The organism is Bacteroides parvus (assembly GCF_017309675.2).
Classification (GTDB): domain Bacteria; phylum Bacteroidota; class Bacteroidia; order Bacteroidales; family Bacteroidaceae; genus Bacteroides; species Bacteroides uniformis.
In genome coordinates this window covers 3,806,322-3,863,992 of the sequence record NZ_CP084680.1, presented here as the reverse complement: position 1 = coordinate 3,863,992, position 57,671 = coordinate 3,806,322, and the positions used below count along the sequence as shown (strand labels likewise).

At 46.7% G+C, this 57,671-nt stretch carries 53 protein-coding genes, 1 tRNA gene, 3 pseudogenes and 1 riboswitch (2 of these 58 cut by a window edge); of the genes and pseudogenes, 43 read left to right on the top strand and 14 right to left on the bottom strand.

Annotated elements, in window-relative coordinates:
• Both JXR92_RS15900 and JXR92_RS15895 read left to right on the top strand, forming a co-directional pair.
• Positions 1-294, top strand: partial view of a LysR family transcriptional regulator gene (locus JXR92_RS15900; protein WP_035448955.1) — the 3' end only. 594 nt of this gene lie to the left of the window's left edge; 294 of the gene's 888 nt are visible here — the last part of the coding sequence; its start codon lies beyond the left edge, outside the window; its stop codon occupies positions 292-294.
• Positions 295-407: 113 nt separating this feature from the next.
• Positions 408-1,430, top strand: a complete 1,023-nt coding sequence (locus JXR92_RS15895) for a YeiH family protein (RefSeq protein WP_117964227.1) — start codon at positions 408-410, stop codon at positions 1,428-1,430.
• 301 nt (positions 1,431-1,731) lie between these two features.
• On the opposite strand, the gene JXR92_RS15890 is transcribed toward JXR92_RS15895, so the two are convergent.
• Positions 1,732-2,319 carry a hypothetical protein gene (locus JXR92_RS15890; RefSeq protein ID WP_119961297.1) on the bottom strand — a complete coding sequence of 196 codons (588 nt, stop codon included), beginning with the start codon at positions 2,317-2,319 and terminating at the stop codon, positions 1,732-1,734.
• A 160-nt stretch (positions 2,320-2,479) separates the two neighbouring features.
• Here JXR92_RS15890 and JXR92_RS15885 point away from each other — a divergent pair, with 160 nt between their 5' ends.
• The 4 genes from JXR92_RS15885 to JXR92_RS15870 all read left to right on the top strand — a co-directional run bounded on the left by JXR92_RS15885 (position 2,480) and on the right by JXR92_RS15870 (position 4,690).
• Positions 2,480-2,824, top strand: coding sequence for a helix-turn-helix domain-containing protein (locus JXR92_RS15885; RefSeq protein ID WP_005831772.1), 345 nt, complete (start codon positions 2,480-2,482; stop codon positions 2,822-2,824).
• Between the two features lie 128 nt (positions 2,825-2,952).
• Positions 2,953-3,468: an RNA polymerase sigma factor gene (locus JXR92_RS15880; RefSeq protein ID WP_087331867.1), complete on the top strand. Its 516-nt coding sequence runs from the start codon at positions 2,953-2,955 to the stop codon at positions 3,466-3,468.
• Positions 3,449-3,973 carry a hypothetical protein gene (locus JXR92_RS15875; RefSeq protein ID WP_118930882.1) on the top strand — a complete coding sequence of 175 codons (525 nt, stop codon included), beginning with the start codon at positions 3,449-3,451 and terminating at the stop codon, positions 3,971-3,973. Before JXR92_RS15880 ends, JXR92_RS15875 begins: the two co-directional genes overlap by 20 nt.
• Positions 3,974-3,979: 6 nt before the next feature.
• Positions 3,980-4,690 (top strand): DUF4252 domain-containing protein, encoded by a 711-nt coding sequence (locus JXR92_RS15870; protein ID WP_117964231.1) that lies wholly within the window; start codon positions 3,980-3,982, stop codon positions 4,688-4,690.
• A gap of 67 nt (positions 4,691-4,757) precedes the next feature.
• Here the strand turns inward: JXR92_RS15870 and recA are convergent, their stop codons facing one another.
• From recA to JXR92_RS15855, 3 genes are all read right to left on the bottom strand, one after another.
• Positions 4,758-5,795: a recombinase RecA gene (gene recA / locus JXR92_RS15865; RefSeq protein ID WP_117601636.1), complete on the bottom strand. Its 1,038-nt coding sequence runs from the start codon at positions 5,793-5,795 to the stop codon at positions 4,758-4,760.
• Positions 5,796-5,813: 18 nt separating this feature from the next.
• Positions 5,814-6,260 carry a thioredoxin-dependent thiol peroxidase gene (gene bcp / locus JXR92_RS15860; RefSeq protein ID WP_057258658.1) on the bottom strand — a complete coding sequence of 149 codons (447 nt, stop codon included), beginning with the start codon at positions 6,258-6,260 and terminating at the stop codon, positions 5,814-5,816.
• Positions 6,261-6,402: 142 nt separating this feature from the next.
• Entirely contained in the window at positions 6,403-7,596 is a 1,194-nt protein-coding gene (locus tag JXR92_RS15855; RefSeq protein WP_136011066.1) for a saccharopine dehydrogenase family protein, read from the bottom strand.
• Between the two features lie 191 nt (positions 7,597-7,787).
• Here JXR92_RS15855 and JXR92_RS15850 point away from each other — a divergent pair, with 191 nt between their 5' ends.
• Positions 7,788-8,579, top strand: coding sequence for an META domain-containing protein (locus tag JXR92_RS15850; protein WP_117601635.1), 792 nt, complete (start codon positions 7,788-7,790; stop codon positions 8,577-8,579).
• An 81-nt stretch (positions 8,580-8,660) separates the two neighbouring features.
• Here JXR92_RS15850 and JXR92_RS15845 read toward each other — a convergent pair whose 3' ends face one another.
• Positions 8,661-9,236: a Crp/Fnr family transcriptional regulator gene (locus JXR92_RS15845; RefSeq protein ID WP_117601654.1), complete on the bottom strand. Its 576-nt coding sequence runs from the start codon at positions 9,234-9,236 to the stop codon at positions 8,661-8,663.
• Positions 9,237-9,289: 53 nt separating this feature from the next.
• On the bottom strand, positions 9,290-10,690 hold the full coding sequence (locus JXR92_RS15840; RefSeq protein ID WP_138345609.1) for an MATE family efflux transporter: 1,401 nt from the start codon (positions 10,688-10,690) through the stop codon (positions 9,290-9,292).
• Between the two features lie 443 nt (positions 10,691-11,133).
• Here JXR92_RS15840 and dnaK point away from each other — a divergent pair, with 443 nt between their 5' ends.
• Together dnaK and JXR92_RS15830 are read left to right on the top strand one after the other, a co-directional pair.
• Positions 11,134-13,053, top strand: a complete 1,920-nt coding sequence (gene dnaK / locus JXR92_RS15835; RefSeq protein WP_005831748.1) for a molecular chaperone DnaK — start codon at positions 11,134-11,136, stop codon at positions 13,051-13,053.
• Positions 13,054-13,256: 203 nt separating this feature from the next.
• Positions 13,257-13,802, top strand: a pseudogene (locus tag JXR92_RS15830) (helix-turn-helix domain-containing protein).
• A 123-nt stretch (positions 13,803-13,925) separates the two neighbouring features.
• Here the strand turns inward: JXR92_RS15830 and JXR92_RS15825 are convergent.
• The 3 genes and pseudogenes from JXR92_RS15825 to JXR92_RS15815 all read right to left on the bottom strand — a co-directional run bounded on the left by JXR92_RS15825 (position 13,926) and on the right by JXR92_RS15815 (position 21,681).
• Positions 13,926-15,457, bottom strand: a pseudogene (locus JXR92_RS15825) (RNA-binding domain-containing protein).
• Between the two features lie 50 nt (positions 15,458-15,507).
• On the bottom strand, positions 15,508-20,382 hold the full coding sequence (locus JXR92_RS15820) for a RecQ family ATP-dependent DNA helicase (protein WP_138345607.1): 4,875 nt from the start codon (positions 20,380-20,382) through the stop codon (positions 15,508-15,510).
• 66 nt (positions 20,383-20,448) lie between these two features.
• Positions 20,449-21,681: a Cof-type HAD-IIB family hydrolase gene (locus tag JXR92_RS15815; RefSeq protein WP_138345605.1), complete on the bottom strand. Its 1,233-nt coding sequence runs from the start codon at positions 21,679-21,681 to the stop codon at positions 20,449-20,451.
• A 100-nt stretch (positions 21,682-21,781) separates the two neighbouring features.
• Positions 21,782-21,980: riboswitch (cobalamin riboswitch) on the top strand.
• Positions 21,981-22,039: 59 nt separating this feature from the next.
• Here JXR92_RS15815 and JXR92_RS15810 point away from each other — a divergent pair.
• From JXR92_RS15810 to JXR92_RS15765, 10 genes are all read left to right on the top strand, one after another.
• Positions 22,040-24,055: a TonB-dependent receptor plug domain-containing protein gene (locus JXR92_RS15810; protein WP_138345603.1), complete on the top strand. Its 2,016-nt coding sequence runs from the start codon at positions 22,040-22,042 to the stop codon at positions 24,053-24,055.
• A 53-nt stretch (positions 24,056-24,108) separates the two neighbouring features.
• Positions 24,109-25,227 (top strand): YncE family protein, encoded by a 1,119-nt coding sequence (locus JXR92_RS15805; protein WP_138345601.1) that lies wholly within the window; start codon positions 24,109-24,111, stop codon positions 25,225-25,227.
• A 5-nt stretch (positions 25,228-25,232) separates the two neighbouring features.
• Positions 25,233-26,366, top strand: coding sequence for an ABC transporter substrate-binding protein (locus JXR92_RS15800; protein WP_138345599.1), 1,134 nt, complete (start codon positions 25,233-25,235; stop codon positions 26,364-26,366).
• Between the two features lie 73 nt (positions 26,367-26,439).
• Complete coding sequence (locus tag JXR92_RS15795) at positions 26,440-27,468, top strand: iron ABC transporter permease (protein ID WP_087331922.1); 1,029 nt, start codon at positions 26,440-26,442, stop codon at positions 27,466-27,468.
• 233 nt (positions 27,469-27,701) lie between these two features.
• Entirely contained in the window at positions 27,702-28,964 is a 1,263-nt protein-coding gene (locus JXR92_RS15790) for a carboxypeptidase-like regulatory domain-containing protein (RefSeq protein WP_057281693.1), read from the top strand.
• 51 nt (positions 28,965-29,015) lie between these two features.
• Positions 29,016-29,567 (top strand): RNA polymerase sigma-70 factor, encoded by a 552-nt coding sequence (locus tag JXR92_RS15785; protein WP_009038152.1) that lies wholly within the window; start codon positions 29,016-29,018, stop codon positions 29,565-29,567.
• Positions 29,564-30,424, top strand: coding sequence for a FecR family protein (locus JXR92_RS15780; RefSeq protein WP_138345597.1), 861 nt, complete (start codon positions 29,564-29,566; stop codon positions 30,422-30,424). The genes JXR92_RS15785 and JXR92_RS15780 overlap by 4 nt, the downstream gene beginning before the upstream one ends.
• The gene (locus tag JXR92_RS15775; RefSeq protein WP_138345595.1) at positions 30,421-31,974 is read left to right on the top strand and encodes a carboxypeptidase-like regulatory domain-containing protein; all 1,554 of its coding nucleotides are present in this window, start codon (positions 30,421-30,423) and stop codon (positions 31,972-31,974) included. Before JXR92_RS15780 ends, JXR92_RS15775 begins: the two co-directional genes overlap by 4 nt.
• 119 nt (positions 31,975-32,093) lie before the next feature.
• Positions 32,094-32,270, top strand: a complete 177-nt coding sequence (locus JXR92_RS15770; RefSeq protein ID WP_005832662.1) for a DUF4250 domain-containing protein — start codon at positions 32,094-32,096, stop codon at positions 32,268-32,270.
• 72 nt (positions 32,271-32,342) lie between these two features.
• The gene (locus tag JXR92_RS15765; protein WP_138345592.1) at positions 32,343-33,941 is read left to right on the top strand and encodes a ClC family H(+)/Cl(-) exchange transporter; all 1,599 of its coding nucleotides are present in this window, start codon (positions 32,343-32,345) and stop codon (positions 33,939-33,941) included.
• Here JXR92_RS15765 and JXR92_RS15760 read toward each other — a convergent pair.
• Positions 33,938-35,305 carry a TrpB-like pyridoxal phosphate-dependent enzyme gene (locus JXR92_RS15760; protein ID WP_117600403.1) on the bottom strand — a complete coding sequence of 456 codons (1,368 nt, stop codon included), beginning with the start codon at positions 35,303-35,305 and terminating at the stop codon, positions 33,938-33,940. The genes JXR92_RS15765 and JXR92_RS15760 overlap by 4 nt on opposite strands.
• Before the next feature lie 133 nt (positions 35,306-35,438).
• Here JXR92_RS15760 and JXR92_RS15755 point away from each other — a divergent pair, with 133 nt between their 5' ends.
• Both JXR92_RS15755 and JXR92_RS15750 read left to right on the top strand, forming a co-directional pair.
• Complete coding sequence (locus JXR92_RS15755) at positions 35,439-37,268, top strand: TrkH family potassium uptake protein (protein WP_138345590.1); 1,830 nt, start codon at positions 35,439-35,441, stop codon at positions 37,266-37,268.
• A gap of 5 nt (positions 37,269-37,273) precedes the next feature.
• Positions 37,274-37,960, top strand: a complete 687-nt coding sequence (locus JXR92_RS15750) for a potassium channel family protein (protein ID WP_117966878.1) — start codon at positions 37,274-37,276, stop codon at positions 37,958-37,960.
• Positions 37,961-38,010: 50 nt separating this feature from the next.
• Here the strand turns inward: JXR92_RS15750 and JXR92_RS15745 are convergent, their stop codons facing one another.
• Positions 38,011-39,519 carry a DUF3843 family protein gene (locus tag JXR92_RS15745; RefSeq protein WP_138345588.1) on the bottom strand — a complete coding sequence of 503 codons (1,509 nt, stop codon included), beginning with the start codon at positions 39,517-39,519 and terminating at the stop codon, positions 38,011-38,013.
• 295 nt (positions 39,520-39,814) lie between these two features.
• Between JXR92_RS15745 and JXR92_RS15740 the strand changes: the two genes are divergently transcribed.
• The 12 genes from JXR92_RS15740 to JXR92_RS15685 all read left to right on the top strand — a co-directional run bounded on the left by JXR92_RS15740 (position 39,815) and on the right by JXR92_RS15685 (position 47,847).
• Positions 39,815-40,435: an HU family DNA-binding protein gene (locus JXR92_RS15740; protein ID WP_117966884.1), complete on the top strand. Its 621-nt coding sequence runs from the start codon at positions 39,815-39,817 to the stop codon at positions 40,433-40,435.
• On the top strand, positions 40,395-40,706 hold the full coding sequence (locus JXR92_RS15735) for a MarR family transcriptional regulator (protein ID WP_117976735.1): 312 nt from the start codon (positions 40,395-40,397) through the stop codon (positions 40,704-40,706). The genes JXR92_RS15740 and JXR92_RS15735 overlap by 41 nt, the downstream gene beginning before the upstream one ends.
• The gene (locus JXR92_RS15730) at positions 40,639-41,343 is read left to right on the top strand and encodes a 4Fe-4S dicluster domain-containing protein (RefSeq protein WP_117966886.1); all 705 of its coding nucleotides are present in this window, start codon (positions 40,639-40,641) and stop codon (positions 41,341-41,343) included. Before JXR92_RS15735 ends, JXR92_RS15730 begins: the two co-directional genes overlap by 68 nt.
• Before the next feature lie 217 nt (positions 41,344-41,560).
• Positions 41,561-42,442, top strand: coding sequence for a formylglycine-generating enzyme family protein (locus tag JXR92_RS15725; protein ID WP_370528659.1), 882 nt, complete (start codon positions 41,561-41,563; stop codon positions 42,440-42,442).
• A gap of 290 nt (positions 42,443-42,732) precedes the next feature.
• Entirely contained in the window at positions 42,733-43,212 is a 480-nt protein-coding gene (locus JXR92_RS15720) for an HU family DNA-binding protein (protein WP_138345586.1), read from the top strand.
• Positions 43,213-43,338: 126 nt separating this feature from the next.
• A complete protein-coding gene (locus JXR92_RS15715) occupies positions 43,339-43,566 on the top strand; it encodes a DUF4248 domain-containing protein (protein ID WP_005831704.1) in 228 nt (75 codons plus the stop codon).
• 136 nt (positions 43,567-43,702) lie between these two features.
• A complete protein-coding gene (locus JXR92_RS15710; protein ID WP_005832642.1) occupies positions 43,703-44,152 on the top strand; it encodes a DUF4890 domain-containing protein in 450 nt (149 codons plus the stop codon).
• Between the two features lie 60 nt (positions 44,153-44,212).
• Entirely contained in the window at positions 44,213-44,761 is a 549-nt protein-coding gene (locus JXR92_RS15705; RefSeq protein ID WP_005831701.1) for a DUF4738 domain-containing protein, read from the top strand.
• Between the two features lie 49 nt (positions 44,762-44,810).
• Positions 44,811-45,488, top strand: a complete 678-nt coding sequence (locus JXR92_RS15700) for a response regulator transcription factor (protein ID WP_005832639.1) — start codon at positions 44,811-44,813, stop codon at positions 45,486-45,488.
• Positions 45,485-46,774, top strand: a complete 1,290-nt coding sequence (locus JXR92_RS15695) for a sensor histidine kinase (RefSeq protein WP_005831698.1) — start codon at positions 45,485-45,487, stop codon at positions 46,772-46,774. Before JXR92_RS15700 ends, JXR92_RS15695 begins: the two co-directional genes overlap by 4 nt.
• 92 nt (positions 46,775-46,866) lie before the next feature.
• On the top strand, positions 46,867-47,307 hold the full coding sequence (locus JXR92_RS15690; protein WP_005831697.1) for a PepSY-like domain-containing protein: 441 nt from the start codon (positions 46,867-46,869) through the stop codon (positions 47,305-47,307).
• A 36-nt stretch (positions 47,308-47,343) separates the two neighbouring features.
• Positions 47,344-47,847, top strand: coding sequence for a PepSY-like domain-containing protein (locus JXR92_RS15685; protein WP_138345584.1), 504 nt, complete (start codon positions 47,344-47,346; stop codon positions 47,845-47,847).
• Positions 47,848-47,916: 69 nt separating this feature from the next.
• Here the strand turns inward: JXR92_RS15685 and JXR92_RS15680 are convergent, their stop codons facing one another.
• Together JXR92_RS15680 and JXR92_RS15675 are read right to left on the bottom strand one after the other, a co-directional pair.
• Positions 47,917-49,128, bottom strand: coding sequence for an L-serine ammonia-lyase (locus tag JXR92_RS15680; RefSeq protein WP_117966895.1), 1,212 nt, complete (start codon positions 49,126-49,128; stop codon positions 47,917-47,919).
• Between the two features lie 56 nt (positions 49,129-49,184).
• Entirely contained in the window at positions 49,185-51,722 is a 2,538-nt protein-coding gene (locus JXR92_RS15675; RefSeq protein ID WP_138345582.1) for an endonuclease MutS2, read from the bottom strand.
• Positions 51,723-51,838: 116 nt separating this feature from the next.
• Between JXR92_RS15675 and JXR92_RS15670 the strand changes: the two genes are divergently transcribed.
• The 3 genes from JXR92_RS15670 (at position 51,839) to JXR92_RS15660 (ending at position 53,734) form a co-directional block, all read left to right on the top strand.
• A tRNA-Ser gene (locus tag JXR92_RS15670) sits at positions 51,839-51,923 on the top strand.
• Positions 51,924-52,130: 207 nt separating this feature from the next.
• Positions 52,131-52,667 carry a flavodoxin gene (locus JXR92_RS15665; protein WP_117974355.1) on the top strand — a complete coding sequence of 179 codons (537 nt, stop codon included), beginning with the start codon at positions 52,131-52,133 and terminating at the stop codon, positions 52,665-52,667.
• Positions 52,668-52,696: 29 nt separating this feature from the next.
• Positions 52,697-53,734 (top strand): alpha/beta hydrolase, encoded by a 1,038-nt coding sequence (locus tag JXR92_RS15660; RefSeq protein WP_206897515.1) that lies wholly within the window; start codon positions 52,697-52,699, stop codon positions 53,732-53,734.
• Between the two features lie 429 nt (positions 53,735-54,163).
• Here JXR92_RS15660 and JXR92_RS15655 read toward each other — a convergent pair whose 3' ends face one another.
• Positions 54,164-54,427, bottom strand: coding sequence for a hypothetical protein (locus JXR92_RS15655; protein WP_025813562.1), 264 nt, complete (start codon positions 54,425-54,427; stop codon positions 54,164-54,166).
• A 295-nt stretch (positions 54,428-54,722) separates the two neighbouring features.
• On the opposite strand from JXR92_RS15655, the gene JXR92_RS15650 reads away from it, so the two are divergent.
• From JXR92_RS15650 to JXR92_RS15620, 7 genes and pseudogenes are all read left to right on the top strand, one after another.
• On the top strand, positions 54,723-54,938 hold the full coding sequence (locus JXR92_RS15650; protein ID WP_004348429.1) for a hypothetical protein: 216 nt from the start codon (positions 54,723-54,725) through the stop codon (positions 54,936-54,938).
• An 11-nt stretch (positions 54,939-54,949) separates the two neighbouring features.
• Positions 54,950-55,171: a hypothetical protein gene (locus JXR92_RS15645; protein WP_004348431.1), complete on the top strand. Its 222-nt coding sequence runs from the start codon at positions 54,950-54,952 to the stop codon at positions 55,169-55,171.
• 13 nt (positions 55,172-55,184) lie between these two features.
• On the top strand, positions 55,185-55,601 hold the full coding sequence (locus JXR92_RS15640; protein WP_007487599.1) for a PcfK-like family protein: 417 nt from the start codon (positions 55,185-55,187) through the stop codon (positions 55,599-55,601).
• Positions 55,598-56,929 (top strand): annotated as a pseudogene (locus JXR92_RS15635) (PcfJ domain-containing protein). The gene JXR92_RS15640 and the pseudogene JXR92_RS15635 overlap by 4 nt, the downstream one beginning before the upstream one ends.
• Positions 56,930-56,953: 24 nt before the next feature.
• The gene (locus JXR92_RS15630) at positions 56,954-57,211 is read left to right on the top strand and encodes a hypothetical protein (RefSeq protein ID WP_007487603.1); all 258 of its coding nucleotides are present in this window, start codon (positions 56,954-56,956) and stop codon (positions 57,209-57,211) included.
• A 19-nt stretch (positions 57,212-57,230) separates the two neighbouring features.
• On the top strand, positions 57,231-57,461 hold the full coding sequence (locus JXR92_RS15625; RefSeq protein WP_007487606.1) for a DUF3873 domain-containing protein: 231 nt from the start codon (positions 57,231-57,233) through the stop codon (positions 57,459-57,461).
• Positions 57,458-57,671, top strand: the 5' portion of a protein-coding gene (locus JXR92_RS15620) for a DUF6956 domain-containing protein (RefSeq protein ID WP_004348437.1). Its footprint extends 32 nt past the window's final position; the window shows 214 of its 246 coding nt (coding positions 1-214); its start codon is at positions 57,458-57,460; its stop codon lies off the right edge, out of view. The genes JXR92_RS15625 and JXR92_RS15620 overlap by 4 nt, the downstream gene beginning before the upstream one ends.

Below are 57,671 nucleotides of genomic sequence, written 5' to 3'. Positions count from 1 at the left end.
GGTACGCTGGACGTGATAGAACGCTCACTCCAGAAGCACGGTGTCAAGCTTTCCTCACTCCATGTACTGATGTATCTGGGTAGTACCGAAAGCATCAAGCTCTTTCTTGAAAACTCCGATTGCATGGGAATCGTGTCTATCCGTTCCATCTGCAAGGAACTGGCGGCAGGCACTTTCCGCGTGGTCGAGATAAAGGATATGCCCATGCTTCGCGACTTCTGCTTTGTCCAGTTGCAAGGGCAGGAAGGAGGGTTGTCACAAGCCTTTATGAACTATATGTTTATGTCCCGATAACAATAAGTTATAGTCTATAAGTAGAAACGATTGGCGGGTGTACTAAAATAGAACTACCTTTGCATCCGGAAAATTAAGGAATAAACATTAGTAATAATAGTAAAATAAACAGTATGGCTTCAAATCGAGTTTTGGCTAAAAGCATTAATATGCCTTTTCTTCAAAGTAATAATAAATTTATTTATGTATCTCTTCTGGTTGTCCTCTCCTTCTTTCTGCTGCTGGATTATGTGCCCGGTATGCATGCCTATTCGGCATGGGTCACTCCGCCGTTGGCGTTGTTCTTGGGGTTGGCCTTTGCGTTGCTGTGTGGGCAGGCACATCCGAAGTTCAATAAGAAGACTTCAAAGTACCTGTTGCAATACTCTGTTGTAGGGTTAGGATTTGGAATGAATCTGCAGGCTTCTCTGGCTTCGGGCAAGGAGGGAATGGAGTTCACGATTATTTCTGTAGTGGGGACATTGCTCATAGGCTGGCTCATAGGACGTAAGTTCCTGAAAGTGGACCGTGACACTTCCTATCTTATCAGTTCCGGTACGGCTATCTGCGGAGGCAGTGCCATTGCGGCTGTGGGGCCGGTGTTGAAGGCAAAGGATAGCGAGATGTCTGTGGCATTGGGCACCATCTTTATATTGAATGCCATTGCATTGTTTGTTTTTCCGATGATAGGCCACGCTTTGAACATGAGCCAGCATGAGTTCGGCACATGGGCGGCCATTGCCATACATGATACGAGTTCGGTAGTGGGGGCAGGTGCCGCCTATGGGGAAGAGGCATTACAGGTGGCAACGACTATAAAGCTGACACGTGCCTTATGGATTATTCCTTTGGCTTTGGTAACTTCGTTCATCTTTAAGAGCAAGGGACAGAAAATCAGTATTCCCTGGTTCATCTTCTTCTTTGTGCTGGCTATGATTTTCAATACTTATGTGCTGGGTACTACCGAAACGGGTGCCATGATTGGGGAGGGAATCAATTCTTTGGCCCGCAAGACGCTGACTATCACTCTGTTCTTTATCGGTGCCTCTCTGTCACGTGATGTACTGAAGGCAGTAGGTATCAAGCCCTTGATACAAGGCACCTTGTTGTGGATAGTGATTAGTGTGAGCACGTTGGCATATATCTACTTGTTCTGATTGCATAGGTCCGGCAGTTCTTGAAGTATAACTTCCGGTGGAAGAAGTCGGTAGGATTTTTGCAACGTATTTCTTTCCTCATTGGATATATAGACGAATACACATTTCGGGATAACCGGGGTGTGTATTTCTTTTAATATCCTTCCCCATTGACGCCGGACCGGAGCAAGTGGAAGCCAAGTTATGATACCTTTTGCTTCCAGCATTGCTTTTGTTCTCGGTTCGGCGTGCTGACCAGTTAATACAATGTTCCAGAAATGTGGTTCTTTCAGCTGTTTTTTTATATCTTGAGAAGTCATAGTTAGTTCACTTTTTTGATGATAAAGTCGAAAGAGGTGAAGAATTGAGGGTGCTTACCGATAGATATGGGAAGGATAATGGTAATGGAGGAATTCCTTCCTTTTCGAATATCTTTCTTGTTGTATATTTGAGAGTTATTTGCCGTATAAGTTGTCACACCAATCTTTTGGCTTGTTTCTGCCTGGCTTTTTATAATTGCAAAGGGAGTTTCCGCTTCTGCAAGTATGGTGTATTTGACTTCTGAGGTTCTTCCGTCCACAATGAATTGCATATTTTCCCAGTTTATTCGGATATCTTCTGAAGAGTTGTTGCGAATTACAATTTCCCATTGGGAGTCGTTTGGAATAAACTTATAAGTAACCCCATCTTTTGTATACTCTAATTTCCCTTTTTGGTTCTCCAGCCATTTAAAGGATACTTGGCATCCTGCATCAACGTATTGTGCAGATAAAGTGGTTGGAAATAGGAGAAACAGCAAAATGGCCAGCTTATTTTTCTTCTTATATTTCCGGTAGTCATTGTATATCCATAGCATAATAAAAATAATGCCGATAGGGATGGCTATGAGAATACATGTCAGTAAATTCATGATAGCAGATATTATTTGTTTGTTTATATGAATATGTTGCAAAAGTATCATAAAATATTTGATAAAACAAACGAATTATGAATAAAAAGAACGATACATACAGACAAATTGGTATTGGTGTTCCTTATAATATGAATGATTAATTTGTACCTTCATATAAATGGAAAAAAGTAATATATACATCGGAGAGATAATCAAGAACGTGATGCTTGAACAGCAGGTTACCAAGGCGGAACTTGCACGAAGACTGAAAGTTAAGCCTCAAAGTGTAGACTATATGCTTACGAGAAAAAGTATTGATACGGATACGTTGTATAATGTCTCACGTGCCTTGAACTACGATTTTGCTTTGTTGTATTCCATTCATAAGGAACAGATAAATTATGATACGTTAGAGCAGGAATACAGACTCTCCACAGCGAAGGTGTTGGTGGAGCTTGAGCTGAAGCCTGAAGACATTGCAAAATTGAATCTTAAAAAGCGGATTGCTGATGTCTTGAAATAAACGCACTCTTGGGCTGGTGCTATTGGTGTTTTCATTTTTTTTCCATTTTTTTTCCTGGTCGTGTAACAAAATCCTTTCCCCCTACGTCTGAAGGATATAAACAGGAATCTACTATTGATAAATAGCCCATGGACGCTGAAAGTTTTAAAAAAGAGTTTCTGCCATATCATCGCAAGTTGTACTGCATAGCTTATAGACTATTGGAGAATGCTGCCGATGCTGAAGATTTGGTGCAGGAAGCTTATCTGAAGTTGTGGGACAAGCGGGAAGGACTGGCCATTATCAGTAATCCGGAAGCATTCAGCGTTACTCTGGTGAAAAATATGTGCTTTGATTTGCTTCGTTCGGGAAAGTATACTTTGAGCAGACAGAGTGTGGAGTTGGCCGAAGTGCATAATGTGTCTCAAGCAGATAACTTTGAAGCGCGGGATGAAGCGCAGCAGGTAAGGCACATCATTGCCCATCTGCCGGTGCAACAGCAGAAGATAGTAACGTTGCGTGATGTCAAGGGATGTTCTTATGAAGAGATAGAGCAGGTCACGGGATTGAATGCTACCAATGTCCGTGTACTGTTGTCCCGGGCAAGAAAAAAGATACGTGAGGAATTTAATAAATGGAGTAACTATGAAAGTCGAGGAAATTGAAAGGCTGCTCGCCGAATTTTATGAAGGGAATACCAACGAGCAGGAAGAAGAGTTGTTGAAGGAAGCTTTCAGAACCGAAGAAGTGCCCGAGCACTTGCAGAAGGACAAGAAACTCTTTCTCAGCTTTTTTCCCGGGAAAGTGGTGGATAATGTTCCCGCCGGATTGGAGGATAAACTGAGCCGGATGATTGATGAAAAGGCTGAAGAGGAACAACGTTTTTTCCACCGGAACAAGGCCAAACGTAATTGGCGCTGGATAGGAGGTATTGCTGCCACCATTCTGGTTCTTGTAGGTGTAGGTTATGGCATTACGAACATGGGAGAGGATATGCGTCCTCCTACACCTCAGGACACTTTCTCTGATCCGGAAGCTGCTTATAAGGCATTGCAGGCCACTTTAATCGAGGTGTCTGCGAATCTGAACAAGGGAATTGAGCAGATAGAGGAAACGCGGATAGACGTAACGAAGGTGAACCAGGAAGTAAGAAAAGAAATTCAACAATAATCTGATATGAAAACAATGAAAATTATTTTGGCAGGTGTACTGCTGATGTTGCCTTTGCTTTGCCAGGCACAGAAGAACCTATTCAACAAGTATGGAGATATGAAAGGCGTGTCGTCCGTCTACATATCCAAGGCAATGATAGAAACGAATCCCAACTTGTTTACTAAAGATGTTTATATTGGGAAAGTGTCCGGACAGTTGAACTCTGTGCAGGTACTTTCTACAATGGATAATAATGTAAAGAAAGAAATGCGTAAGGATCTTCGTTCTTTGGTGCAGTCTTCCAGATATGAATTGCTGATGAAGCAGAAAGGGACAGTCTCCAGTTCTGAATTCTACATGAGCCGTAAAGGGGAAAAGGTGAAGGAGCTGATTATGATTGTAGATGGTGCAGCTACTCTGAAATTTGTTTATCTGGAAGGTGATATGACTTTGAAGGATATACAGAATATCATGATGTATCAGAATACCAGCTGGAATGGTAACAATGTGAATATACAGCTTCCGGATATAAACTGGGCTGAGATAGAGAAGCTGAAGAACCGCGATTGGCTTGGAGAATTGAAGCATTCGCAAGAACTGGCATTGAAAGGGCTGGAAAATGTAGCTAAACTGAAAGACAACAAGTATCTGAAAGAACAGATGGATGCCGATACTTGGAAACGTTTTGAAAAAAGCATGGAGGCTTTGGAAGAACGTTTGGAAAAAATGGAATAGGAAGCGGTACCCTTTTAGGGAAACTTGCCAATAGAAAAACAAAACATTCTATTGGCAAGTTTTTTTGTTATTTGTCTTTTCTCAATTCTGCAAAGATAAGCCCTTCCAGCTCTTCTGCCAGTTCCGGATTGTCAAGGATGACCTGCTTGGCGGCGTCGCGTCCCTGGGCAATTTTCGTCTCGTTATAGCTGAACCATGAGCCGCTTTTCTTGATGATGCCAAGCTCTGCACCCAAGTCAATGATTTCGCCTGCACGGGAGATGCCTTCACCGAACATGATGTCGAATTCCGCTCTACGGAAAGGAGGAGCTACCTTGTTCTTTACAACTTTCACTTTGGTCTGCTTGCCGATTACTTCATCGCCGTTTTTGATGGCTTGGCTTCCACGGATGTCAAGACGTACGGAGGCATAGAACTTCAAGGCATTACCACCGGTAGTTGTTTCGGGATTGCCGAACATGACACCGATTTTTTCGCGCAACTGGTTGATGAAGATGCAGGTGGTGCGTGTTTTGCTGACAGCTGCCGTCAGTTTACGCAAGGCTTGTGACATGAGTCGGGCTTGCAGACCCACCTTGTTGTCACCCATATCGCCTTCAATTTCAGCTTTCGGGGTTAAGGCAGCCACAGAGTCCACTACAATGATGTCAATAGCGGAAGAACGGATCAGTTGCTCTGCGATTTCCAGCGCTTGTTCGCCGTTGTCCGGTTGTGATATCAGCAGATTGTCCACATCCACACCCAGTTTTGCCGCATAGAAGCGGTCGAAAGCATGTTCTGCATCAATGAATGCGGCAATGCCTCCTGCCTTTTGCGCTTCAGCAATAGCATGAATGGCGAGGGTTGTCTTACCGGAGGATTCCGGGCCGTAAATCTCGATGATACGTCCGCGGGGATATCCTCCCACGCCAAGAGCTACATTGAGGCCGATGGACCCTGTGGGAATAACTTCTACTTGTTCGACACTTTCGTCACCCATTTTCATGATAGAACCTTTGCCAAAGCTCTTTTCTATCTTGTCCATGGCAGCCTGCAAGGCTTTCAGCTTTTCACCTGATGCCAGATTGTTGCCATTTTCAAAATTCAGTTCGTCTTTTTTTGCCACGTTGTTAATGTTTAATGATTATAAAATTTGTGCCGCATGGTCTTTGGTCTTCACTTCTTTCGGAGTGATGATACGCTCTACAATACCTTCTTCATTAATGATGAAAGTTGTGCGGAACGTTCCCATATATTTGCGGCCATACATGCTTTTTTCGCCCCATACTCCGAATTGTTCTACCAGCTTCTTGTCGGTGTCTGCAATCAGGGTAAAAGGCAGATTGTTTTTCTCAATAAATTTCTGGTGTGACTTTTCGCTGTCCACACTGACGCCGATGACTTCATAACCGGCTTTGCGCAGGTCGGCATAATTATCCCGCAGGTTGCAGGCTTGTGCCGTGCAGCCGGATGTCATGTCTTTGGGATAGAAGTAGAGTACAATCTTCTTTCCCTTATAGTCGCTCAAGCGGATTTCTTCACCTTTTTCGTTGATGCCCAATACTTCGGGTGCTTTATCTCCTATATTCACTTTGTTAATGTTTAATGATTAGTGATTAATGGATAATGATTAGTGATTAATGTTTAATGATTAATGTTTAATGATTAATGGGCGGAGCACCTTTTTGTCCGCATGGTATTAATCATTAAACATTAACCATTAATCATTAATTTCAAACTTCCAAGTCTCCGTCGATAATCTCATGCCAAGGCAGGCCTTGTTTGTTGAGCTGTTCCATGAACGGGTCCGGATTGAATTCCTCGACATTCCATACCCCTGGCTTTTTCCACAATCCTTTGAGGAACATCATGGCACCAATCATGGCAGGTACACCGGTGGTATAGCTTACGCCCTGCATGCCGGTTTCCTTATAGGCTTCTTGGTGGCTACAGTTGTTATATACATAGTAAGTACGCTCTTTGCCATCCTTTAGTCCGCGGATGCGGCAGCCGATGGATGTTTCGCCTTCGTAGTTTTCGCCCAGGTCTTGCGGGTTGGGGAGGACGGCTTTCAGGAATTGCAGCGGAACAATCTTCATGCCGTTATATTCCACTTCGTCTATGCGGGCCATACCGATATTCTGGATGACACGCAGGTGTGTGAGGTATTCCTGGCCAAACGTCATCCAGAAGCGTGCACGCTTGATGGTGGGGAAATTCTTTACCAGAGACTCCAGTTCCTCGTGATAAAGTAGGTAGGAATCGCGTAGACCGATGTTCGGATAAGTCAGGTCTTTGTGGATTTCCAGCGGCTTGGTTGTTACCCATTCTCCGTTTTCATAATAGCGGCCGTTCTGTGTAATCTCACGGATGTTGATTTCCGGATTGAAGTTGGTGGCGAATGCTTTATGATGATTTCCGGCATTACAGTCTACGATGTCTAGATATTGTATTTCGTCAAAATGATGTTTGGCGGCGTATGCCGTATATATGCCACTTACTCCCGGGTCGAAACCGCAACCGAGGATGGCGGTCAGTCCGGCATCTTCGAAGCGTTTCTTATAAGCCCATTGCCAACTGTATTCAAAGTGGGCAACATCTTTCGGCTCATAATTGGCAGTATCCAGATAGTTGACTCCACTTTGCAGACAAGCCTCCATGATGGTGAGATCTTGGTAGGGGAGGGCTACGTTGATGACGATTTCGGGTTTGAAACTATTGAAGAGTGCTACCAGTTCGTCCACGTTGTCGGCATCTACCTGGGCGGTTTTGATGTTCGGGTTACCGATTGCCTTGACAACAGCGTCACATTTAGACTTGGTGCGGCTGGCTATCATGATTTCTGTAAACACATCAGGATTTTGAGCCACTTTGTGCGCAACAACGGTACCTACACCGCCTGCACCGATAATAAGAACTTTACCCATTTCTTTCTACTATATTATTATATTAAGTTTATAAAAAATATGGAGAGCAAATATAAGGGTTAATTCTTAGATAAACATTAAAATCCTGCTAAATACTTTGGGAAAAATGCTTCAAATATTAAATAAATTACTTGCATTTGGGTTATTTTCTATATATTTGCCCCTCGAATAAATTAACTTAAACAACGAAAATGAAAAAAGTATTTGTTTCCCTATGCATGGCAAGCGTATTGATGGGCTTGTCTTCTTGTGCATCAACTAAAAATGCCGCAACTCTTTCTTCTATCAACGGTGAGTGGAATATTATTGAAGTGAATGGCACCGCCGTAGTCCCTGCTCCTGGCCAGGAATTTCCCTATATCGGTTTCGACACAAAGGCTGGAAAAGTATTTGGCAATAGTGGTTGCAACCGTATGATGGGTTCGTTTGACGTGAATGCCAAGCCCGGCACGATTGACCTTGGCGCTTTAGCAAGTACCCGTATGGCTTGTCCGGATATGACTGTAGAAAATAATGTGTTGTCGGCTTTGAACAAAGTGAAAAAGTATAAGAAGCTGGGAAAGGAAAATATAGCTTTATGCGGTGCTTCCAATCGTCCCATAGTCGTGTTGCAGAAGAAAGAATCCGTTTCCAAGTTGTCTGATTTGGAAGGAAAGTGGATAATTAGTGAGGCTGCGGGCGAGGCCATTCCCGATGGAATGGAGAAGCAGCCGTTCATTGAATTTAATATTGCAGAAAAGAGCTTGCACGGTAATGCGGGTTGCAATTTGATTAACGGCGCTTTCCAGGTTGATGATGAAAATCCTTCGGCAATCTCTTTCCCGCAAGTTATCAGTACCATGATGGCATGCCCTGATATGGAGGTGGAAGGCCGTGTGCTGAAAGCCTTGAATTCCGTTCAGTCTTTTGGTAAGCTGGCAGGTGGAGGCATCGGGCTGTACGATGCTGACAATAACCTGGTGATGGTGTTGGTGAAGAACTGACAAGATAGGTTGAAATAATAAAGGCTCTTACAGAAATAATCTGCTAGGAGCCTTTTTTGTATCTTGATATAAAATAGTCTTTTACTTTTTCTTTAATCCTGCGCGTATCCGGCTCAGGGATTGCGGAGTGATGTAGAGATAAGAAGCCAGATACTTGAGCGGTACATCCTGTAGCAGTTCCGGATTCTCTTCCATCAGCGTCATGTACCTTTCTTTGGCAGTGGGAGGGGTACCGTAGGCTACTGTAGAACTGTCTACCGACAGAATTTCCCGTTCAAAGATTCTTCTGCCGAAGTTGGCCATATCTATGGAATACGAAAAAAGGGCTTCCAGCTCAGGCTTACTGATACAATAGGCGATGCTCTCGTTCACTGATTCGATGTTGATGGGGGAAACTTCGCCGTCCACATATCCCCACGATGAGAAAGCTGTGTCGCCCGGTGCGGCGAACCAAAGGGAGTTTTCCGTACCCTCTGTCAGGTAGTAGGCGCGCCAGATACCTTTCTTCAAAAGATAGAAATTGCTGTTCCTCTCCCCTTCGCTGATAATGAGTTCTCCCTTGCTGAAACGAACTTCTGCCATGTGTGACAGAAGTTCGTGCAAAGTGTTTTCCGGTAGTTTATACTTCTTGCAGAATTTCTTTGTCATAGTTTCCATGCCGCAAAGATAGTGCAAACTGAAGACATAACTTTTACGCTTGCATGAAAAAGTCATGTCGGGGTGCAGCCTGTCTTGTCTAAAGATACGGATTTTTCTTTATGCTTCCTTTTCCCGGATATGTAAATCACGAGGATAAAGAGGGTTGTCAGCATTTCTGCAAGAGGGGTGGCAAGCCAGATTCCCCGGTCTCCCAATAGCAGGGGCAATCCGAAAAAGCAGGCTGTCAGCAGAATAAAACCACGCAGCAGGGTGATAACTGTGGCGTATTTGGCACGCTCCACACTCTGGAAATAGCCGATGGATACGATGTTAACAGCAAAGAACACGAAGCCGGTGGCATACAAAGGCAACCCTTTTACCGCTATGTCATAAGCCGGATAACTGCGGTCTATGAACATGCCTACAATTTCAGGACTGCAGAATATTGTGACCAGGGCAAAACATACACCGCAGCCTATGGCTGTTTTCAATGCCAGCAAGTAGGCGCGGCGGACACGTTGGTTTTCGTTCAGGCCGTAGTTATAACTGATAATCGGCTGTGCCGACTGCGCAATGGCATTATATACCATAAATATAATAGGAAAGAAATAGCAGGCGATGCTGAATGCCGCCACTCCGTCTTCCTTCAGATAATGGATGAACACCTGGTTGCCGACAAACATCATGCAGGCAATCGCCACCTCGCACAAGAAGGCGGAAGAACCCAAGCGGCACATATAGCCAATGTTGCGGCGCATCAGTTGCATGCTTTTCCGGCTCATCTTAATGGGGTGGAAGCGCAGTGTGCACCGGCGGCGCAGTAGATAGAATACTACCATCAATGCGCCTACCGTAGTGCCTATAGCACTTGCCAATGCGGCACCGAACATCCCCCAGTCAAAGGGGAAGATGAACAGATAATCCAATAGGATGTTCAGAACTGCAGCCACCACATTGCACATCATGGCAAAGTTGGGCGAACCGTCCAGCCTCAGAAAAAACATACCCGAATTGAGTAATGCTGTGAACAGAGAGAAAGGCACAAACCAAAGCATGTATTCCACAGCCAATGGCGTGAGCCGTTCGGACCCTCCGAGCAGCTTTACCACCTGCGGGGCAAATGAACAGAATAGGGTGGAGGTACACATCAGCAGCAAGGAAGATATGACTACAGACTGTGTGATGTTGATACGTGCCACCTTGACTTTCCCGTGTGACAGATGAATGGAGGCCACCACAGAGGCACCGACTCCGAACATAAGTCCCACACCCGTAGAGAACAACCATAGCGGTGCCACAATGTTGACCGCCGCCAAAGCATCACTGCCAATTCCTTTTCCGACAAAGATGCCGTCGGTGATAACGAATAGTGCGGAGAAAATCATCCCCAGTACAGTAGGGAGCAATAGTTTGCGGAACAATGTCTTGATGTCCGTGTTCTTGAAGTCGATACTGTCTCTCATCTTTTCCATACTCATCTTATTTATTTCTTTATATGTGAAAAACAATCATTTCCGTGCTGCGATTAAGCCCAATGTTAACTAATCCTTAATCGTTCCACCATGGTGGAACGATATTTCCCTCGTGGTGGAATGATATTTTCTCCACGGTGGAACAATATTTCCTTCATGGAGGAACGGTTAAAGGTATGCAAGGAAAATGATTAATGTTGTTCATGTTTTATTATCTCTGATTCGAGCGACAAAAGTAGAGCTTTTGAATGGAATGGAAATTAACAAATGGTAATTTCCGACAGAAAAAATGATTTTAATTCTGCCAAACTGACAGATAAACTGCCACAAGTATAAATCTGCGGCTGCTCTGAACAATTTGGCACAACGTTTGTCTTTTTATTAGCGTCTGCCACTGAGGCGGACGTCGAAACAGAATAATAACAAATAAAAAAATAACGATCATGGGAAAAATTATTGGTATTGACTTAGGAACAACAAACTCTTGCGTTGCAGTATTCGAAGGTAACGAACCTGTAGTAATTGCAAACAGTGAAGGTAAGCGCACCACTCCTTCAGTAGTAGCATTTGTTGATGGTGGCGAACGTAAAATCGGTGATCCTGCCAAGCGTCAGGCTATCACGAACCCCACCCGTACGGTTTTCTCCATCAAACGTTTCATGGGCGAAAACTGGGACCAGGTGCAGAAAGAAATCGGCCGCATGCCTTATAAAGTAGTAAAGGGTGACAACAATACTCCGCGTGTAGACATCGACGGACGTCTCTATACTCCGCAGGAAATCTCTGCAATGATTCTGCAGAAGATGAAAAAGACTGCCGAGGATTATCTGGGACAAGAAGTGACAGAAGCCGTAATTACCGTCCCCGCATACTTCTCCGACTCCCAACGCCAGGCTACAAAGGAAGCCGGACAGATTGCAGGTCTTGAAGTGAAGCGTATTGTGAACGAGCCGACTGCCGCAGCTCTTGCTTACGGTATTGACAAGTCTCACAAGGACATGAAGGTTGCCGTATTCGACCTTGGTGGTGGTACATTCGATATCTCTATCCTCGAATTCGGTGGCGGTGTGTTTGAAGTATTGTCAACCAACGGTGACACTCACCTGGGTGGTGACGATTTCGACCAGGTAATCATCGACTGGCTGGTTCAGGAGTTCAAGAACGACGAAGGTGCCGACCTGACTCAAGACCCGATGGCTATGCAACGTCTGAAGGAAGCTGCCGAGAAGGCTAAGATTGAGCTGTCCTCTTCTACCAGCACTGAAATCAACTTGCCGTACATCATGCCCGTAGGCGGTGTGCCCAAGCACTTGGTGAAGACGTTGACCCGTGCCAAGTTCGAGGCTCTGGCTCACAACTTGATTCAAGCTTGTTTGGAGCCATGTAAGAAGGCTATGAGCGATGCTGGTCTGAACAATGCGGACATCGATGAAGTAATCCTTGTAGGTGGTTCTTCACGTATTCCGGCAGTACAGAAGTTGGTAGAAGATTTCTTCGGTAAAGTTCCTTCCAAGGGTGTGAATCCGGATGAGGTGGTGGCCGTAGGTGCTGCCGTGCAAGGTGCCGTTTTGACGGACGAAATCAAGGGCGTTGTATTGTTGGATGTTACTCCGCTTTCTATGGGTATCGAAACTATGGGCGGTGTGATGACGAAGCTGATTGATGCCAACACTACCATCCCCTGCAAGAAGAGCGAGACATTCTCTACTGCTGCCGACAACCAAACGGAGGTTACCATCCATGTATTGCAGGGTGAGCGTCCGATGGCTGCGCAGAACAAGTCAATCGGCCAGTTCAACCTGACAGGTATTGCTCCGGCACGTCGCGGTATTCCTCAGATTGAGGTAACGTTCGATATCGACGCCAACGGTATCTTGAAGGTGTCTGCCAAAGATAAGGCTACCGGTAAGGAACAAGCTATCCGTATCGAAGCTTCCAGCGGTTTGAGCAAGGAAGAAATCGAAAAGATGAAAGCCGAAGCCGAAGCCAATGCTGAAGCAGATAAGAAAGAGCGTGAGAAAGTAGACAAGCTGAACCAGGCCGATTCTATGATTTTCCAAACCGAAAATCAGTTGAAGGAACTCGGCGACAAGCTCCCTGCCGACAAGAAGGCTCCGATTGAAGCTGCTTTGCAGAAGCTGAAAGATGCCCATAAGGCTCAAGACCTGGCTACCGTAGACTCTGCCATGGCCGAATTGAATACGGCATTCCAGGCTGCAAGTGCTGAAATGTATGCCCAGAGCGGTGCTCAGGGTGGTGCACAAGCTGGTCCTGATATGAATGCAGGGCAACAAGGCGGTGCTCAGGATAATACAAAGCATGGCGATAATGTGCAGGATGCTGACTTTGAGGAAGTCAAATGATTCCGATAAGGAAACAGATAATAAACAATAAGCAAAAGCGTGCAGCTCAATGAGTTGCACGCTTTTTGCGTTTATGGGGTTCATGGTTGCTATGTGTTTTCTATGGGCTTTTTTATCTCTTATTTGCGACATGTTTGCGACACGTCTTATTTGGCGATAAGGTACAACTTAAATTGATATAAACCATTTAAAACGAGAAGAATATGCCAAGAGGAAATTACACCATTCAAAGAAGTTGCGAGGAGTGTGGTAAAATATTTACTCCTCCCACATTAGTGTCGAAGTATTGTTGTCCGGCTTGTTCCAAGAGGGCGTATAAGAAAAGGCAAATCGCAAAAGAGAAAGAGGCGATACGTCAAGTACTGATTAGATGAATGCCATCCAGTAAGGGGTATCTAACCGTAAAGGAAGCTATGCTGATTTACGGAATTAGTAAAGACGTTCTTTATCGTATGATACGGCAAGGCTTGATACCGTCATACAATTTGGGTCAGCGTCTGATACGCCTTAGTCGGTAGTATATGGATGAACACTTCAAAACAAAGGCAGGGAGTAGAAAGAGAAAAAAGGAGGCATTGTCCTTTGAACCCAAAGATTGTTACACCATCGGAGAGATCGCAAAGAAATTCCATATCAATGACTGCAGTGTATTTAAGCACATACGCCGTCATTCTATTCCTACACGCCAAATCGGTAACTATGTTTATGTTCCCAAATCTGAAATTGATAAATTATATAAGTCGTTATGAAGCACTCTGTATCGCGTTTTATGATTTACATGTGGTAGGGAGGCAAACAAAAAGGCGATAATTAAAACGGCAATTATTGCACTGAGTGGTATGAAAGATGTTCCCATCGGTTTATTATTCAGTTTATGGTTTAACAATAATGCGCCAATAGCCATCATGGTCTGCTCCTTCACGAGACAAAATACCCATAGAACGTAACTTGGAAATATGTTTTTCTACGGCTCGGGAGCTTATTCCTATTTTATAGGCCATTGTTTCTGTAGACATTGACGGGTCGGAAATGACGAAATCAATAATCTTTTGTGCGGTTTTCCCAATACTTTTAGATTTGTTTTTCGAATCTCCGAACTTTTTCTCCGAACCTTTTTGGATTATCTCCGAACCTTTCTCCGAACTTTCTTGCGTATCACCGAACTTTTCCACCGAACTTCCTTCGTTTTCAAGGTACTTTTCAAGGGTACTGTTTACCCTGTTGGCTACTTCTTCCATAGGTATTCTTCCGTTTTTGCCCCAGTTCAAATTATAGAATGTGGTGTAGAAAGAAATCGCTTCCGTTTGATATTGCGGTTCTTTGCCTTGCAGGAAATTAGGCAGCTTCTCCGTAAGTTCCCGCATTTTGCGTAAACCGGAGCCACGTTTCTCCATGTAGTCCAATTGTGTAAATACATCCGCAATGACGGGGTTGCGGCGCATGGACGGCACTTTGTATATATCTCGGTCTTGAATCTGTGTACCGTCAAGTATTGCACCTGGTAACACTAGTTCTACTCGGTCATCGTAAATGTCGATATGCACTTCACCGCCCATTACAGTGTAATCCCAATGGATAAGGTGGTTTACCAATCCTTCAAAGATGGCCCGGTCGGAATAGTCGGGAAGGTTCAAGCGATAGTTTGGCATCTTTACCCATCCGCTCATGGTATAGTTCTTAATGAAGTCCATACCATATTTTAAGAGCAATACAAGGTTAGCCCGATGTTCCACGGAACTGATGGCATCATCCTTATAGAGTCCAGTCCAACGAGTACAGAAAATACGTGATTGAAATACAGTGCAATTATCCACAAACAACAATCCGGCATTAGTCAGTTTACCGTCAGGAGTTACTAGTCCAAATGATTCCAGATACTTGTCATTCCATTCTTGATGGGTTTGCTCACGGAAAGTATTGGAAGGATGATGAAAGAATGTTTGCTGGCATTCACTTGGGTAGGCAGTGAATCCCATGTCATGTGCGTACCTTTCAATACCAATGAAAGAAGTTGTTGAGAATTACATTCCACGCTTTCATTGCCAACTCGTGTATAAGCTGTACGTGTTCCGTCTTGATAATAATAATAAGGTGTAAGTGTTCCTGCCTTTACTTTCACTTCAATCAAAGTATGTCCTTCGTGTTCAATCGGAATAAGTTGTACCTCTGGTACTGGGTCAAGTCGTGCCTTTATCATTTCACTGATAAAATCAGCATCGGCTTGTGGATTCTCCAACCCTACAATTACGCCGTCATCATTCACTCCATAGAACAAACTGCCACCGTCCGTATTGGCAAAAGCCGACACGGATTTAAGCCATGACTTCACTTTCTTATGTTCCAACATTTCCTTGAAATCGTAAGCTGAGCATTCCGTTATCAATGTATTGTTATGTATTTGCATTATTCGTATCACAAAGGTAATGATAATATGATAATTTCAAGTGCTTTAACTTACAAAGAAAGTATCAAGTCTGCTAAAAGAACAGCCGTTTCCGTTTCATCTTTTGGTGCATCTTTGGGCTTCCATGCCACAACAAACCGTACAGATGCAGATTTCACCTTATAACCTCTTTGTTCCCATTCAGATAACGTGCCCTGCATTCTTGATGATAATTTTGCTATAGGTTTATCGGTCGATGAACTGTACAAAAAGAAATCACTGTAAATTAATGAATCTCCCCCTCTCAGTGCTAAGACCTCTTGCTTCCGTTCTTTGAAGAATCTCAAATTGACATCTTTGTGAGAGAGCTGTAGTATAATTTCTTCAGGCATATCATATTGTCGTTGGTCAATGAGATATTGGTTTACACTTAAATGATTGAAGCAATCGCCGTTTGTATGTATGAATAGTCTGTTTTTTGCACGAGTTATTCCTACGTAGTATCGACGCATCAGATGGATATCCTTTACATAGCTGTCAGATATGAGCATATATACGTCATCAAATTCCCTGCCTTTAGCCTTGTGGATGGTTGATACCACAACATCGGTGCCTGATGTGTCGCAGAAGTCTTCCACTGACGACTCAAATGCAAATTCTTTGAAGTCACTGAAATATTTTGTCTTGTTGGTTTGTTCAAACTGTTCCACACATCGCTTCACATACATCAAACCTAGACTTCTGTCATAAATAGAAAAGGTTGCATGTTTGGCTTCTTCCCATAGTTCTTCTGTGATTAGAGGTGTTTTTATCCGTTTGTCTATATACTTCAGGAAGTATCTCATTTCCGCCATGTTCCAAAAACGTAAACCGTCCATTGATTGTATCAGTTTACTGTTTATACCATGTTTTCGCAGGAGGGCTATCAAGATGACAGCCTCTTCGTTTGTTTGGGTGAGTACACACGAAGTGCCTTTGTCCTTGTGTTGAAGTAAGTTTTCGACAAGCGGCTGATACATATATGTTGAATGATGACGTATCACTTCCACCCAACCTTTCTCTTTTCTCATAGAGATGATAGGTGTACTTTTTATTCTTTTATTGATAGTTTTTAAGAATCCGTTGGCAAAATCAACCGGCTGGCGAGCACTGCGGTAATTCTCGGTCATTTCGACAAATGTACTTCCGGTTTCTTGCGCCAGCCGGTACATATAATCAGAATCGGAACCTCGGAATTCATAGATGTTTTGGTCATCGTCTCCCACTGCTATCACACGCATTTCTTCATTGTTGGTCATCAGAGCCTTTACAAGTGCGTGTTCTTCTGTTCCCATGTCCTGGGCTTCGTCTATAACCAATACTGTCTTACCGATTTTGTTCGGTTCTACTTCTTCTTGACATATCATCTCGGCTGCCTTTGAAACGACATTCTTTGAATCTTCAAGATTTCCTATCCGTCCCAGGAGATCGAAGCAATAGGAGTGGAATGTTTTTATTTCGACAAAATGGGCTGCATTGCCTATCAACTCCATAAGCCGTTGTTTGAACTCCGTAGCGGCTGCCCTTGAAAATGTCAGCATCAGTAGCTGTTCGTGTTTTACGTCTTCAAGTAGTAGGAGTGAAGCCAGTTTGTGGACTAACACTCGTGTTTTTCCACTACCGGGACCTGCCGCAACTACAATACAACGTGAATCCTTATCGGAAATAATTTCCATTTGCCGTTTGGATAATTGTCCAAACAATTGATTGTATTTCTGTGGCGTCAAGTTACGTTGTATCTCGCTTGTTCTGTCTCCTTTGAAATATTTTGTGACAAATTTCTTGTAGTCCATTTGGAAATAGTCTTGAACATATTGCAAGGCTGCATGATAATCTCTCACCATCAGATTGGCATATTCCCCCACAATATGCACTTGTTGGATTTTCAGTTTGTAGAATTCGTTCAGCATTCGGTAATCGTCTTGCTTGTATCTCGACTTATTGTCTTTTATTCTTTGGATATTCATGGCGTTGTAAAGTACCAAAAAGCCGCCTTCAAGTTTTAGCGCACCGATTTTCGATAAATATAGAAGTGCTTCCTCCACGTCTTCCAATTGAATGTCATCAAGTCCACCAAAAAGAGATTGGGAACTTGATTTTATTCGGTTCAGAAGCTCTACTATGGAGAACTGGATGGCTTTGTCGGATACATTCTTTTTTTCTGCATCAAAAGCTAGTTTGTATAGCCATTCTACAGCAAAGCGACTTATTTCCAATCGTTTTTCAAATCGCCTGATGGTGGATTCCATGTCTGCCTGACGACTTATCTCCATGTTACGGGCCGCATCTTCTTTTTTACGCGTATATCCCTTGACGGTGAGAAAATAGAGTAACGTCCGAATGTCTTTTTCTTTGGATGTGTTGATTCCGTCGTTTACGGCATTCTCATTCAGTTGCTTGTATGATATTCGTAAAGACTCATCGGGAATATGGTTGAGAATGTATTGTTCAAGTTTTGCAAAGCGTTCGAGGAGCATTTGCGACTTTCGTTCCGAATCACCTGCATCCTGCAAATAGGCAGATATATCTTTGCTGTCTGCCAATATGCCTTCCTGTCGCATGCGCTCCACTACAGATATAACATCTCTTTTGCTTAGTCCCAAAATATCTGCCAGATAGTCGATTCGTGATTCTGCTTCCGAGTCCTGAGCCTTAGCGATATGTTTTTGAGAAATCAATGACTTGATGATACGGACTGCCTTTTCTATTTCATCGTTGCCAAAAAGTAGTGATGTTGATATGCGTTCTCTAGCTTCGTCCATATTCTTTACTGTTATTCCTGTGGCATATACATGAGGTACATTGTTTCCTCTTACCAAGTATCCGCTTTGTTCCAAAGCTGCTAATGCTGTCCGTACACGGGTCTCAATGTCAGATACCGAATCATCCCATCCTGCTTGCCGGGCAATTTCCAACGCAGAACAGTTGACTTTCATACGGTATTTGGTAAGGTCTTTGACGGCTTTCCATACCTGTTGTATTTCGCTAATGCTAAGTTTCGTTTGGTTTAGCAATATAAAATGCTTGTCCAAATCATTGTCACTATAAAGCACATAACAACGTGCGCTAAGACCGGGATCACGACCTGCTCTGCCTGCTTCTTGAACATAATTCTCCAGCGAATCGGAAATATCATAATGTACCACAAGACCGACATCTTTCTTGTCGACTCCCATGCCAAATGCGGATGTGGCCACAATGATGTGTACCTGATCGTTCATAAAAGCATCTTGGTTGGCAATTTTTTCATCGGCTTCCATTTTCCCATTGAAAGGGAGTGCCTTGTAACCGTCGCGAGTCAGTTTTGCAGCCACTTCCTTTGTCCGTTTGGTGCGTGATACGTAAACAATTGTCGGACAATCGGCTTCTGCTACAAGTTCTCTCAGTTTTAAATATTTATCATTGTCATTCTCTACATGTATGACGGAATAGTGCAGATTCGTTCTTGAGGCCGTTGATGCGAATAATTCCAAGTTCAAATCCGAAGTCTGCTTGAAATAGTCACAGATGTCTTGGATTACTTTCTGTTTTGCCGTGGCCGTGAAACAGGATACAGGTATCGGGGTTTTGCATTTTTTCTTTTGCTGGTATTTTTGGATGAATTTGCCAATGTAGAGATAGTCAACCCTGAAATCCTGCCCCCATGAAGAAAAGCAGTGCGCTTCGTCTATCACAAACCTTACAACGTGGCGCGCCATCAATATTTTCTCGATTGTTTTTGAACGGAGCATTTCGGGAGAGATATACAACAACGAGGCTTCTCCGTCTTGTACTCTTTGTATGGACAGTGATCTTGTGATGGGGTCTAACATCCCATTTATGGTTACGGCATCCGTGATGCCTCTGTCGGCAAGGTTGTCTACCTGGTCTTTCATCAAGGACTGCAAGGGGGAGATGACTACCGTAAGCCCGTGCACGGAGTGCCCAGCCATGAGTGCGGGCAATTGGAAAGTAAGTGATTTGCCGCCGCCGGTAGGAAATATCGCCAGTAGCGATTCCCCTTTTACCGCAGCTTGGGCAGCACGTTCTTGCAGTGGCTCGCCTTCGTATGTCCGGAAGCGCTCATATCCGAAAAATATTTTTAGGTTATGGAGCACATCCAATTGCGTATGGCAGTAGTCGCAGCCTTCTTTGCAAGTAGTGTGTCGCAAGAGTTTTACGATAAATTCCACTTCCGGATAATTATAAAGTACCCATCCGGGAGTGATGGAGCGGTAATCGGTGGTGTCAATCAGAGCCAAAGCGTATGCCAATCCGCATGGGTATTGATTGATGAGCATGTCAAGGTCGGCATGTTGGCAAATTTTTCCGGCATAAAGTTCTTTAATAAGTTCAGGTATTCCTTTATGAATATACTCCGCACTTACCATATTGAGAAATCCTTCAAATTCTTTCTTGTCCTTCAGCAACGATGCGAATAGTATACGCTTTTCTTTTGGTAATGAATGCCAGCATGCTATTTCATCCAGTAATAAGTCTTTTGCTTTCTTGCAATCGTTCACCGGATTGTTCATCTGTTCGCTCATCAGTTTATCATCTTTCACAAGCCTGTGGTAAGGGTGTTCAGGGAACAGTAAAGGCGAAACATAAAGTGTATCAACTAAAATCCAGCGGCAAATTTTGTCCGTAAACAGGTATTTAGCATCATGGTGAACGATATTGTGTCCGCAGATGTAGTCTATGTCGTTTAAGAAAATGAATAGTTCTTCTTTTGAGGTTTTATGAAATGTCGTGTCATCATGCTTGAGGGCTCCTATATCATGGATTCTGTGGTCTTTCAAGCCTATTTCAACATCTACTATGGCATAATTGTAGGCATTATATGGTACAGAGGTGGTTTTATAGCCGATGATATTGTTTCTATCCTCGGTTTTCTTGATTCCTATAAGCTTGCTCCATATTGACATATCTCAATATAATAAATAGTTTTACAACTTGGATTTGTTATGTGTCTGTATCGTTTTTTTATTATTTTATCTTTTCTTTATCACACTATTCACTACCCGTATAGAGGAAACCAGTTTATTGGTGGAAGTAAATACGTCCACATTCCATATATGGGATGAGCGTCCTTTGTGCAGGATAGTGCCTACTGCCCTTACGGTATCTCCTTCGTGTGCAGAAGAAATATGATTTCCGCTGACTTGCATTCCCACGACAATCTCATCAGGTTCGCAGATAATCATGGAGCCGAGCCCGGCAACGGTTTCTGCCAAGGCAAGGGTGGCACCGCCATGCAGAATGCCGAAGGGTTGGCGGGTACGGTAGTCGACCGGCATGGTTGCTTCTACGCGCTCATCCGAAGCGTATGTGTATTGAATGCCCAAGTTTCCCATCAATGCGTGTCGTGCCCGTTCGTTCAGTAAATCAAGAGGCACCTCTGCTGCACGCACTTCTGCCAATATTAGTTTTTCTACGGCCAGGGCCACTCCATCTTCTTCATTCGATGCGGTCACATAGTCTGCACAGACCTTTACAGAATCTTGTGAATGTCCCATAGCTACCCCCATGCCGGCCAATTGGAGCATGGTCACATCGCATACGCCATCTCCAACGGCAATGACTTCTTCCCGTGTTACTCCCAAATGCTCTAATAGGGCGCCTAACGTATTCGCTTTATTGACTCCGCAGGGCACCACCTCTAAAAAGTAAGGCTCGGAACGGAAAGCATCCAGAGTACCTGCCAGGCGTTTTTCCCAATGTTGTTCCAGCCCTATCAGAGCTTTTTCCTTGTCACTCACCAGCATGCACTTGCAAGGCGCGAAGTCTATGGCAGTAGAGAATTCATCTTCCCTGATTATCTTCAAATTGTTTAGCAGGGCTTCATTCTTTATATATTCATTGTCCGGACTATCCGTAATGAGGGTATCATCGTGGTAGGTGAAGATGGCAAAGCCGTTCTTGCGGGCTTTCTTTTCCAGATAAGGCAGCATTTCCGGATTGATGCGTCGTTCAAACAATATTTCTCCGTTCTGTGCTTTTATTATCTGGCAACCGTTATAGGAGAGAACAACCCCTCCATAATTGCCGAGTTCGAGGGTTTTGGCCAGTGGCATCAGTCCATAAGTCGGCCTACCGGATGCCAAAACTATGCGCACTCCCATCTGCTGGACCTTTAGCAGAGCGGCTAATGTCCTTTTACTGATTTCTCTTTCATCATTGAGTAGCGTCCCATCTACATCAAGAACCAATAACTTATATTTCATGGCAACTCAATTTTTGGGTTATTATGTTACAAAGTTAGAAAAATGACTGTTAAAACGGTAATATTCGTTTTATTGTTTACTGAAACTTCTTTTATTTATCCTATCTTTGTCCACGTTTTGTTCCGCGTTCTCTATCCGGAGAAGCGGATGAAAAGGGAATCGGGTGAAAGTCCCGAACAGTCCCGCTGCTGTGAGTTCCATGCTCGGTGTATCATACTTGTGCCACTGTTCTTCGGAAAGAACGGGAAGGCGATGTACCGGGAACGAGTCAGAAGACCTGCAAAACAAAGTCGAAAAATTGTCCATTCGAGGAAAGTGGGCAGTGCGCAAATGGTTTAAGATAATCTTCATTTATTCTATGTCAGGAAGGACTAAGGTACTACTGGTCTGTGCTGTTTCAGTGGGTGCAAGTATATTCCGGCTCTCTGCCCAGGAGGTGGGAGGAGATACGATTACAGGGAAAGTGCATCAGATAGAGAAAGTGACAGTGACAGCACGCAGGTCGCCCAATAAAGTGACTTCTGCCGTACCCATACAGACGATGTCACGGCAGGATATCAGCCAGCTGGGAATACAGAATATGGCAGATGCTGTGCGCCGTTTTGCCGGAGCCAATGTAAAGGACTATGGAGGCATTGGAGGACTGAAAACGGTTTCCATACGCAATATGGGAGCAGCCCATACAGCTGTCAGTTATGACGGGGTGGCGGTGAGCAATTGTCAGGCAGGGCAGATAGATATCGGGCGTTTTTCGCTGGACAATGTTTCCATGCTTTCGCTCGCCATCGGGCAGTCGGAGGACTTGTTGCAGTCCGCCCGCTTGTATGCGTCGGCCGGTGTGCTGGGCATAGAGACGGAAAAACCTCATTTTGATGACGGGCGCAATGCCGCTTTTCAGGCACGGGTGCGCGGAGGGTCGTTCGGCATGGTCAGCCCCTCGTTGCGCTGGTGGCAGAAACTGGGCAGCCGTACACGCGTGGCGGTAGATGCCGCTTATATGAGGGCGGACGGTAATTACCCTTTCACGCTGGTCAATGGAAAATACGTGACGGAAGAGAAACGTAATAACACCGGCATCTATTCCTGGCAGGGCGAAGCTACCCTTTATCATACTTTCAAGGATGACAGTGAACTGGATGTGAAGGGTTACTACTTCTATTCCCGTCGGGGACTTCCAGGGGCGGTTACGCTCTATAATCCCCTTTCCGATGAAACGCTTTGGGATGAGAATACTTTTGTGCAGGCACGTTATAGGAAGCATTTTTCGCCCCGATGGAGTCTGCAGGCACAAGCAAAGTATAATCATGGCTGGAACAAATATAAGGATGAGGGTAAGGAATATACCAACGGATATTATCGGGAAAATCACCGGCAAGACGAATATTATATTTCCGCGACCGTTCTCTACCGTCCTTTGGAAGCTTTGACCCTTTCGTTGGCGCAGGACGGGGTGATAAACAAGTTGCGCAACAGTTTGCCGGAATGTCCTTTCCCCACAAGATATACTTCCATCAGTGCCTTCAATGCACGCTACCGGCAAGGATGGCTCACGGCCACGACCTCGCTGGTGCATACCGCCACTTCGGAGCATGCCGAGAAAGGTACGGTCCCCGATGACTTCCATCGTTTTGCCCCCTCTTTATCAGTCAGTATGCAGCCTTGGCAGGACGAGTCGCTGTATTTCCGGTTGATGTATAAGAGTACGTTCCGTCTGCCCACTTTCAACGACCTCTATTATTACCGGCTGGGCAACCGCAATCTGCGACCCGAGAAGGCAGACGAATATAATGTCGGTATCACATGGAGCAAATCCGGATTGTCTGTGTTCGATTATATCTCCGTTACGCTTGACGGTTACTATAATAATGTGACGGATAAGATTGTGGCTTTTCCCACCACCTATGCGTGGAAGATGGCGAACTACGGCAAGGTGCATGCCGCAGGTGTGGATGCCACTTTGGCGGCAACCGTTCCATTGACGGAGAAAATAAGACTGATTATGTCGGGCGGATATACATGGCAAAAGGCCATTGACCTGACCGATTCCGACGCGAAGAACTATAAGGACCAATTGCCTTATACTCCTCTTCATAGCGGAAACGCGTCCGCCATTGTAGAAACGCCGTGGGTGAATGTGGGCTACTCGGCGGTAGGAGTGGGAAAGCGTTACTATTTGTCGCAGAACATTCCGGAAAATGAGATTGAGGGCTATCTGGAGCATACGATGAGCCTCTCTCATGAGTTTGTTTTGGGCGGTTGCCGGCTTCTGTTGCAGGCCGAGATTATAAATCTGACCGATGAGCAGTATGACGTGATAAAATATTATCCTATGCCGGGCCGTTCGTGGCGGTTGACGGGTACTTTCAAGTTTTGAATAATCTATTTATGAACAATAAAAACTAATTATAAACAATAACAACTGTAATTATGAAAGTAAGAAGTTTATTATTCGGTATGCTCTGCATGCTTGCTTTGGGTGCCTCTTTGGCATCTTGTAGTGACGACGATGACGATTCTCTGGATGACGGCGGGTCGAAGGTGACACTGCCGCAGACGCGTGTCTATATTCTGAACGAAGGCTCTCAAGGAGCCAACAATGCAGGACTTGCTTTTTATGCACCCAATAAGGATGCGGATTTTATCAATGATATCTACAAGACCCAAAACAATGCCAAGTTGGGTGACCTTGGTCAGAGCATGATTGAGTATGAAGATGAAATATATATAGCTGTAAGCGGTTCCAATTATCTGACCAAGCTGAATGCTGCAGGTGTGGAGTTGAAACGTGTTTCGTTTGTAGATGATAATGACCTCAGTGCTGGTATTCGCTATATAGACGCTGAGGATGGATATATCTATGCTTCCTTCTACGGAGGGGCTGTGGCTAAAATCAATGCGAAAACGTTGGAGGTAGTGGATAAATTGACCGGACTTGGTGACAATCTGGAAGGTGTGGCAATCTGCGAGGATATGCTGTATGTGGCGAATAGCTGTACTGCTGATTGGAGCACTCGGCACACTGACGTAAAGGTGATAGATTTGCGCACTTTCAAGCTGAAAGAGCAGTTGACGGTAGGTTTGAACCCCAATGCTTTGATTGAAGAGGATGATAAAGTCTTTTTGATTTCATGGGGCAATTATGGCGATGTTGGCTATTCATTGCAGATGATAGATCCTGCTGCCAACAATAAGGTGACGGAATTAGGCAGTGCCACCCGTATGTGTGCTGCTGATGATATCTTATATCTGGTGAATTCAATGACGGACTGGAATACTGAACCATATACAACAGTCAACACTTTCTTTACTTATAACATCAAGACCGGGCAGATGAATAATGCTTCTTTTCTCAAAGACGCCCCTGCCGAACTTGCTTCAAGCACGTTGTACATGTTGGAAGTAAACGAAAATAACGGTGATATTTATATCGGTACTTCCGAGTTCACAACGAACGGTACCATCTACCGTTTCAAGAAAGACGGTACATTTATCGAGAAGTTCGATGCAGGAGGCATCAATCCTAATTCCGCTATCTTCTTTAATTAATATCAATGAAAAGAGGCTGCTTTTTTATCAGTATATTCGCAGTCTTGCTTCTTTTCTCCTGTGGGGGAAGGGGCAAGACTGCCTCTATTTTGGTCAACGGTGACACCATTCCCTTACGTTATGCGGAGAATCTTACCTTAGTGTCCTATCCCGGCTATACCCTTGCCACCTTGCGCAATCCTTGGGATACGTTGCACACGCTACATACCTATATACTGGTCCCGAAAGACCGCGAACTCCCGGCACATCTTCCGGCAGGTACTGTGGTACGTACCCCGCTCTCCAAATCAGTTATCTACTCTTCCGTCCACTGCGGACTGATGGATAATCTGGGTGTGTTTGGTAGTATCGGCGGCGTCTGCGACTTGAAGTACATCAAGCTACCCGCCGTGCACAAAGCCTGCCGCCGGGGCGCCATCGTCGATTGTGGCGACGGCATGAATCCCGACATGGAGCGCATCATTGACCTGCACCCCGATGCCATCCTGCTCTCTCCGTTTGAGAACAGCGGCGGTTATGGCCGTATCGAGAAACTGAATATTCCCATCATCGAATGTGCCGACTACATGGAAACCTCCGCTTTGGGACGTGCCGAGTGGATGCGTTTCTACGGACTGCTCTTCGGGGCTGCGCCACAAGCTGACAGCCTTTTTGCCGAAGTAGACAGTTGTTACCAACGACTCAAGATGCGTGCGCAACTTTCATCCACCTCGTTCTCCGTTGTCAGTGAGTTGAAAAGCGGCTCGGCATGGTACGTGCCGGGAGGGCGCAGCACCATAGGAAGGCTTTTTCAGGATGCTTGCGGGCGTTACGCCTTTGCCGACGATACCCACAGCGGTTCTGTTCCTCTGGCTTTCGAGACCGTTTTCGACAAGGCGGGCGATGCCGACGTCTGGCTGGTGAAGTACAACCGCGACCGCGACATGAGCTATGCTGATTTGGAGGCGGATTATATCGGCTACACCGGTTTTAAGGCTTTCAAGACCCGGAATGTCTATGGTTGTAATACGGCGAAAGTTCCTTTCTACGAGGAGACTCCGTTCCGTCCCGATTATTTGTTGTCCGACCTGATACAGATTCTGCATCCCGAAATAGGAGATTTGGGAGGCTTGCGCTATTTTTGCAGACTGAAGGAGTGATGAACACAGAGATACGGAATTTTTGTGAAAGTAATAGAAAACTCTGTGCCTCCGTGTGCTAAATAATGTAACTATGAGTAAAGGCTGGAAATATGGTATCGGGTTGGGAGTAGTCATCTTATTGTTGTTTGCGGGCAATCTGCTGGTGGGGTCGGTTTCGATTCCGCCTGCCGATGTTTTCCGTATCCTGCTCGGTGGAGAGGGGGAGAAGGCAAGCTGGAGCTTCATCCTTTGGGAATCCCGTTTGCCCCAAGCGCTGACGGCGCTGCTTTGCGGTGGCGCATTGGCTGTCTGCGGACTGATGTTACAGACGGCTTTCAAGAATCCGCTGGCAGGACCATCCATTCTGGGCATCAACGCCGGGGCAAGTCTGGGAGTGGCCTTCGTCATGCTGCTGTTTGGCGGCAGCATCACGGCAGGGGCGTTCAGTCTGTCCGGCTTCTTCTCCGTGCTGCTTGGCGCATTTATCGGAGCCATGCTGATTATGGCACTTATCCTTTTCTTTTCCACGCTGATAAAGAGCAATATCATGCTGCTGATAACGGGTATCATGATAGGTTACATCGCCTCTTCGGCTATTGCCCTGCTGAACTTCTTTGCTACGGCAGAGGGGGTGCAGTCCTATATGATATGGGGGCTGGGCAACTTCGGTGGAGTTTCCCTACAGCAGATGCCGGCCTTTGCGCTGGTCACCATTGTGGGACTGTTCGGCTCATTATTGTTGATAAAGCCCCTGAACGCCTTGTTGCTGGGAGAGCGCTATGCCGAAAATCTAGGTGTAAATATCCGCCGTGTGCGCAACTGGCTTTTGATTATCACCGGGCTCTTGACGGCTGTCACCACCGCCTTCTGTGGCCCAGTCGCTTTTATCGGTCTGGCCGTGCCGCATGTGGCCCGCATGATATTGGGGACAGCCAATCACAATTCCCTATTGCCGGTCACCATCCTGAGTGGCGGTGCAGTGGCACTGCTTTGCAACTTGATTTGCGTCTTGCCCGGCGAAGCGGGTATTATCCCCTTGAATGCCGTCACGCCCATTATCGGTGCGCCGGTCATCATCTACGTTATTCTGAGCCAGCGGAAGCCCCAACAATTCAACTAGGCTATTGCCAACAGCTTGACAAGTTTTTGCCTTACTATTGGCAAGACTTTGCCACCGCGTTGGCAAACTTTTGCCATAGGCATGGCAAAGTTTTGCCAAACCTATGGCAATGTCTTGGCAAAATTTCTCTCTGATTATCAACGTGCTACTTTTTTTGTATTTTTCTCTCCATTCCATAGGGTTTTATCTTCCTCACCGCTCTTATTAATAGAAACCCCTTAAAAACATGCCTTATGAAAAACTTTGTAGGATTTACACTTGGGTGTTTGTTTGCATTCTTATCTTCGGGTATCACCCCGTTGATGGCGCAGGACGCGGCAGTGAACGAGCTCGTCATCACCGGTACGGTCAAGAACAAGGACAGCAGGAAGAAACTCGAAAACGTGAACGTCTCTGTTGTCGGCAACAATATCGGAACGGTGACCAATGCCGACGGCACATTCTCCTTGAAAGTAGCGGAAGCGGAAGCTTTCCGTGGACTGGAAGTCTCCCATATCGGCTATCTCACTACACACCTCTCTCTGGAAGAACTTGAAAAAAAGGGCGGGCTGACCATCTGGATGATACCGGCTCCCAATCTTTTGAGCGAGATTGTGGTCTATGGCAATAATCCCCGCGTCATAGTGGAAGAGGCCATCAAGAAAATTCCAGTAAACTATTCTGGCAATGACAACATGCTGACCGCCTTCTATCGGGAAACCGTGCAGAAGCGCCGCCGCTATATCAGCGTGTCCGAGGCAGTGATGGATGTCTATAAGACGGATTATAACTCCCGCGATGTAGACCGCGACAAGGTGCAGCTGCTGAAAGGCCGCCGCCTGCTGAGCCAAAAGCAGAGTGACACGCTGGCTGTGAAAGTGGTGGGAGGCCCCAATTTGTCCCTTTATCTGGACATTGTGAAGAATGGCGATGCGCTGTTGAGCACGGACAATCTGGACTATTATGAATTCCGTATGGAGGACCCCGTCAATCTGGATAACCGCATGCAGTATGTAGTCAGCTTCCGTCCGCGGGTCAGCCTGATGTATGCCTTGTTCATCGGGAAACTGTATATAGACTACGAACGGCTCTCCTTTACACGTGCCGAGTTTGGCCTGGACATGGCAAACCGGGTGAAGGCAGTGGAGGCCATTCTGCATAAGAAGCCCGTCGGCTTGCGGTTCCGCCCGCAGGAAGTCGCCTATCTGGTGACTTACAAGCAGCAGGGGACCAAGACTTACCTGAACTATATACGGAATGTCATCCGCTTTAAATGCGACTGGAAAAAAAGACTGTTCTCCTCCAGCTACACCGCTTTCTCCGAAATGGTGGTGACCGACAGGACGGAAAGCCCTCTCTCCGGCATCTCCAACAAGAACACCTTCAAACGGAAGCAGGTATTCTACGACCTGGTGGATGAGTATTGGAACGAAGACTTCTGGAGGAACTACAATATCATAGAACCTACGGAATCCCTGGAGAATGCAGTCAATAAATTGCGGAAACAATCCAATTGATTATCTGATAGTTTTCCTTATATTTGGAGCAACCGAGAAAAAACACCGTGTATGCTGGACGAACTGATGATACTGGCCAGAATAAAGGAGGGCGATATAAAGGCGTTCGAAGGAATCTTCCGCCGGTATTATTCCCCTCTTTGCTGGTATGCTGCGGGCATCACGGGTGATACGGCGTCTGCCGAGGAAATTGTGGAGGAGCTGTTCTACGTGCTGTGGAAGAACCGGGAGCGGTTACAAGTATTCCAGTCCGTGAAAAGCTATCTCTACCGTTCTGTGAGAAATGAAGCCGTGCAGTTTTGTGAGCATCAGGAGGTCAAGGAGCGCTATCGGGCATCTGTCCGTACGGAGTCCGGGCCGGGCTATTCGTCCGACCCCCACGCGCATTTGGAGTACGAGGAACTCCAGACCCTCATCCGGCATACGCTCGACAAGCAGCCCCGGCGCCGGCAGCAGATTTTTAGGATGCACCGCATGGAGGGGAAGAAATATGCAGAGATTGCCTTGTCGCTTTCGTTGTCCGTCAAGACGGTGGAAGCGGAAATGACCAAGGTACTCCGAACCTTACGAAACGAAATTGATAATTATATCCGGACACAATGATGGAAGTAGATAAAAAGAAGACAAGGACCGACGAGGCATGGGTACGGCTTTATGCCCGCTTCGAAACGGACTGCCTGCTGCCGGCAGATGCGGAACACGCTCCGGCAACGCACCGCAGGCTTTACCTCAAGTGGGGGAGCGTTGCGGCAGCCGTGATTGCCGGAATCGTATGTTTTGCCGCATGGTGGGCCGTACCGGAACAAGGTGGGGACAGTCGTAGCTTGCTGACGGAGGAAAACCGGGAGAAGCCCACACTGGTCAAGACCCTTGAAGACGGTTCGGTGGTATATCTGGCGCAGGAAAGCACGCTGAAGTATCCCGAACATTTTGCGGAAGACAAGCGGGAAGTGAACCTGCAGGGTGAAGCCTTCTTCGATGTGGCAAAGAAACCCGAGCAGGCTTTTACGATTGAGACGGCGAGGGTGCGTGTGGAGGTACTGGGCACGGCTTTCAATGTCAGGAGCAATGAAGGGCTCCCCTTCAGCTTGTCCGTGAAGCGCGGGAAGGTGAAGGTGCTGCTGAAACAAGAGGAACAGACGGTCTTTGTAGAGGCGGGAGAAACGGTTATCTTGCAGGGGGGCAGTCTGCTCGTCAGCGAGACGGAGAATCCGGAGCTCTTTGACCGCTACACCAGCAACATCCGTTTCAAGGACGAGTGCCTGGAGGATGTGCTGCGTGCCATCAATAAGGAGTCTGCCGGCTGGCAGATAGAAGCCGCGTCACCAACCCTGGGCAAACGGCGGCTGACGGTCGAATTTTCGAATAACTCCCCGGAGTCTGTGGCCGAGCTGATATGCTGGACGTTCGACTTGAAGTGTACACGTCAGGGCAATAGACTGATATTGTCGGAACAATGAATTCAATGAAATGCTTCATTCTCCATTTGCCACTCTTCATTTTCTTCCTGGCAGGCAGTGCAAGAGCGGACGGAGGCGATGTGCTGGACCGCATCGTCCGGCTGCCTGGAATGAAGGGAACGGTTTATGCGCTGTTGGGGAAAGTCTCGGAGCAGTCCGGCTATCTGTTTATCTATGATAGTAAGGTCATCCATAACGACTCAGTGGTGAGGGTCAGGAAGCAGGAGTGTTCCGTGAGGCAGGCCATTCATAGGATAACCGGCAGCCGGAACCTCGAATTGAAGGTATTAGGCAACCATATATTGATAACACGGGCGGCAGAAAGGAAGAGTATGGAAGAAACGGTACCCCTGCCGCCCCGACCGGCATATTCCACCATTGCCGGAATCCTGCTGGACAAGGAGACGGGAGAGCCCGTCGTCAGTGCGTCGGTCATCGCACAAGGAACCTCACTGGGTAACATTACCAACCAGAACGGTGAATTCCGGCTCAACCTGCCCGACTCGTTGAGGCGCTGCATGCTCTCCTTCTCCCATCTGGGTTATGTGGGGCAAACGGTGGAAGCCTCTGCTTTGGAAGGACGCAGCAATGTCCTGAGCCTTGAGCCGAAAGTCATTTCCTTGCAAGAAGTGCTTATCCGCTTGGTGGAGCCTAAAAAGCTGCTTCGCGAGATGATAGAGCACCGGGATAGGAACTGCTCCACTTCTCCGGTCTATCTGACCACCTTCTACCGGGAAGGTGTACAACTGAAGAACAAGTTCCAGAGCCTGACGGAGGCCGTTTTCAAGGTCTACAAATCACCGACGATGGAACCCGGACAGAAAGACCAGGTGAAACTGCTCAAGATGAGCAAGATAGATAACCGGGAGCAGACGGACAGTGTGCTTGCCAAAATCAGCTCCGGGGTGGAGGCATGTCTGCAGTTGGACATCATGAAGAATCTTCCAGACTTCCTCTTGCTGGAATCCGGCGAGGAACTTTATACCTATACTTCGGGTGACATCGTATCGGTGGACGACCGTACTGCCAACGTCGTCTACTTTGAGCAGAAACGTGGGGTAAAGGAGCCTTTGTTCTGCGGAGAACTCTATATAGACTCGGAGAACAGCGCCTTGCTGCGTGCCCGCTTCGAAATTCATCCCCGGTATGTGAAGGCCGCCACACGGCTTTTCGTGATACGCCAGGCTCCGAAAATCAGGCTGACAACGGAGAAACTTGTCTATACCGTCTCATACAAACCCTGGAACGGTACCTATTATGTCCACCACATCCGTGGCGACCTTTACTTCAAGATGAAGAGAAAACGCATGCTCTTCAGTAATCCCACTCTGTATACCTGGTTCGAGATGGTGACCTGCCGGATTGACGGGGAGAACGTGACGCGCTTCCCGCGTGCGGAACGGTTGCCGGTGCATACCGTCTTCTCTGAAACCAACTTCAAGTATGATGCCGATTTCTGGGGCGACTTCAATGTGATTCCGCTGGAAGAGGAGCTTGGAAAGATCATCGAAAAGGTGTCCCTGAAGATAGAGCAGACGGAAGCTCCGTAAACATGGCCCTCAATCGTTTGCGGTGGGTAGGTTGTATATTCTACACTAAAATTATCTCTATTTTGTTTTTTTATTGTAATTTTGTCCCCGGTATTAGTTTAAATTTAAAGATTGTAACTATGAGATTACCTGAGGACCCGGTGATGCTGTACAGCTTCATCAACATGAAACTGCGTGATTTCTATCCTTCGCTGGACGCGCTCTGCGAGGATATGAACGTAGAGAAAGAGGACATTGTACGAAAATTGAAGCTCGTGGGATTTGAGTATAATCCTGCAAAGAACAGATTTTGGTAAATAATGTTTCTGTATAAAACAACTCCCGTTGCTTGTTGTTGTAAAGCGCAAGTTAACGGGAGTTGTTTTGTTATGGAACTATGGGATAAGGCAGAACGTCTTTGGACGAGGGTCAAGAACTGGAAAACAGTACGCGGCTGGCACATCTGGAAGTTGAAGCTGGTGGATGCCCGGTTGTATTTCGTCAGCATGTTCGTCGGTTTGCTGACGGGACTGGTCGCTGTGCCCTATCACTATCTTCTCTATTATCTGTTCCACCTCCGCAGTGGTTTCTTCGCTTCGCATCCGGCCTGGTACTGGCACATTCCACTCTTTCTGTTTTCTTGGGGCATTCTCGTCTTCGTCATGTGGCTCGTGGGGAAAATGCCGCTTATCGGTGGGGGAGGTATTCCGCAGACACGCGGCGTGATTAACGGGCGCATCACTTACCGGCATCCTTTCATCGAGATGGTATCCAAGTTTGTAGGGGGCATTCTGTCCTTCTCGGCGGGGCTGTCTTTGGGACGCGAAGGGCCTTCCGTGCAGATAGGCTCTTATGTGGGTAGCCTGGTATCTCGCTGGACCCATATCCTGAAAGGCGAACAGAAACAGTTGCTGGCAGCCGGGGCGGGAGCGGGGCTCGCTGCGGCTTTTGCAGCGCCACTGGCTTCCTCGCTCATTGTAATAGAATCCATTGAACGCTTCGATGCCCCTAAGACGGCCATCACTACCTTGCTGGCGGGTGTTGTGGCAGGAACCGTGGCAAGCATGGTCTTTCCTGTGAATCCTTACCATCTGATAGAAGTAACGGAACCGGTTTTCGCCTTCTTTGTCCAGATGAAGTATTTCTTGATATTGGCGGTGATTGTCTCCGTATGCGGGAAGTTCTACTCCTCCACCATGAATGCTTTCAGGCATGTGTATGCCAAAGTCAATTCTCCGGCGTATGTCAAGATGTTCTATCTGGTGCTGGTGGCCTACATCATTTCGCTGATGCAGGTCAATCTGACTGGAGGCGGGGAGCAGTTTCTGCTGGCCCAGGCACAGAACGGCAGTACGCAGATTATGTGGGTGACGGCTGTCATGTTGCTGCATTTCGTCTTTTCCGTTTTCTCTGTCTCTTCCGGATTGCCGGGCGGCAGTTTCATTCCGACGCTGGTTACGGGAGGGTTGTTGGGACAGATTGTCGGTCTGGTAGGAGTGAGGTACGGTGTCATCGGGCAAGAGAATGTCAGTTATATCATGCTTGTTTCCATGTCGGCTTTTCTGGTGGCCGTGGTCCGTACACCGCTCACGGCCATTGTGCTGATTACGGAGATTACGGGGCATTTTGAGGTCTTTTACCCTTCGGTGGTGGTAGGCGGGCTGACTTACTATTTTACGGAACTGCTGCAAATGAAGCCTTCCAATGTCTCCCTCTATGAAGATATGATTCATGCTCCTTATTTTAAGGAGGAGAAGCGCTATACGCTTTCGGTGGAGATTATGACGGACTCTTATCTGGATGGGAAACTGGTGGACGAACTTTCCCTGCCGGAGCGTTGCGTCATTATCAATGTGCATCGGGATGGAAAAAACTTGGTCCCCGCAGGAACTCGTTTGATTCCGGGGGACCAGGTACAGATTAAGATGGACTCGCAGGACATAGAGAAACTCTATGAACCGCTTGTCAGTATGGCGAATATCTATTAAGCCAGATTGCCTATCTCGTCCAGATTCTTCTGGATGTCGGCATCCGTCAGCTCGTAATTCACTAAATCGCCGGACAAATACTTGTCGTAGGATGCCATGTCGATAAGTCCGTGACCGGAAAGGTTGAACAGAATCACCTTCTCTTCACCCGTTTCCTTGCATTTGTTCGCTTCGCGGATGGTGGCGGCAATGGCATGGCAGGACTCGGGGGCGGGGATGATGCCCTCTGCTTGCGCAAACAGACAACCGGCGTCGAATGATTCGAGCTGCTTGATGTCCACCGCTTCCATATAACCGTCTTTCAGCAGTTGTGATACGATGACACCTGCACCGTGATAGCGTAGGCCGCCGGCATGGATATTGGCAGGGGCAAAGTTGTGTCCCAGTGTAAACATGGGCAGCAACGGAGTGTATCCAGCCTCGTCTCCGAAGTCGTATTGGAATTTGCCGCGTGTCAGCTTCGGACATGAGGCGGGCTCGGCAGCGACAAAGCGTGTTTTCTTTCCTTCGAGGATGTTGTGGCGCATGAAGGGGAAAGCGATACCGCCAAAGTTGGAACCTCCTCCGAAGCAGGCGATGACGGTGTCGGGATATTCACCTGCCATTTCCATCTGCTTTTCGGCTTCCAGTCCGATGACGGTCTGGTGCAGGGCCACGTGGCTCAATACGGAGCCGAGGGTATATTTGCAGTTGGGAGTGGTCTGTGCCAGCTCTATGGCTTCGGAAATGGCTGTTCCCAGCGAGCCCTGATAGTTGGGGTGGGCGGTCAGTATATCTTTTCCGGCGCGGGTAGACATGGAGGGAGACGGGGTAACCTGCGCACCGAATGTCTGCATGATGCTGCGGCGGTAGGGCTTCTGCTCGTAACTGATTTTCACTTGATAGACAGCAGCTTCCAGCCCGAAAAGGCGGGCGGCATATGCCAGGGAAGCTCCCCATTGTCCGGCACCGGTCTCGGTGGTCACGTTGGTCACTCCTTCCTGCTTGCAATAGTACGCCTGCGGGATGGCGGAGTTCAGCTTGTGCGAGCCCATCGGGCTGACGCTCTCGTTCTTGAAGTAGATATGTGCCGGTGTGCCGAGTGCTTTCTCCAATCCATAAGCGCGCACCAGCGGAGTGCTGCGGTAGTATTTGTACATTTCGCGGACCTCTTCGGGGATTTCAATCCACGCGTCGGTCTGATTCAGTTCCTGGCGGCAGAGTTCCTCGGCAAAGATAGGATACAAGTCTTCTGCTTTCAGCGGTTGCTTGGTGCCGGGGTGAAGCGGCGGCATGGGCTTGTTCACCATATCGGCTTGTATGTTATACCAGTACTGTGGGATTTCCTCTTCCGGGAGAATGAATCTTTTCTTTTTGTTGCTCATAGTGGTTAAAATTATTAATAATTCAATGCCCAAATGTAGCTATTATTTTTGAACCAATTTCTTTTTCCTTTTGTTTTTTGTATATCAAGGTATATTTGTCTAAGTTTGCCGCGTTTCATTAATCGATGCATTTATGAAGATTTATCATAAATTCCTTTTGTATCAAAATAAATGGATTCACCCTTACGTACGGATGACAGTGGGAGTAATGACTTCCATCACTTATTTGGCCTCCATCCTGCTGATTGTCGGCGTGGTCTATGAGCATGGCTTTACGATTTCAGAGGTCGAGGCGCATCAGCTCCAGCGCTTGTATCATGGGGTGTGGATTGTTTTTCTGGCAGACGTCACTCTGCGCATTTTGCTGGAATACAAGGATACCCGTCGCACGTTCAGTAAGCTCACTTGGATACTGACCATTCTGCTCTATCTGACCCTTATTCCGGTCATTTTCCATCGTCCGGAGGAGGAGGGCGCCATCTTGCAGTTCTGGGAATTTCTGCATGGCAAGGCCTATCACCTTGTCCTGCTGCTGGTGTTTTCCTTTTTCAGCCTTTCCAACGGGCTGGTACGGTTGCTGGGGCGGCGTACGAACCCTTCGCTTATTTTGGCTGCCAGCTTTCTGATAATCATAATGATAGGCACGGGGTTGTTGATGTTGCCGCGCTGCACGGTGAACGGCATATCGTGGGTCGACTCGCTATTCATATCCACCAGTGCGGTGTGCGTCACGGGGCTGACGTCTGTCGATGTGGCGTCCACTTTTACCCCGACCGGTTTTGTGGTAATCATTCTGCTGATTCAGATAGGCGGTCTGGGAGTGATGACACTGACGAGCTTTTTTGCCATGTTCTTCATGGGTAATACCTCATTGTACAATCAGTTAGTGGTGCGCGACATGGTGAGTTCCAATTCCTTGAATTCTCTGCTCTCCACCCTGGTCTATATTCTGGCCTTTACGCTGGTGATTGAAGGAATAGGGATGCTTGCCATCTGGGGAGACATCCACGGGACGATGGGGATGGACCTTCAGGAAGAGCTGGCTTTTTCCGCTTTTCATGCCATTTCCGCTTTCTGCAATGCGGGATTCTCCACGTTGCCCGGAAATCTGGGCAATCCGTTGGTGATGACGGGGCACAACCCGTTCTTCATCTATATATCTCTGCTGATTATTTTGGGGGGTATCGGTTTCCCCATCCTGGTGAATTTCAAGGATATTATTCTTTACCATCTGCGTCGTCTGTGGCACTTCCTGCGTACGTGGCATTGGGATGGCAGGCGTTTTTACCATCTGTACAACCTGAATACAAAGATTGTACTGATAGTCACCTTCCTGCTGTTGGTGCTGGGCACGGTGGGCATTGCTGTCTTTGAGTGGAATGCCGCTTTTGCCGGCATGTCGGTGGCAGACAAGTGGACGCAGGCGTTTTTCAATGCCACGTGTCCCCGTACGGCAGGCTTTACCAGTGTGGACTTGGCAGGCTTGGGGGTACAGACATTGCTTATATATCTGTTTCTGATGTGGGTGGGAGGCGGTTCACAGTCTACGGCAGGCGGTATCAAGGTAAATGCCTTTGCGGTAGTGGTGCTGAATCTGGTGGCTGTGTTGCGCGGCACGGAACGGGTAGAGGTGTTTGGCCGTGAGCTGTCACACGATTCTATCCGTCGTTCCAATGCCACGGTGGTGATGTCGTTCGGCGTCTTGTTGCTGTTTATTTTCATCATCAGCATTCTGGAGCCGGGTACGTCGCTTTTGGCCATTACCTTCGAGTGTGTGTCGGCATTGAGCACGGTGGGGTCCAGTTTGAACCTTACCCCGCAGTTGGGAGACGACAGCAAGCTGCTGGTGGCACTGCTGATGTTTGTGGGGCGTGTGGGACTGATTACGCTGATGCTTGGCATCATCAAGCAGAAGAAGCATACGAAGTATCAGTATCCGAGTGGTCAGATTATAATCAATTAAATAAGATGAAGTATATTATTATCGGTTTAGGGAATTATGGTCACGTGCTGGCAGAAGAGCTTTCTGCATTGGGACACGAAGTGATAGGTGCGGACGTGAGCGCCGGTCGGGTAGATAGTCTGAAGGAAAAGATTGCTACAGCCTTTGTCATCGATGCGACGGACGAGCAAGCGCTGTCCGTGTTGCCGCTGAACAGTGTGGACGTGGTGATTGTTGCCATCGGCGAGAATTTCGGTGCATCCATCCGTGTAGTGGCTTTGCTGAAGCAGAAGAAGGTGCAGCATATCTATGCCCGCGCCATTGACGCTGTCCACCGTTCCGTGCTCGAGGCCTTTGAGCTGGAACGCATTCTTACTCCCGAGGAGGATGCCGCACGCGGACTGGTACGGTTGCTGGAATTCGGTGCCGATATGGAGACCTTCCGCGTGGCACCGGATTATTATGTAGTCAAGTTCACTGTTCCGGACAAGTTCATTGGCTATTATGCCAACGAATTGAATCTCGATAAGGAGTTTGGCCTGAAGATGCTCGCCTTGAAACGTGCCGAGACTTTGAAGAATTGCCTGGGCATCTCGTATGTGGAACACAATGTATTGAACGAACTGCCGGAAAATGACCAGATACAAGCCGGCGACCAGTTAGTGTGCTACGGACGGTATAAGGATTTTCAGAAGTTCTGGAAAGCACTATGATAATTGGTAGTTGGAAATGTGTCAAAAGTGGTATTCACCCCCATTTTCAACTAATCAAAGTCTTTCTCCCGACACCGATAATGGAAATAATCAGTCAGGAAGTGTGCATTCTTGCGTATGAACTCTTGCCCGTATTCTTTTCCTTGCAAACTGTTCAGATAAGCATCCGGAAGCATGCCTTCGTCTTGCAGGATGCAACTCAATTGGTAGGGGATAATGTCTGGGTTGACGATGAACATAATGGCGTTTTTCTCTGCTTCCTCCTTATTATAATTGGAGTTGTCCGGAGATTTGATGCATTCGCACAGCTTGAATTGGATATGTAGGCCGGTGTGCGGGTTGGCCATCAGCATGGCTCCGGTTTCTGTATGTATGCGTGGTATGTTCAGGTCTTCTTTCAAGCCGTATCCCATCTTGTTCAGCAGAAAATCAGAGATTTCCTCTTGCGATTGGCAGAATACAAAAGATTTCCCGCCGGATGCTTTTATGAAATCATGGAATGTAGCCTTTTCATTCGTTTTTTCTTTCTGTTTCGTCAAGTCGTCCACATATTCCGCTATTTTCTGGTCGTACTTGTTTTCGAGAAGCATGCCGCACTGCCACCATGCATTGCCAAAATAAATCAGTTCGCAGATAAGGGTGCTTTTCCCTACTTCTCTGCTACGGATAGCTGAGAGGTTCAAGGACTTCTTGGTTATCTTGAATTCGCCTTTGTCTTCACTACACAAATCTCTGACATACAGATACTCGCCGTCTTCTTTCTCCAGCAGATAGCAACTGTTTTCCCGTGCCTTCACCTTGCCCCAAAGCTGATGTTCGGGATGGGCTTTTCCGATGAGAGCCAGCCATTCCGGTGAGGTCAGCGACAGCAGGTTGCGGCGCCCTTTGAACGTCAGTGAGGTGCGTGTGGCATATATGAGGGTCTCTGCCATTTCGGGAGTAATCTTTTCATCATCCAGCAACCGTTCAGCTTCGTCCCGGTATTGGGCGACATTTTCGATGTTGAAGTAGCATTGGTAGTGAAACCAATCCAGTATCTCCCGGTAGCGGAAGAAGTCTTCTTCTTCCATGGCAGAGTGGTATAGAAATTCCTGCATCCTTTCATTTTCGGGAGCGGTTTCGTATTCCTCTGCAAGCAGTCCGTATATCTTTTGTGCAGTCTGCTCTATTCCGGGATTCTCGGGGTTGATGGCGCTTATTCCCCGGCATAGATATTGTATATGGTGCCAAAGCAGAAAGCGTATGTCCTCCAGATTGATTTCATCCGGAAAATAATCGCCTTTGATGGGGTAGAAGGGCAGATAGCTTCCGTATCGCTTCCGGCACTCGGCAGTGAATGCCTGCCAGATGCCGGTCTGGGAGATGACGTCCTCAAACCATGCGGCGAGGCAGAGGCTTGTATAGCGTATGTTTTCCTCTTCTTCGAAGGCGTCGGCTATCGTTGAAGAATAAAGTCTTTTGTGGATTTCGTTTGCAATGCCGACGTAGTACTGGTCAACGCTGTTTGTCTGCTTGTAAGGATGCAGTTCCAACCATTCTTTGGGATATATTTTCTTCATGACTCTAAAGTGAGTTTGGTGTGTGTTTTTTATATGTTTCATTTCCGGCGTAAAGATATGTTTTTTATGGGAATTTTTTTGCTTTCCCTCCTTTCGATTAGTATATTTGTATGCTACTATTAAATCGTTCCATCGTGTGGGAAAAATCGTTCCACCATGGTGGAACGATTTTTCTTCCGTGGTGGAATGATATTTTCTCCATGGTGGAACGATTAAAGAATAGCATTTCTTCTCCTTAATATGCCAGGGAAGAAGAAAAAACGGAATTACAGAACCATTTAAAAACAGAATATATATGAGTGCGTATTACGACCTTTTCGAGAAACCCGACGTCCGCCAGACCGGCGAGCAACAATCCCTTTATGCCCGCTTTGTCCCCAAGGGCACCATCGACCGCAAGGAATTTATCGAGCGTGTACATCTTTTCACCGGTCTCAGCCGCAGCCTGCTGGAAGGAGCGATGGCAGGCTTTATGGACGAGTTGCGCGACTGCCTTGCCAATGGCTGGACGGTGGAGCTGGGCGAACTGGGTTACTTCACCCCCTCTTTGAGTTGTACCTGCCAGGCGACGGACAAGAAAGAGCTTCGTGCCGCTTCCATCGCTTTGCGCGGTTTGAATTTCCGTCTGGGCAGGGAGTTCTATAAAGATTTAAAAGGAAAGATGCAGTTGGAGCGTTGTCCGCAATCGGCATCGGCGCCTGCTTCGTCTGCCGATGAGGCGTTGGGCGTGGAGCAGCGCTGGCAGTTGCTGGATGAGTATTTGCAGCAATATCCCTGCATCAATCGTTCCCAGTATGCACGGCTGGCAGGACGTAGTTATAAGCAGGCGGTTGTCGATTTGAATAGGTTTATAGAAGAAGGGGTACTGATGAGGCATGGGATGGGGCCGAGTGTGGTGTATGCCAGAAAGAGGTAAAATTCAAGATGTGTATTTGCATCCGAATCGAAATGCAAAGGACATATCCCGTGAGCTCAATATGGATAAAGGGCTGTTATCCCGCATATTGAAAAAGCTGGAGGCGAAAGAATACATATATAGGGAGAAGGCAACGAACGACAATCGTATGGAGTTCGTAAAAGCTTACAGAACATGGAGAAGAAATTTACCATACGTTGAATATGGCCGCGAACCAATCCGTCGAAGAGATATTTGCAGGATTGGACGAAAGCCGGATTCAAGAAAATAGAGCTTCACAACAGCTTTTACGAGTTAAGGGAGACGGTTCTCCTGCCATTATCGTTTGCTCCTATGGGAACAGAGATTATGAAGATATGCTTGTCGAGCTTAAAGATTTGCTGACTGCCAACGGGTTTAGAATCGTGTCTGCCGCCGCATTCATTGCCCGACACTCAGTATTCAGAAATGTCGCATCCGAACGTCCCGATATGGAAGACAACCGTATAGTCGATGATTTCGGTTGCAAGTCATGGCAGCTTCTATCGGGCATTACGGATACGAGTGCGATACCGGATATAAATATTAGGGGCAGCAGACTTTATCGGGATATACTGCAAGTTCCGCTTTATCCTACGGGGGACGACACATGCATTGATTGTAAAAAATGTGTCGAGGAGTGCCCGACACATGCCATTGCGTCGGAGAACCCTATAAAGACAGATGAAAGTCAATGTATTTCATGTGGAAGGTACATTGCCCTATGTCCTGTCGGTTCACGAAACTACCACTATCCGTTTTTCGGAAAAAAGAGTTTGGAGTTTGCAAGCGCAAATTCAGAGAGAAAAGAACCTGAACTTTTTTATGCTGTCTATTTGGATTTGTGTTATATGGGGATTGGCGTCTATGCGGAAAAAGAGAATTGTTAATAGGGAACCGGGAATTTAAGTTTAATCCGGTAAACGGGTACATATCAGGCACATGTTTTGCTAATGAGGTATATTGTAGTATTTAGACAGGGAGCATCTGAAATGATTTTTCAGTATCGGAATAAATTTTAAAAATAATTTCCGTATATTTGAGTTGTGATAGAATATCCATTAAAGATAGTAATAAGCAGTTTACTAAAGTTAGAGATAAAGGCTTATGCGGAATTTTTTTTTAAATATCAACGGAATAAACAATCTGATGCTTGCTTTTGTGCTGAGTTGTGCAATGGCATGTACCCCCGACAAATCCGAACAAGAACCAAATCTGACCAAAACTTTTACCGTAAACGGTGAAAATTTTGAAATGGTTCTGGTGGAAGGCGGAACCTTCATGATGGGAGGTACAAAGGAGCAGGGAAAGGATTGCGAAGAGAATGAAAAACCGGTACATGAAGAGAAAGTGGATTCTTTCTATATAGGAAAATATGAAGTGACTCAAAGATTGTGGAATGCCGTAATCGGTAGCGAACACAACCCTTCCTTTAATACCGGATGCGATGATTGTCCGGTGGAAGGTGTAAGTTGGAACGATGCACAGGTATTTGTCACCAAATTGAGTATCCTCACGAAGCAACCTTTTCGTCTGCCCACCGAGGTGGAATGGGAATATGCTGCCCGTGGCGGCAGGCAGAGCAAAGGATATAAGTATAGTGGCAGCCATCATATAGACAAGGTTGCCTGGTATATTGACAATTATCAGAAAAACAAATCCGGAGATAAAGGCACTACGCATCCGGTTGGTATGAAGCAGCCAAATGAATTGGGACTATACGACATGAGTGGAAATGTGTGGGAGTGGTGTGAGGATTTATATACCAAGGAATACGAACAAAATGGCAAGTCCGTCCATTCGGGCTGGCCTTTTGAGGGGACACATCTCTATTTCCGCCATGTACTGCGTGGTGGAAGTTGGGGAGGAACAGCCAAAGGGTGCCGTGTGTCCTACATTGATTACGATATGGGAACGTATCGTGATGAATATGGCGGTTTCCGTATAGCTCTTGGCATCAGCCCTGCACAAGTCTCTGAAGAAAAATAATCCATCAAGTATCCCCCCCAGCCATAAAGGTAAAGTTAGAGCTGATAAACTGAATGAAAGAAGCATCTCCGATAATATTTCTCAAAGTTTTTTTACTCCTTGTTTATCAGCTCCTTTCTCCTCCTCCAATATCCTTTTTTATCCTACGAAAACCTCCTTAAACCTCCGTTAAAGCACCACCCCGTTTTCTGCCCGTTGTATCTTTGCATCGTGGTCACAAAGAAACTGGTTTTGCAGACTGACGAGCGAACAAGACCGACTTTTATTAATCAACTTAAAATTAAAAAACTATGGCTTTGAATTATGAAGTAAAAAAGAGAGTATTCGGTTTTGACGAGACAAAAATGGAAAAGTACGTGGCGCAGATGAAAACTTTGGGTGTGGTAGGTTTTAAGGATTTATGCGACGAGGTTTCCAAGATAGGCATGGCGCCTCGCGGTGTGGTGAAGCTGGTGCTGGACGGATTGATCGACACCTTGAATATGGATATCAACAAGGGATTTTCGGTACAGCTGGGTGAGTTCGGCTGTTTCCGTCCCGGCATCAACGCCAAGAGCCAGGACAAGCTGGAAGATGTGAAGGCAAGCACGATTTATCGCCGCAAGATTATCTTCACTCCGGGCTTCTACTTTAAGGACATGCTGACCCGTGCCAGTGTAGAGAAGATGGATTGGTCGGGCAACGGCACCGTTTCTGGTGGGGGTAGCTCCAAACCAAATCCGGATGGCGGCGGTTCCGATGGCGACCAGGGAGAAAATCCGTTAGGATAAACATTCTGTAAATAAGGAGAATATGAACTTTCTCAGAAAAAGGTTCATATTCTCCTTGAAATACTTGACTTCGCTTTTTGAATATCGTATCTTTACATCAATCATTGAAAAATCAGACAAACTGCTATGGAAACAGAAAATGGCTTTCGTATCACGACTTATAAAAAGAAAGATTTGGCATGCCTCTATTGCCCCAATGCTACTGCACGTTGCGCCATCCGCACCCTGACGCGGTGGATAAAACGGAATCACGAGCTGTATGAAGCCTTGGCGCATACCGGCTACAATGTAAGGACACGGACATTCATGCCGAAGCAGGTGAGTCTTATCGTACAGTATCTGGACGAACCTTAATATTCTTTTCAACCTCATTTATTATGTTAAAGCGGGAAGTTGCGGTTAAACTTCCTGCTTTTGTTTTTGTCATAGATACGTTGCAACACAATAGGTATAACTAACATAAGGTATTAATTAAAAAAAGAGAAAAATGATGAAAAGAATAGTTCTGATATGGATGGCCGCCTTCCTGATGGGTGGCATGGCAATGGCACAACATGCCCGCCACAGTGATAAAATGCCCGAACCGAAAGTCCGTGCCGAGCGCATGACGGAACGGATGGTGAAAGAGTACTCCTTGAACGATACGCAGAAACAACAACTGCTGGAGGCAAATCTAGCATTGGTTGAGAAAATGGGAGATATGCCGATGCATCGTGCCAAAGCACACAAGCATCATAAGAGAGATGGCAAGCGCCATCAATTGACGGATGAGCAACGCGCGCAGAAAAAAGCGGAGATGGAAAAGAAGCGTGAAGAGATGAAGACTGCCCGTATTGCTTATGATTCACAACTCCGGAAGATTATGACGGAAGAACAATATGCTGCATACAGCAAGAAAGTGCAGGATAGAAAAGCAAAAATGGAATCTAAAAGAAAATAAATTTTCTATTGCATTCAATTTGTACTATTTTTGTCCGGTCAACTACTAAAAAACAGAACGATGAAGAATATAGTCTATATTTTAGTGTGTGCATCGGTCATCTTCTTCACTGCTTGTTCGTCGCAAGACAAGAATAAGAAAGACGGTACGCAGGTATTGATGCAGGATAGTACAGAAATTGCCGGCCCACAGCGCATGCAGGTGTCTGATGTAAAAACATCCTTTACGTATAAGGGAAAAGAGTATCAGTCTTCTGTAGTGCGCCGGCCGGATGAATCTCTGCCGATAGTGAAAAACGAGCAGGGGGAGAAATTTGTGGATAACCGTATCACCTTGCGCATCACGTGCGGCGGGAAGCAGGTGGTGGATAAAGTGTTCACCAAAGATAATTTTGCTTCGTTGGTGGATGCCAAGTTCATGAAGTACTCTATTCTTGAGGGGCTGGTCTATGACAAGACCACTCCGCAAGGAATCATATACGCGGCCAGCGTCTGCTATCCGCAATCCGACCTTTATGTTCCCATCAGACTGACCATTACGGCTGACGGGAAAATCTCCATGGCAAAAGAAGAACTGATGGAGGATTATCAGACAGACAGCATTGATTAGTGGATAGTTTTCCAGATTGTTTCCAGTTTTATAGACCATCTTTGCCGGTATGAAAATCCTGATTGTAGAAGATGAGCAAGATTTGCGGGAAACCATCCGCACTTCGCTCTTGAAAGAAAAGTTTGTTGTAGAGACCGCTGCCGACTATTTTTCGGCATTGGATAAAATCAATGACTACGATTACGACTGCATTCTGCTGGATATCATGTTGCCTGGCGGGAGCGGTCTGGACTTGCTGCGTGAGCTGAAACGGCTGCATCGCAGTGACAGTGTGCTTATTATCTCGGCCAAAGACTCGCTGGACGACAAGGTGGACGGGCTGGAACTGGGAGCCGACGATTACCTTACAAAGCCTTTCCATCTGGCAGAACTCAATGCACGTGTCAAGTCATTGATACGTCGGCGGCAGGCGAAGGGAGATGTGACCGTCACCCTTGGAAATCTTTTGCTCTACCCCGACAAACGGCAGGTAGAGATAAACGGAAAACCCTTGCAGCTGAACCGCAAGGAGTTCGACCTGCTCTATTATTTTGTAGTCAACCCCGGCCGGGTCATCAATAAAATGAGCCTTGCCGAGTCGGTGTGGGGAGACAATATAGACCAGGCGGATTCGTTGGATTTTATCTACTCGCAAGTGAAGAATCTGCGTAAGAAATTGAAACAAGCTGAGGCTACCATAGAACTAAAGGCTGTCTATGGATTCGGCTACAAACTCTCCGAACTATGAAGCTGCTGAGCTACACCTACCGCAAACTTGCATTGCTGCTGTTTCTGTTGATGGCAGTGTGGGGTGTGCTGTTCTATTACGCAATCATTGACGAGGTGGTGGATGAGACGGACGATACGTTGGAGAATTACGGTGAGATATTGATGGAGAGTGCGCTTCACGACCCCTCGATACTCGAAACGGAAGGCTCGTTGATGTCTTTCTATAAGTTCACCCCTATATCCGAAGAGGAAGGGCGGCATTACAGACAAGTGTTCTATGATGCTACGGTTTATATCGAACTGGAGGATGAAGACGAACCGGTACGTGTCATGTGTACCGCTTTCCGTATGCCCGACGGGCAATATTATGAGTTGAAACTGATGATTTCCATTTTGGAGCGGGATGACATGGTGGAGGCTATGCTTTGGTATCTGGGAGCGCTGTTCCTGTTGTTTCTCATCTGTACTTCCATCGGCATCCAGTTGGTGCTGAAGGGAGTGTTCCGTCCGTTACATAGGTTGCTTGACTGGCTGCACTGCATTCAGCCCGGCAAGGAGGTGCCTCCATTGGACAACCCGACGAAGATACGGGAGTTCCGCCAGCTGAGCGATGCTGCATTGGATATGGGCAACCGCAGCTACAAGGCATACGAGGAGCAGAAGCAGTTCATCGAGAATGCCTCGCATGAGTTGCAGACACCGCTTGCCATCGTGAGGGGAAAAGTGGAACTGCTGGCTGAGAGTGAAGGGATGACGGAACAGCAAATGGAGCAGCTGGACGAGATATATGCCACGCTGGGGCGTGCCGTAAAACTGAACAAGTCCCTGCTGTTGCTTTCCCGTATAGAGAACGGGCAGTATACCGAGATGGAGGATGTCTCGGTGGATGAGATATTGGATGAACTCTTGCCCGACCTGATGGATATCTATGAACATAAGCAGGTGAGACTGATACGAAAACGGGAGGAGCAGCCTTTTATCATCCGTTGCAACCATTCGCTGGCGCAAATACTGGTTTCCAATCTTGTGAAGAACTCGTTGCTGCACAATAGGGAAGGGGGAGAGTTGCAGGTGTTTACTACTCCCGCTTCTCTGGTCATCAGGAATACGGGGGATGCCCCTTTGGATGGAGAGAAGTTGTTCCGGCGTTTCTATCATGGCATGGATGGCAAGAAGGACTCCACCGGACTGGGGCTTGCCATAGCGCGTTCCATTGCGTTGTCGTCTTCATTGAAGCTCACGTATGAATGGCAGGACGGTATGCATACCTTTCGTCTGGTTAAAGAAAGTAAAATTTACTGTTAACTGCGGTTATTCCTAAATCTTTCCTAATTCTCTACCGTTATTTGCAATGTGAATAATATGAAATTTATTAGTAACATTAAAAAATAACGATTATGAAGAAAGTATTGTCTATTCTTGTGTTGGCTCTTGTAGCTGTTCAGTTTGCCTTTGCCGGTGATGTCATCACTCAGGATACCAAGCAGCTTCCGCTGACGGCACGCAATTTTATCAACCAGTATTTCTCGAAACCGCACATTTCACACATCAAGATTGAAAGTGAAATATTGCAGACTAAAAAATATGAAGTGCTGTTGACAGACCGTACGGAAATAGACTTCGACAAGAAAGGAAATTGGTTGGAAGTGGATTGCAAGAAGTCCGCTGTTCCCGAAGCATTGATTCCGGTTCCGGTAAAGGAGTATGTGAAGGCTAACTTCCCGAGAGAGATTATTACTAAAATCGAACGCGGACGTACCGGCGTGGAAATTGAACTAGGTAATGACTACTCTTTGAAGTTCAACAAAAAGGGAAAGTTCGTCAGCATGGACGACTGATTCTCCGGTAGCTATTAACTTAAACCTTATAGAGAAATGATGAGAATGAAGATTCAAATGTTGGCGATGATGTTCATCGCCGCCTTGGCACTTGGTGCATGCAGTGATGATGACGACAAGGATGATGTCAAAGTGCCCGAAGCAATGTCACAAGCATTGAAGTCCAAATACCCTTCCGCAATCCATGTGGAATGGGAACAGAAAAGGGGCTATTTCGTTGCAGATTGTAAAGTGGATGGGCAGGAAAAGGATGTATGGTTCAATAATCAGGCGGAATGGCAACTGACGGAAACCGAATTGCTTTGGAATAATCTTCCGGGAACAGTACAGACCTCTTTCAGCGCCAGTGAGTATGCCGGCTGGAAGATAGAGGAGATTGTTCTTTTGGAGTATCCGGTAGTGCCTATGCAGTTTGTCATTGAAGTTGAAAAGGGAAATGCAGAGTATCAATTGTTCTATTCGGAAGAAGGCGGCCTGCTGCAGACAAAAGATGTGAGCGGTAATAGGGATGATACGCATTGGCCGGTAAAACTTGATTAGGGATGAGGGGATAAAGAATTAGGGGGGGCAATCATATTGACCCCTTAATCCTTTATCCCTAATCTCTAACTACATTGGCTTATAATCCTTCGCCAGTCCTCCTTCGCTGGTTTCTTTGTAGAGGGAGGGCAGGTCGTTTCCGGTTTCTTTCATGACTTCCACCACTTTGTCGAATGACACGCGGTGCATGCCGTCGGTGAAGGAGGAGTAAAGGTTGGCATCCAAGGCGCGTGCGGCGGCGTAGGCATTACGTTCGATGCACGGGATTTGTACCAGTCCGCAAACCGGGTCGCAGGTCATACCCAAATGATGCTCCAATCCCATTTCGGCGGCATATTCTATTTGTGCCGGACTGCCTCCAAACAATTGGTTGGCTGCGGCTGATGCCATGGAACATGCTACACCTACCTCTGCCTGGCATCCGGCTTCCGCTCCCGAAATAGAAGCGTTGGTCTTCACGATGTTTCCTATCAGTCCGGCTGTGGCAAGGGCACGGAGTATGCGTGTGTCGCTGAATTCCCGGCTTTTTTGCAGATGATAGAGCACTGCCGGTACAATGCCACACGAACCGCAGGTAGGTGCAGTGACAATGACCCCACCTGACGCATTTTCTTCACTTACTGCCAAGGCATAGGCAAATACCAGTCCGCGCGACTGGAGGGAAGCCTTGTAGCCACTGGCACGTATATAATAGGTAGAAGCCTTTCGGCGCAGATTCAGAGGGCCAGGCAGGACTCCTTCACTATCCAATCCCCGTTTTACGGCAGCCTGCATGGTTTTCCATACCTCCTGCAGGTAATCCCAAATGTCGCTTTCCTCGCATTCCTTGACGTACTCCCAGTAACTTTTTCCGGTACGTTCACACCATTGTAGTATTTCGGTCATACTGTTCATTTTGTATACATCCGGAGTGTTTACGGATGATGCTCCGTCATTCTCTTCTGCCAGGGCACCGCCTCCGACACTGAATACGGTCCATTGGTCGGTCTCCTTGCCTTCGCTGTCCAAAGAGACGAATTTCATGCCGTTGGGATGGAAGGGCAGGAATATTTTGGGTTCCCAGATTATTTCTACCGGTGCTGCGGGTTGCAGTGTCTCGGTGATGGCAACATTGGTCATGTGTCCCTTGCCGGTAGCGGCGAGGCTTCCGTACAGGGTTACTTGGAATGCGGCTGCTTCGGGATGCCTTTCCAGGAATATCTGAGCTGCCTTGCGCGGCCCCATAGTGTGGCTGCTGGATGGACCGGTACCGATGCGGTAGAGTTCTTTGATTGATTTCATATATTTCAGATTTATGATTTAGCTTTAACTATCAGTTATCAACTGTCAATTATTCATTAACTCAAGTCCACAACGGTGATGCCTGCTCCGCCGAACTGTATATGTTCGTCGGCAAAGTGGCGCACTCCGGGAACGGTTTCCAGATATTGGCGGATAAACGTGCGCAGGATACCCGTTCCAGTTCCGTGAAGGATACGCACGCGTGACATGCCGACAAGGATGGCATCATCAATGAAATAGGTAACGGCTTGCAAGGCTTCGTCGCCACGCATGCCGCGGACATCAATGTCTTGTTTGAAATGTAGTTTCTTCTCGTACATGCTGTCCTGGGTTTGGACACTGATGAAAGTGCTTTTGGTGGACACATCAGCTTGTTTAGGCTGCGCGTTGGTACGTTCCAGCCTATCTAGTTTTACGGTAGTTTTGATGCTGCCGAACGCGACGACCGCATTCTTGCCATTCACTTCCATTACTTCTCCCACAGAGGTTTGTCCCTTTATTCTGACGTTGCAGCCGGGGGTGATGGCTGCAAGGCGTTCTGCTTCCTTCCGCGCCTGCTGTTCTGCCAAAGCCTGGGCGGATAGCCCGTCCTCTTTTCCTTTGCCTGCTTTCTTTTCTTTTTTCCGGTTTTGCTTCTCTTTCAGCTTTTCCATTTTGCGGGCAATTTTTTCTTCCAGTTCCTTGTTGGTAAGCGATTCCATTGATTCGCGGAAGTTCGTCAATTCCTGGCGGGCCTGGCGTGTCTTTTCTTTTTCTGCTTGGGCTTCTTTGATGGAGCGTATGGTGTTCTCGATGCGCGCATTGGCTTCCTGCATCAATTGCTCCACTTCTTCTTTCGCTTTGCGCAGAATCTCCTTCCGGGATTTCTGCAAATCTTCGATTTCGGTTTGATAACGCTCGATAGTCTCTTCCATGTGCTTTTCACGCTGGCGTATTGTCTGGCGTTTGCCTTCCCAATAGCGTTTGTCGCGCACAATGTCTTGCAGGTACTTATCGGCATTGATGTATTCGCTGCCCACAATTTCCGAGGCATCGGCGATGACATCTTCGGGCAGACCTATCTTGCGGGCAATCTCTACAGCGAACGAACTGCCAGGATTGCCTATCTGCAACTGGAACAGTGCTTGCATCAGATGGCGGTCATAGAGCATGGCGCCGTTTACTACACCTTCGTGGTCTTCGGCAAAATGTTTCAGATTCTGATAGTGTGTGGTGATGACACCGAACGTCTGTTTTTGGTTGAAGCGTTTCAATACGGCTTCGGCGATGGCGCCTCCTATTTGGGGTTCTGTTCCACCACCGAATTCATCAATCAGGATGAGGCTCCGTTCATTGCAACTTTTCATCATGATTTTCATGTTTGTAAGGTGGGAGGAATAGGTACTCAAATCATCTTCAATGGACTGCTCGTCACCGATGTCAATGAATATGCTGCTGAATATTCCGGCATGACTGCGTTCGTGCATCGGGATGAGTAGTCCGGATTGCAGCATGTATTGCAATAAGCCTACTGTCTTTAGGCAGACGGACTTGCCGCCTGCGTTCGGACCGGAGATAATGAGGATACGTTGCTTTTCATTCAGTTCGATGTCAAGCGGTACGACTTTTTTGCCATGTTTGGCGAGAGAAAGTTGCAAGAGTGGGTGTACCGCCATTGTCCAGTCCAGCAGTTGCTTGTTTTCGAGAGCCGGTTTCAGTCCGGATATTTGCTCGGCAAACAATGCTTTGGCACGTATGAAGTCTATTTCGGCAAGGAACTCATATGATAGCAGTACGTCGGAGATGGAGGGACGCAACTGGTTGGAGAAGTCCGTCAGGATGCGGATAATTTCTCTGCGTTCGTCACCTTCAAGTTCTCGTATGCGATTGTTGGCTTCCACTACTTCGGCAGGCTCGATGAATACGGTTTTACCACTGGCCGACTCGTCGTGTACAATACCGCGTATTTTCCGTTTCAGTGCCGGTGCAACGGGAATGACCAGACGGCCGTCACGCATGGTGGGCGTTACGTCTTTGTCCACAATGCCCTCGGACTGGGCATTTCGTAGAATACTATTCAGTGAGCGGGAGATGCTTCCCATAGTACTTGCCAGTTCCCGGCGGATGCGTGCCAACTCTGTAGAGGCATTGTCCTTGATTTTTCCGTAAGGGGAGAGGATGCCGTTTATTTTTGCTATGAGCTGTGGGAAAACGGTGATGTCTCCCGCCAGTCTTTTCAGACAAGGGTAGGGGGAAGCGCCCTCTTCCTCATCATCGTCGCTTTTCTGTAGGAAGCGTACAATATCACGTATGGTTTCCAGTGAACGGCGCAGGTCAAATAGCTCTTGTTCATCCAGATACATGCCTTCCACGCGTATGCGTTTCAGTGACGGACGTACATCAAAAAAGTATTGTGCCGGGAAGTTGTCTTCTTCTTGGAGTATGCGTACAAATTCAGTGACTTGGTCCAAACGCTCCTCCACCTCCCCAAAGTGGTCGGAGAATGCCATGTCTATCACCCGTTCTTCGCCAAGTGTACTGAGACATTTTTCTTTCAGCAATTGGCGTATTTGGTCGAAACCTATTTTCTGTTCAAAGTTCTGCGGATATATCATGGTGCAAAAGTACTATTAATTCATGAAAAAAGAGAAAGGAAGTTTGCAGAATTAAAAATGATTTGTACCTTTGCACCGCTTTAAGAAAAAAGCACTTCTCGAAAAGGAAGTTTTTAGGAGAGGTGGCAGAGTGGTCGATTGCGGCGGTCTTGAAAACCGTTGTGCTGCGAGGCACCCGGGGTTCGAATCCCTGTCTCTCCGCAGAACTCCAAAGACAAAAAGGACTCAAAGTATGACAAATCCCGTAAAATCAAGGTTTTACGGGTTTTTTTATTTCTCTTCTCGGACATCTATCAGTAATTTGGGTTATATAATCAGTAATCTGGATACCTATGTAATAATAATACCCGTTACTTTTGTATCGCTATAACAATTGGATTTATATGTTTCAACTAAATAATATATCGTATGAAAAGATTGGTATTGTTTATGATGGCAGTTATGCTGTTGTCTATTATTGTTAACGCACAGAAAAAAGGTGGTAAGACACTGGTAGCTTATTTCTCGGCAACGGGAACAACGGCAAGGGCTGCCAAGTTGGTGGCAGAAACTGTCGATGGGACTCTCTACGAAATACAGCCTGCGAAAAAGTACACGGCTACTGATTTGGACTGGCATGACAAAGCTTCGCGCAGCAGTGTGGAAATGTCGGATTCCAAATTGCGTCCTGCATTGTATTCTAAACTGGGGAGTCTCGCGGAGTATGATACTATTTATATCGGTTTTCCTATTTGGTGGAATTTGGCTCCAAGAATTATCAATACATTTATAGAAAGCGGTGATTTTGCAGGTAAAACGGTTATTCCATTCGCCACTTCGGGAAGCAGCAGTATTTTTAATGCAGAAAAGGAATTACAGACGAATTACCCCGGCATAAACTGGGGAAAAGGCAGGCTGCTGAATGGAGCAAGCCGGGAAACTGTCAAGCAATGGATTAAGAAATGAATTTCCAGCCGAAACTTAAAGAAGTAGAGATGAAGAACATGGTAAAAAACATATGTGCGGCGATGGTTATTAGCCTTTGTGCTGCGGGACATTTGTCTGCAACAGAAAATAATCCTAATAATGATAATAAATTTATGGAAGAGAATTTGAATCTGATTCAGGAGTGGGACAAGACATTTCCACAGAGTGATAAAGTAAACCATAAGAAGATAACTTTCCACAACCGTTACGGCATTACACTTACTGCCGATTTGTATGTACCCAAGAATGCGACGGGTAAATTGTCTGCCATTGCCATCAGTGGCCCGTTTGGTGCCGTGAAGGAACAAGCTTCGGGCTTGTATGCGCAGACATTGGCAGAACGTGGATTTCTGACGATTGCTTTCGATCCATCCTATACGGGAGAAAGTAGCGGCCAGCCCCGTTATGTGGCTTCGCCGGACATCAATACGGAAGATTTCAGTGCAGCGGTCGATTATCTTTCCACCCGTGACGATGTAGATGCAGAGCGCATCGGCATTCTCGGTATTTGTGGATGGGGAGGCATGGCGCTTAATGCAGCGGCTATCGATACTCGCATCAAGGCTACAGTTACGGCAACCATGTACGACATGAGCCGGGTCAATGCTAACGGTTATTTTGATTCTATGAATGCTGATGCACGGCACGAATTGCGGCGCCAGCTTAATGCTCAGCGTACGGAGGATTATAGAAACGGTACATTTGCTCTTGAAGGAGGTGTAGTAGATCCGTTGCCTGCCGATGCTCCACAATTTGTGAAGGACTACCATGCCTATTATAAAACACCGCGCGGCTATCATAAGCGGTCACTCAATTCTAACCGCGGATGGAACAAGACTTCACCGCTTTCGTTCATCAATATGCCTATCCTTTCATATAGTGATGAAATCCGTAGTGCAGTGTTGATGCTGCACGGTGAGAAGGCCCATTCACGTTATTTCAGTGAAGATGCTTTTAAAAAGTTGCAGGGTGATAATAAGGAGCTGTTGATTATTCCCGGTGCAAACCATGTAGACTTGTTCAAGGAAGTTACGAAAAGAGTGTAATTTATTGGAAATGAGCGTAGGTTAATTGCTCTTGATAGTAATAGGTTACGATTTAGTTAGTTATCTACTGCATTATCTTTCTGCGCATTGCGTAACCTTCAAAGAACTCTTCCTATGCAAAAGTAGCTATTTAATTCGAGATTTTGATATAAACTCCCGTTTTTTATCCCCTCATTCATAAGATTTTTCCGTAAAAGCGGTTTTGTTTGTCGGAACACCATTGCCAAAAACGAGTTTTGAACAATCGTGTGCCGACTACCGCATAGCCGGAGAAAAGGGCATTGCCTCACGCCTAAACGATGTTTAGACTGATGACGCAATGCCCCTTTCTTTTGCGTCTATGCCAAGAGGTGCTTTTACGGGCTACCAGATGATTTTTCTTTTTTTGCTGTCCCTTTTGCCGGAAGCGGAAAGTGAATGCAGAGTGTGTCAGCCTGCCTCATGAATGAAACAGGCGGTCACACACAGCCGGACAAACCGGGAAGAATGATTGTTGCCGCCCGGCTGGACAAGTTCCGTCGGAACGGAAACAATCATACTTCCTTTGTCGTGGTTTGCCCTTTTCACGCTTCCGGTGATGTCTTTTTCTTTCAGACGGTTTCCTCTTTTTACGGATTTTCCCCTAAAGTTTTTTCTACCTAATCTGCCTCTGTTTTCGTTTACCTCCATTTTGCGCCTTTCAGTAAGCCGCATCAGTCAGTCATTTTCGTTCTGGGCGCAAAGGTAATTCCGGGATTGGACGGGAAAGCAAGGTCAAGCCTCCTGTTTTCTGCGGAAATCTCCAGCCCTTCGGGTAGTATTTCCCCGAAAAACCTTGCATTCCCTAATCCCTACCTTTTCAAGCACCCGAAACGAAAACGACCGATGCGACAGAAAGACGCATAAAAAAAATGTCGGATAAACGAGAGGCAGATAAGATAGTTTGAAACTCAACTCCCTCAGCTCTTGAATCCGCATAAAAAACAAAAAAATTAAAAACAGCGAAGATATGACAGCAACGGCAAATTTCAGACAAGTGGCGCAATACATCGGGTTGGCGATATGCGGCTTGATGATGCGCACCGCCTTCGGGGTGTTCGGCATCCTTTGGGGCATCATCAGAGAGATTGTAAACGGAGTGTTCCGAGTGGCGATAGGTGTAATCGTGGCTATCCTTTCCACCATTGCCTACTTCGGCTTCATCCTTTGGTCATTAACTCTTTAACCCTTACCGACATGACAAAGAGAAACAGCAAGACGGTAGCGCAGCAGTGCAGATATTACGAGGTGGACAACATCTTCGTGTATATGGTGGAAACGTACATCAACGGCAATTTTGAAACGTTCCGAAGATTGTACCACGAACTAAACAAAGACGCACGGAGGGACTTCATGGACTTCCTTCTCAGCGAGGTAGAGCCGACCTATTGGAGAGAGATACTTAAACAGACAATCTAAAAACGACAGCGATATGAAAGGAACAGACCATTTCAAAAGAACGATACAAATGTATCTGGAACAGCGGGCGGAGGAAGATACGCTCTTTGCGAAGAAGTACCGCAACCCTGCCAAGAACATAGACGAGTGCGTGACCCACATTCTGAACCATGTGCAGAAAAGTGGTTGCAACGGCTTCACGGACGGAGAGATATTCGGGCAAGCCATCCACTACTATGAGGAAAACGAGATAGAGGTGGGCAAACCTATGAACTGCCAAGTGGTGGTGAACCATGTTGTGGAACTCACGGAAGAGGAAAAGGCGGAGGCACGTCAGAATGCAGTCCGCAGATACCAAGAGGAGGAACTCCGCAAGTTGCAGAACCGCAACAGACCGTCAGCGAGAAAAGAAAACCACCCCCAACCCTCATTATTTGATTTAGGCTTATGAAACCGAAGACCAAGATACAGAAAGAGGTGGCAAGACTTTCAGCCAACCTCCGCCCCATATCAACGACACAAATTGAATGGGCATACCGCCACTGCGTTGAACATATCGGCTACCGCACCAAGAAAGGGAACATTACCTGCTCCGACTGCGGTCACGAGTGGCACAGTGACAGTGGACTATGCGACACCCTTGAAGGTTGCACCTGTTCCCAATGCCATGCCAAACTCAAAGTGCAGGACACACGCAAACGTATCTACAAGGAAACGCAATATTTCAGCGTGATAACCATCTGCAAAGGCTATCAGGTAATCCGTGTGGCGCAGGTCAGATGCGAAAGCAGGAAAGGCGAGCCGATGCAATTCTACTGCCACGAGGTTGTGCAGCGTTGGATTTCACCCGACGGTAAGGTTACAGACATGGCGTTGCTCCGTGGCTTCACATTCTATTACTGCGATGTATGGGCATTGTGCAGCGCGATGGAGATAAGACCGCACAACAGCCTATACGATGATGTTGTGGCAAGAAGCTGTGCATATCCCAAAATGAGGGTATTACCTCAACTCAGACGTAACGGCTTCAAGGGCGATTTCCACGGCATTTCCCCCGTGCGTCTTTTCAAAGCCTTGCTTTCTGACCCAAGAATTGAAACCCTTATGAAAGGCGGTGAGATTGAGGTTATGAAACACTTTATTTTCAATGCCCGTACTGCCGATGAATGCTGGGCATCATATCTGATTGCCAAGCGTCACAAGTATCTGATAGACAACTTCTCCATGTGGTGCGACTATTTGCGTATGCTCAACAAACTCGGTCAAGACCTCCGCAACCCGAAGAACATCTGCCCCGAAGATTTCATGGCGGCACACGACAACGCAACCCGAAAGATTGAAACCATACACGAGAAGGAATGAGCAGAGCAACGCCGCCGCTGGGAGATTGAAAGGCGTGAGCGTGAGCAACAGCGGCAACTGCAAAGGGAAAAAGATGCGGAGGATTTCATCGCCAACAAATCCAAATTCTTCGGATTGGTAATCACGGACGAGGAAATAATCATCAAGGTGCTTGAAAGCATAGACGAGTATTACAGCGAGGGCAAGGCACAGAACATCTGCGTGTTCGGCAGTGAATACTACAAGAAAGCCGACACCCTCATACTCTCGGCAAGGATTGGCGGTGAGATAATTGAAACCGTAGAGGTGGATTTGCGGACACTCAAGGTGGTGCAGTGCCACGGCAAGTACAACCAAGACACCGAATACCACGAACGCATCATAGACCTTGTGAACAAGAACGCCAACCTTATCCGTGAGCGGATGAAAGCGGCATAGCATAAACCCTAAAACAACATTGATATGGAAGTAAGAATCGAAAGCATGATTTGTGTGTGGGATGATGCAATTCCCACGATGTTCATTGAATTTGTAAATCTCCTCACTCTCACAACGAGTGAGGAGGGATTGAGAAGGAGTGTGAAGGAGTTTGCCGAGAAGCACGAACTTGACAAGTTTTTCCTTTACGGCTTCGGCTCACACCATTTCTACCTGCATCAACGCTACACGAGCAACCCCGAAATGGTGATGAAGGACAGAGTTCTGTCAGTACATTTTTAATCATCTAAAAAGCAACATTATGGCAACACGAATGACCATCAACGGAGTAAGCACCTGTACGGAAGCAGGTACGGAGAAATATGAGCGTTTCCAATCGGGTATCGGCAGACGCAAGCGGACACTTGTGCAGTACGACTACCGCCATACGGACGGAGAACTGTTCGCTTGTGTCAAACCCACATTGGACGAGTGCCGAACCGCAAGGAACAAGTGGCTGAACGCAAAGCAGGGAAAGGAGGGCAACCGATGAACACGACCTATCAAACGCTGATAGTCAAATTCAGCGAACCTATCACGGCATTGGACGGTATCTTTGACGAAGCCCAAGCGTGGGGAACGAACACCCTCAAAGGGTGGATAGATGATTACGAAAGCACACGTTTCACCGCCACCGACAGCCATACGGCAGTCATCACGAGCGAGTATAATATGGAGTGTGTGAAAGAGTGGCTGCAACGAC

What these genes read in the sequence shown, in the direction of transcription:
- JXR92_RS15895 (WP_117964227.1), top strand. Translation starts at nt 408, where the DNA reads ATGGCTTCAAATCGAGTTTTGGCTAAAAGCATTAATATGCCTTTTCTT.
- JXR92_RS15890 (WP_119961297.1), bottom strand. Translation starts at nt 2,319, where the DNA reads ATGAATTTACTGACATGTATTCTCATAGCCATCCCTATCGGCATTATT.
- JXR92_RS15885 (WP_005831772.1), top strand. Translation starts at nt 2,480, where the DNA reads ATGGAAAAAAGTAATATATACATCGGAGAGATAATCAAGAACGTGATG.
- JXR92_RS15880 (WP_087331867.1), top strand. Translation starts at nt 2,953, where the DNA reads ATGGACGCTGAAAGTTTTAAAAAAGAGTTTCTGCCATATCATCGCAAG.
- JXR92_RS15875 (WP_118930882.1), top strand. Translation starts at nt 3,449, where the DNA reads ATGAAAGTCGAGGAAATTGAAAGGCTGCTCGCCGAATTTTATGAAGGG.
- JXR92_RS15870 (WP_117964231.1), top strand. Translation starts at nt 3,980, where the DNA reads ATGAAAACAATGAAAATTATTTTGGCAGGTGTACTGCTGATGTTGCCT.
- JXR92_RS15855 (WP_136011066.1), bottom strand. Translation starts at nt 7,596, where the DNA reads ATGGGTAAAGTTCTTATTATCGGTGCAGGCGGTGTAGGTACCGTTGTT.
- JXR92_RS15850 (WP_117601635.1), top strand. Translation starts at nt 7,788, where the DNA reads ATGAAAAAAGTATTTGTTTCCCTATGCATGGCAAGCGTATTGATGGGC.
- JXR92_RS15845 (WP_117601654.1), bottom strand. Translation starts at nt 9,236, where the DNA reads ATGGAAACTATGACAAAGAAATTCTGCAAGAAGTATAAACTACCGGAA.
- JXR92_RS15840 (WP_138345609.1), bottom strand. Translation starts at nt 10,690, where the DNA reads ATGGAAAAGATGAGAGACAGTATCGACTTCAAGAACACGGACATCAAG.
- dnaK (WP_005831748.1), top strand. Translation starts at nt 11,134, where the DNA reads ATGGGAAAAATTATTGGTATTGACTTAGGAACAACAAACTCTTGCGTT.
- JXR92_RS15820 (WP_138345607.1), bottom strand. Translation starts at nt 20,382, where the DNA reads ATGTCAATATGGAGCAAGCTTATAGGAATCAAGAAAACCGAGGATAGA.
- JXR92_RS15815 (WP_138345605.1), bottom strand. Translation starts at nt 21,681, where the DNA reads ATGAAATATAAGTTATTGGTTCTTGATGTAGATGGGACGCTACTCAAT.
- JXR92_RS15810 (WP_138345603.1), top strand. Translation starts at nt 22,040, where the DNA reads ATGTCAGGAAGGACTAAGGTACTACTGGTCTGTGCTGTTTCAGTGGGT.
- JXR92_RS15805 (WP_138345601.1), top strand. Translation starts at nt 24,109, where the DNA reads ATGAAAGTAAGAAGTTTATTATTCGGTATGCTCTGCATGCTTGCTTTG.
- JXR92_RS15800 (WP_138345599.1), top strand. Translation starts at nt 25,233, where the DNA reads ATGAAAAGAGGCTGCTTTTTTATCAGTATATTCGCAGTCTTGCTTCTT.
- JXR92_RS15795 (WP_087331922.1), top strand. Translation starts at nt 26,440, where the DNA reads ATGAGTAAAGGCTGGAAATATGGTATCGGGTTGGGAGTAGTCATCTTA.
- JXR92_RS15790 (WP_057281693.1), top strand. Translation starts at nt 27,702, where the DNA reads ATGAAAAACTTTGTAGGATTTACACTTGGGTGTTTGTTTGCATTCTTA.
- JXR92_RS15785 (WP_009038152.1), top strand. Translation starts at nt 29,016, where the DNA reads ATGCTGGACGAACTGATGATACTGGCCAGAATAAAGGAGGGCGATATA.
- JXR92_RS15780 (WP_138345597.1), top strand. Translation starts at nt 29,564, where the DNA reads ATGATGGAAGTAGATAAAAAGAAGACAAGGACCGACGAGGCATGGGTA.
- JXR92_RS15775 (WP_138345595.1), top strand. Translation starts at nt 30,421, where the DNA reads ATGAATTCAATGAAATGCTTCATTCTCCATTTGCCACTCTTCATTTTC.
- JXR92_RS15770 (WP_005832662.1), top strand. Translation starts at nt 32,094, where the DNA reads ATGAGATTACCTGAGGACCCGGTGATGCTGTACAGCTTCATCAACATG.
- JXR92_RS15765 (WP_138345592.1), top strand. Translation starts at nt 32,343, where the DNA reads ATGGAACTATGGGATAAGGCAGAACGTCTTTGGACGAGGGTCAAGAAC.
- JXR92_RS15760 (WP_117600403.1), bottom strand. Translation starts at nt 35,305, where the DNA reads ATGAGCAACAAAAAGAAAAGATTCATTCTCCCGGAAGAGGAAATCCCA.
- JXR92_RS15755 (WP_138345590.1), top strand. Translation starts at nt 35,439, where the DNA reads ATGAAGATTTATCATAAATTCCTTTTGTATCAAAATAAATGGATTCAC.
- JXR92_RS15750 (WP_117966878.1), top strand. Translation starts at nt 37,274, where the DNA reads ATGAAGTATATTATTATCGGTTTAGGGAATTATGGTCACGTGCTGGCA.
- JXR92_RS15745 (WP_138345588.1), bottom strand. Translation starts at nt 39,519, where the DNA reads ATGAAGAAAATATATCCCAAAGAATGGTTGGAACTGCATCCTTACAAG.
- JXR92_RS15740 (WP_117966884.1), top strand. Translation starts at nt 39,815, where the DNA reads ATGAGTGCGTATTACGACCTTTTCGAGAAACCCGACGTCCGCCAGACC.
- JXR92_RS15735 (WP_117976735.1), top strand. Translation starts at nt 40,395, where the DNA reads ATGGGATGGGGCCGAGTGTGGTGTATGCCAGAAAGAGGTAAAATTCAA.
- JXR92_RS15730 (WP_117966886.1), top strand. Translation starts at nt 40,639, where the DNA reads ATGGCCGCGAACCAATCCGTCGAAGAGATATTTGCAGGATTGGACGAA.
- JXR92_RS15725 (WP_370528659.1), top strand. Translation starts at nt 41,561, where the DNA reads ATGCGGAATTTTTTTTTAAATATCAACGGAATAAACAATCTGATGCTT.
- JXR92_RS15720 (WP_138345586.1), top strand. Translation starts at nt 42,733, where the DNA reads ATGGCTTTGAATTATGAAGTAAAAAAGAGAGTATTCGGTTTTGACGAG.
- JXR92_RS15715 (WP_005831704.1), top strand. Translation starts at nt 43,339, where the DNA reads ATGGAAACAGAAAATGGCTTTCGTATCACGACTTATAAAAAGAAAGAT.
- JXR92_RS15710 (WP_005832642.1), top strand. Translation starts at nt 43,703, where the DNA reads ATGAAAAGAATAGTTCTGATATGGATGGCCGCCTTCCTGATGGGTGGC.
- JXR92_RS15705 (WP_005831701.1), top strand. Translation starts at nt 44,213, where the DNA reads ATGAAGAATATAGTCTATATTTTAGTGTGTGCATCGGTCATCTTCTTC.
- JXR92_RS15700 (WP_005832639.1), top strand. Translation starts at nt 44,811, where the DNA reads ATGAAAATCCTGATTGTAGAAGATGAGCAAGATTTGCGGGAAACCATC.
- JXR92_RS15695 (WP_005831698.1), top strand. Translation starts at nt 45,485, where the DNA reads ATGAAGCTGCTGAGCTACACCTACCGCAAACTTGCATTGCTGCTGTTT.
- JXR92_RS15690 (WP_005831697.1), top strand. Translation starts at nt 46,867, where the DNA reads ATGAAGAAAGTATTGTCTATTCTTGTGTTGGCTCTTGTAGCTGTTCAG.
- JXR92_RS15685 (WP_138345584.1), top strand. Translation starts at nt 47,344, where the DNA reads ATGATGAGAATGAAGATTCAAATGTTGGCGATGATGTTCATCGCCGCC.
- JXR92_RS15680 (WP_117966895.1), bottom strand. Translation starts at nt 49,128, where the DNA reads ATGAAATCAATCAAAGAACTCTACCGCATCGGTACCGGTCCATCCAGC.
- JXR92_RS15675 (WP_138345582.1), bottom strand. Translation starts at nt 51,722, where the DNA reads ATGATATATCCGCAGAACTTTGAACAGAAAATAGGTTTCGACCAAATA.
- JXR92_RS15665 (WP_117974355.1), top strand. Translation starts at nt 52,131, where the DNA reads ATGAAAAGATTGGTATTGTTTATGATGGCAGTTATGCTGTTGTCTATT.
- JXR92_RS15660 (WP_206897515.1), top strand. Translation starts at nt 52,697, where the DNA reads ATGAAGAACATGGTAAAAAACATATGTGCGGCGATGGTTATTAGCCTT.
- JXR92_RS15655 (WP_025813562.1), bottom strand. Translation starts at nt 54,427, where the DNA reads ATGCGGCTTACTGAAAGGCGCAAAATGGAGGTAAACGAAAACAGAGGC.
- JXR92_RS15650 (WP_004348429.1), top strand. Translation starts at nt 54,723, where the DNA reads ATGACAGCAACGGCAAATTTCAGACAAGTGGCGCAATACATCGGGTTG.
- JXR92_RS15645 (WP_004348431.1), top strand. Translation starts at nt 54,950, where the DNA reads ATGACAAAGAGAAACAGCAAGACGGTAGCGCAGCAGTGCAGATATTAC.
- JXR92_RS15640 (WP_007487599.1), top strand. Translation starts at nt 55,185, where the DNA reads ATGAAAGGAACAGACCATTTCAAAAGAACGATACAAATGTATCTGGAA.
- JXR92_RS15630 (WP_007487603.1), top strand. Translation starts at nt 56,954, where the DNA reads ATGGAAGTAAGAATCGAAAGCATGATTTGTGTGTGGGATGATGCAATT.
- JXR92_RS15625 (WP_007487606.1), top strand. Translation starts at nt 57,231, where the DNA reads ATGGCAACACGAATGACCATCAACGGAGTAAGCACCTGTACGGAAGCA.